General features: G+C 44.5%; 32 protein-coding genes. 4 read left to right on the forward strand and 28 right to left on the reverse strand.

Annotation, left to right across the window (positions count from 1 at the left end; genetic code table 11):
- From OCV61_RS04460 to OCV61_RS04485, 6 genes are all read right to left on the reverse strand, one after another.
- On the reverse strand, positions 1-880 hold an 880-nt coding region (locus OCV61_RS04460), incomplete at its 3' end, for a MetQ/NlpA family ABC transporter substrate-binding protein (RefSeq protein WP_158420885.1).
- Positions 881-955: 75 nt separating this feature from the next.
- On the reverse strand, positions 956-1,615 hold the full coding sequence (locus OCV61_RS04465) for a methionine ABC transporter permease (protein ID WP_158420854.1): 660 nt from the start codon (positions 1,613-1,615) through the stop codon (positions 956-958).
- A 1-nt stretch (position 1,616) separates the two neighbouring features.
- Complete coding sequence (locus tag OCV61_RS04470; RefSeq protein WP_158420886.1) at positions 1,617-2,633, reverse strand: methionine ABC transporter ATP-binding protein; 1,017 nt, start codon at positions 2,631-2,633, stop codon at positions 1,617-1,619.
- 209 nt (positions 2,634-2,842) lie between these two features.
- Positions 2,843-3,754, reverse strand: coding sequence for a LysR family transcriptional regulator (locus tag OCV61_RS04475; RefSeq protein ID WP_158420855.1), 912 nt, complete (start codon positions 3,752-3,754; stop codon positions 2,843-2,845).
- A gap of 22 nt (positions 3,755-3,776) precedes the next feature.
- The gene (locus OCV61_RS04480) at positions 3,777-4,109 is read right to left on the reverse strand and encodes a branched-chain amino acid transporter permease (RefSeq protein WP_158420856.1); all 333 of its coding nucleotides are present in this window, start codon (positions 4,107-4,109) and stop codon (positions 3,777-3,779) included.
- Positions 4,110-4,850, reverse strand: a complete 741-nt coding sequence (locus OCV61_RS04485) for an AzlC family ABC transporter permease (RefSeq protein ID WP_158420857.1) — start codon at positions 4,848-4,850, stop codon at positions 4,110-4,112.
- 298 nt (positions 4,851-5,148) lie between these two features.
- Here OCV61_RS04485 and OCV61_RS04490 point away from each other — a divergent pair, with 298 nt between their 5' ends.
- Positions 5,149-6,150, forward strand: coding sequence for an asparaginase (locus OCV61_RS04490; protein ID WP_158420858.1), 1,002 nt, complete (start codon positions 5,149-5,151; stop codon positions 6,148-6,150).
- A gap of 7 nt (positions 6,151-6,157) precedes the next feature.
- Here the strand turns inward: OCV61_RS04490 and OCV61_RS04495 are convergent, their stop codons facing one another.
- From OCV61_RS04495 to OCV61_RS04525, 7 genes are all read right to left on the reverse strand, one after another.
- Complete coding sequence (locus OCV61_RS04495; protein WP_158420859.1) at positions 6,158-7,234, reverse strand: galactose ABC transporter substrate-binding protein; 1,077 nt, start codon at positions 7,232-7,234, stop codon at positions 6,158-6,160.
- Positions 7,235-7,245: 11 nt separating this feature from the next.
- On the reverse strand, positions 7,246-8,247 hold the full coding sequence (locus OCV61_RS04500; RefSeq protein WP_158420860.1) for a sugar ABC transporter substrate-binding protein: 1,002 nt from the start codon (positions 8,245-8,247) through the stop codon (positions 7,246-7,248).
- Positions 8,244-10,064: a cache domain-containing sensor histidine kinase gene (locus tag OCV61_RS04505; protein ID WP_158420861.1), complete on the reverse strand. Its 1,821-nt coding sequence runs from the start codon at positions 10,062-10,064 to the stop codon at positions 8,244-8,246. The genes OCV61_RS04500 and OCV61_RS04505 overlap by 4 nt, the downstream gene beginning before the upstream one ends.
- A 22-nt stretch (positions 10,065-10,086) precedes the next feature.
- Positions 10,087-11,685, reverse strand: coding sequence for a response regulator (locus tag OCV61_RS04510; RefSeq protein ID WP_158420862.1), 1,599 nt, complete (start codon positions 11,683-11,685; stop codon positions 10,087-10,089).
- 131 nt (positions 11,686-11,816) lie between these two features.
- Entirely contained in the window at positions 11,817-12,809 is a 993-nt protein-coding gene (locus OCV61_RS04515) for a galactose/methyl galactoside ABC transporter permease MglC (protein ID WP_158420863.1), read from the reverse strand.
- A gap of 18 nt (positions 12,810-12,827) precedes the next feature.
- Positions 12,828-14,333 carry a sugar ABC transporter ATP-binding protein gene (locus OCV61_RS04520; protein WP_158420864.1) on the reverse strand — a complete coding sequence of 502 codons (1,506 nt, stop codon included), beginning with the start codon at positions 14,331-14,333 and terminating at the stop codon, positions 12,828-12,830.
- A 176-nt stretch (positions 14,334-14,509) separates the two neighbouring features.
- On the reverse strand, positions 14,510-15,661 hold the full coding sequence (locus OCV61_RS04525; RefSeq protein ID WP_158420865.1) for a substrate-binding domain-containing protein: 1,152 nt from the start codon (positions 15,659-15,661) through the stop codon (positions 14,510-14,512).
- Between the two features lie 272 nt (positions 15,662-15,933).
- Here OCV61_RS04525 and OCV61_RS04530 point away from each other — a divergent pair, with 272 nt between their 5' ends.
- Complete coding sequence (locus OCV61_RS04530; RefSeq protein ID WP_158420866.1) at positions 15,934-17,106, forward strand: DUF4317 domain-containing protein; 1,173 nt, start codon at positions 15,934-15,936, stop codon at positions 17,104-17,106.
- Positions 17,099-17,893, forward strand: coding sequence for a Cof-type HAD-IIB family hydrolase (locus tag OCV61_RS04535; RefSeq protein WP_158420867.1), 795 nt, complete (start codon positions 17,099-17,101; stop codon positions 17,891-17,893). The genes OCV61_RS04530 and OCV61_RS04535 overlap by 8 nt, the downstream gene beginning before the upstream one ends.
- An 81-nt stretch (positions 17,894-17,974) precedes the next feature.
- Here the strand turns inward: OCV61_RS04535 and OCV61_RS04540 are convergent, their stop codons facing one another.
- The 12 genes from OCV61_RS04540 to OCV61_RS04595 all read right to left on the reverse strand — a co-directional run bounded on the left by OCV61_RS04540 (position 17,975) and on the right by OCV61_RS04595 (position 35,239).
- Positions 17,975-19,264, reverse strand: coding sequence for an FKBP-type peptidylprolyl isomerase (locus OCV61_RS04540; protein ID WP_262582681.1), 1,290 nt, complete (start codon positions 19,262-19,264; stop codon positions 17,975-17,977).
- Positions 19,265-19,410: 146 nt separating this feature from the next.
- Positions 19,411-22,725, reverse strand: coding sequence for a transcription-repair coupling factor (mfd, locus tag OCV61_RS04545; RefSeq protein WP_158420868.1), 3,315 nt, complete (start codon positions 22,723-22,725; stop codon positions 19,411-19,413).
- A complete protein-coding gene (gene pth, locus OCV61_RS04550) occupies positions 22,722-23,297 on the reverse strand; it encodes an aminoacyl-tRNA hydrolase (protein ID WP_158420869.1) in 576 nt (191 codons plus the stop codon). Before pth ends, mfd begins: the two co-directional genes overlap by 4 nt.
- Before the next feature lie 16 nt (positions 23,298-23,313).
- Positions 23,314-24,264 carry a TIGR03943 family putative permease subunit gene (locus OCV61_RS04555; RefSeq protein ID WP_158420870.1) on the reverse strand — a complete coding sequence of 317 codons (951 nt, stop codon included), beginning with the start codon at positions 24,262-24,264 and terminating at the stop codon, positions 23,314-23,316.
- Positions 24,265-24,279: 15 nt separating this feature from the next.
- Positions 24,280-25,476, reverse strand: a complete 1,197-nt coding sequence (locus OCV61_RS04560; RefSeq protein ID WP_158420871.1) for a CobW family GTP-binding protein — start codon at positions 25,474-25,476, stop codon at positions 24,280-24,282.
- A gap of 265 nt (positions 25,477-25,741) precedes the next feature.
- The gene (locus OCV61_RS04565) at positions 25,742-25,975 is read right to left on the reverse strand and encodes a polya polymerase (protein ID WP_158420872.1); all 234 of its coding nucleotides are present in this window, start codon (positions 25,973-25,975) and stop codon (positions 25,742-25,744) included.
- A 265-nt stretch (positions 25,976-26,240) separates the two neighbouring features.
- Positions 26,241-28,124, reverse strand: coding sequence for a 1,4-alpha-glucan branching protein GlgB (gene glgB / locus OCV61_RS04570; protein WP_158420873.1), 1,884 nt, complete (start codon positions 28,122-28,124; stop codon positions 26,241-26,243).
- Between the two features lie 34 nt (positions 28,125-28,158).
- Positions 28,159-29,511, reverse strand: a complete 1,353-nt coding sequence (locus OCV61_RS04575; protein WP_158420874.1) for an alpha-amylase family glycosyl hydrolase — start codon at positions 29,509-29,511, stop codon at positions 28,159-28,161.
- A gap of 255 nt (positions 29,512-29,766) precedes the next feature.
- Entirely contained in the window at positions 29,767-30,906 is a 1,140-nt protein-coding gene (locus OCV61_RS04580; RefSeq protein WP_262582683.1) for a polysaccharide deacetylase family protein, read from the reverse strand.
- Between the two features lie 132 nt (positions 30,907-31,038).
- Positions 31,039-32,142: an N-acetylglucosamine-6-phosphate deacetylase gene (nagA, locus tag OCV61_RS04585; RefSeq protein WP_158420876.1), complete on the reverse strand. Its 1,104-nt coding sequence runs from the start codon at positions 32,140-32,142 to the stop codon at positions 31,039-31,041.
- Positions 32,142-33,374 (reverse strand): trigger factor, encoded by a 1,233-nt coding sequence (tig, locus tag OCV61_RS04590; RefSeq protein WP_158420877.1) that lies wholly within the window; start codon positions 33,372-33,374, stop codon positions 32,142-32,144. The genes nagA and tig overlap by 1 nt, the downstream gene beginning before the upstream one ends.
- 53 nt (positions 33,375-33,427) lie before the next feature.
- Positions 33,428-35,239: a polysaccharide deacetylase family protein gene (locus OCV61_RS04595; protein ID WP_262582684.1), complete on the reverse strand. Its 1,812-nt coding sequence runs from the start codon at positions 35,237-35,239 to the stop codon at positions 33,428-33,430.
- A 229-nt stretch (positions 35,240-35,468) separates the two neighbouring features.
- On the opposite strand from OCV61_RS04595, the gene OCV61_RS04600 reads away from it, so the two are divergent.
- A complete protein-coding gene (locus OCV61_RS04600) occupies positions 35,469-36,023 on the forward strand; it encodes a hypothetical protein (RefSeq protein ID WP_158420878.1) in 555 nt (184 codons plus the stop codon).
- A 152-nt stretch (positions 36,024-36,175) separates the two neighbouring features.
- Here OCV61_RS04600 and OCV61_RS04605 read toward each other — a convergent pair whose 3' ends face one another.
- The 3 genes from OCV61_RS04605 to OCV61_RS04615 all read right to left on the reverse strand — a co-directional run bounded on the left by OCV61_RS04605 (position 36,176) and on the right by OCV61_RS04615 (position 42,906).
- Complete coding sequence (locus tag OCV61_RS04605; RefSeq protein WP_317258454.1) at positions 36,176-36,646, reverse strand: YwiB family protein; 471 nt, start codon at positions 36,644-36,646, stop codon at positions 36,176-36,178.
- A gap of 104 nt (positions 36,647-36,750) precedes the next feature.
- Entirely contained in the window at positions 36,751-37,572 is an 822-nt protein-coding gene (murI, locus tag OCV61_RS04610; protein WP_158420879.1) for a glutamate racemase, read from the reverse strand.
- Between the two features lie 159 nt (positions 37,573-37,731).
- On the reverse strand, positions 37,732-42,906 hold the full coding sequence (locus OCV61_RS04615; RefSeq protein ID WP_158420880.1) for an Ig-like domain-containing protein: 5,175 nt from the start codon (positions 42,904-42,906) through the stop codon (positions 37,732-37,734).
- Between the last annotated feature and the right edge of the window lie 336 nt (positions 42,907-43,242).

Here is a 43,242-nt window from a genome sequence, read left to right on the forward strand (position 1 = left end):
CATCTGCTGCGTCCTCAGTATCAGCTGCATCTGCAGTATCCTCTGCTGCTGCATCCTCTGTGCTGTCATCGAAAGGAATTACAGCGCCATCATATTTCTCATTAATGAAGTCTTTAATCTCATCGGATTTCAGAGCTGCTACCAGAGCTTTGATCTTGTCGCTATTCTCATTTCCTTCTTTTACTGCGATTACGTTAACATATGTTTTAGCTGCTTCGGAATCGGATTTTTCATATGCAAGAGCGTCTTTTGCTACAGAGTATCCGGCCTGAAGGGCATAGTTACCATTTAATACGATATATGCTGTCTCATCTGCCACACGTGCAACCTGCTCTGCTGCCAGCTCAACGATCTCAACATTGTGAGGATTCTCCTCAATATCATTTACAGTAGCTTCCAATCCAACACCGTCTTTCAGAGTGATGATACCATTATCCTGAAGAAGAAGGAGTGCTCTTGCTTCATTTGTGGTGTCATTCGGTACTGCAATGGTATCTCCGTCTTCCAGATCATCCAGGCTGTCTTTTGTTCCCGGATAAATTCCAAATGGCTCGTAATGGATGCCGCCGGCATTTACCAGATGTGTGCCTTTCTCTTCGTTAAAGCTGTCAAGATATGGAATGTGCTGGAAGTAGTTCGCATCAAAATCACCGCTCTCTACAACTTCGTTTGGCTGTACATAATCATCAAATACAGTAACCTCCAGATCATAGCCTTCTTTTTCAAGGATTGGCTTTGCCTGCTCCAGGATCTCAGAATGAGGTGTCTCGGAAGCTGCCACTGTGATGGTCTTGTCATCATCATCTGCAAATACTACAGTTGTGCCTACGGTACCAAGTACAAGTGCTCCTGTAAGAGCTGCTGCGATTAATTTTTTCATAATATTTTTTCCTCCGTTAATCTTTAATTATTTTATTAATTCTCTTATTATTTTGTTATTTCTTTTATTATTATGTTATTTTCTCTTATCCAGTCTGTTGGCGATCATCATACCAATGGACTGGAACAGCTGAACCAGAAGTACCAGCAGAACAACGGTAACGATCATGATATCAGCCTGCCATCTGTGATATCCATATCGTATGGCAATGTCTCCAAGTCCGCCGCCGCCTACTGTACCGGCCATTGCTGAATATCCAAGGATCGTACCTGTTGCAATGGTAGCTCCTGAGATCAGTGAAGTACGTGCTTCCACAAGCATAACCTTGATCACGATCTGCCAGTTGCTTGCTCCCATGGATCTTGCTGCCTCGATCACTCCCGGGTCCACTTCATTTAGAGAAGACTCTACCATTCGTCCGATAAAAGGAATGGCTGCAATGGTCAGCGGCACGATGGTGGCCGTTGTACCATAGCTTTTCCCTACCAGGAATCTGGTAAGTGGGATCAGAAGGATCAGAAGGATCAGAAATGGGATACTTCTGAAAATATTGGCGATCACATCCAGAATCTTATATAAAAGTTTGTTTGGCTTCAGTCCTTCTTTGTCAGATACCTTTAAGAGCACACCAAGGGGCAGTCCGAAGGCATAACCCAGAAGGGTAGATACCAGTGTCATATACAGGGTTTCGCCAACTCCTGCTATGATCATATCTGTTACTTCTTTTGTCCACATATCAGTCCGCCTCCCCTATCTCAAGTCCATGCTCTTTCAGATACTCTTTCATTTCTGCAACATTACTGCTGTCTTTCATGAATTGAAGTATCATTTCTCCTTTGGCAACACCACCTACATTCTTGGTATCAGCCTTAAGGATATTTACCGGCTCATGGAATATAAGTACAAGATTGGCGATCACCGGCTCGAAAGCGGAATTCTCTGAAAAAACAATACGGATCTTCTCGCCGCTCTGGATCTCAGGCTTTGTGACTACATGCTCCACATCTGCGCCTGTATCCCGGCTGATCAGTTCCTTTGCTACCTGGGATTTAGGATGATTGAATATCTCAGCCACCAGTCCCTGCTCCTTCACTTCACCGTCTTTCATGATCGCTACATGAGTACAGATCTCACGTACAACAGCCATCTGATGTGTGATGATAACAATAGTGATCTGGAATTTCTGGTTGATGTCCTTTAAAAGCTCCAGGATAGAGGATGTGGTCTGGGGATCCAGAGCACTTGTAGCCTCATCACAGAGAAGGATCTGCGGATCCGATGCCAGTGCTCTTGCAATAGCAACTCTCTGCTTCTGACCTCCTGAAAGCTGCGCCGGATAAGCATTTGCCTTATCTGCCAGCCCTACGATCTCCAGAAGCTCCAATGCTTTCTTTCTTGCTTCCGGTTTCTTTTTTCCCTGTATGTATAAGGGAAAGCATACATTTTCCAGAACATTTTTCTGCATCAGCAGATTAAAATGCTGGAAAATCATTCCGATTTTTTCACGCTCCTTCCGAAGCTCTTTCTCTGAAAAATCCCCAAGAGATTTCCCATCTATAAGAACCTGGCCTTCACTTGGTACCTCCAGGAAATTCATACAGCGTACCAGGGTGCTTTTCCCTGCGCCGGACATTCCAATGATACCGAAGATATCGCCGGATCCGATTGATAAGTTTACATTTTTCAGTGCCTGAACCTCTCCCTCTTTTGTGGAAAAAGTTTTGCACACATTTTGAATCAGGATATCGGACATGTCACTTGTTACCCTTTCTTTTTCTTTCATCGTCGATAGTGATACTATACCACCTCTCTATGAAAAGTGGTAGTTCTTAATTTTTAGCGCTAGTTATAGCTTATTCCTATAGCCGTGTGGGACGTACAAAAGTCCGTCACTGGCATTTACCCCATAGCTTTTACTGACTCCTTATGGGTAAATGCAGAGTGCACAAACGCAAATACTCTTTACCGCAGGGCCTTATCCTTATATCTGGAAATCTCCTCCAGGTACTTCTGCCCTAACGGACTTATGGTTACTCCACGGCGTACCAGATATCCGATGGTCATCACCTCATCGGACTTCAGTTTTACAGCACAGTAATCAGAGCCATTCAGTTCCTCACAGATGATGCCGGAACACAGGGTATAGCCATTCAGTCCTACCATAAGGTTCAGAAGAGTAGCTCGGTCGTCTGCCTTGATCAGCCTTTTGTATTCATAAGTGCTCAGCACCTCTTCTGCAAAATAAAAGGAATTATATCCTCCCTGTTCAAAAGACAGGCAGGGATATTCCCTTAATTCCTCCAAGGTAATCTCTTCTTTGTCTGCCAGCGGATGTCCTTTCCACATATACACGTAAATACTACATTCCAGAATCTTATGGAATTCCAGGTTGGACTCATGGAACAGCTTGGTAAGCACTTTTCTGTTGAAATCATTCAGATATAAAATGCCGATCTCGCTTTTAAAATTCTTCACATCCTGGATCACGTCATAGGTTCTGGTTTCATGAACTGCAAATTCGTATTCATCCATACCAAACTGCTTGACCATCTGTACAAAAGCACTGACAGCAAAGGTATAATGCTGCATGGATACACTAAATTTTTTTCTTTCTTTTTCTTTGGATACGTACTTGGACTCTATCAATGCATACTGCTCTACCACCTGCCTTGCGTATCCCATAAATTCTTCTCCTTCCGGAGTAACGGATATGCCCCGGTTGGTTCTTCTGAAAAGCTCAACCCCTATCTCTTCTTCCAGCTCCTTGATGGCAGAAGACAGGCTGGGCTGGGAAATATACAGCTTTCTTGCCGCCTCATTCATAGAAGAAGAATTTGCAACCGTGATTGCATACCGCAACTGGGTTAATGTCATAATACTCCCCTCCTTTTCCTTGTTAAAACACAAGCTGTACAAGAAGCATATAAACCACAGTTCCTGTTCCTATGCTCAACAGCACATTTTCCTTCCATTTATGCAAAACAACGATGACCGCAATGGCAATCAGTTCCGGTATCCCGTGAGGTGATCTTATCAGTGACACATTTCTCAGGCAATAAACCACAAGAAGTCCCATCATTGCCGGTGGCAGAACCCTTCCAAGATACAGCACGGTCTTCGGTGGTTCCTTGGAATCGGGGAACAACAGAAAAGGAGTAAATCTGGTGATCATCGTCCCCAGCGCCACTGCCAGAATCATGATCATCGTCTGTGCCGGTGTTAAAAACATTTACGCATCCTCCTTCTGTGTTTTTTTACTTTTCCCCATAAACAGAAGCACTGCCATAATGATGATCATGGATGGGATCACCATGTTGTCGGATCCAAAGATCATAGCTGCCACCACTGCTCCTGCGATCCCGATCATACCATAGCTTCTGTTTTCTTTTTTCTTCATCTGTTCCATGAACAGCACCACAAATAACGCTGTCAGCACAAAGTCCAGACCTGTAGTATCAAATGTGATCATTCCGCCGATCAGCGCCCCTGCCACTGTAGCGGCTGACCAGTAAAAGTAATTCAGAAAAGTGATAAAAAAATAAAACAATCCCTTTTCCACATCTTCCGGCGGCTCCACACTGGACACTACGGAAAAGGTCTCATCGCACAATGCAAAAATAAGGAAAAACCTTTTCTTTCCAAGACCTTTATATTTACCCAGCATGGATAATCCGTAAAACAGATGTCTTGCATTGATCATAAAGCTGAGTAAAAACGCCAGGAGGGGATCAAATACAGTGGTCAGAAGCGGCACCATTGCGTACTGTACACTTCCTCCAAATCCGATGGCGCTCATAAGAAATGCCCACAACACTCCATAGCCATTGGATGCCATCAGAAGCCCATAGGCGATCCCAAGTACGGCAAAGCCTGTAAGTACAGGAATCGTGTAAGGAAATGCGGCTTTAAAGGCCCGCAGGTATCTGCTCTTTGTTCTGTCTGTCTTTATCTGCTGCAATGTCTGTTCCATCCTGTCTTCTCCTGCGTTTATTATTATTCCTATGATAGTTTTATCCCCTGTATTTGTCAATAAGCAGGTTATGGCTTTCGCCGATAGGTAGCTCATATGGCTTTTCAGACTTTCTCTGATAGGTAACTCATATAGCCTTACAGACTTTCTCCGACAGGTAAACCCACCTTGACAAAGGATTTCCGGACAAAGTAAAATGATCTTAAAATAGGCTCTGTGATAAAACAATAATATACAAATAAAGCTTTTATACAGATAAAACTTTTGATCTTTCAAAAATGATCTTTTCGGAGGTACCATGAAGAAAATCTTACTGATCGCCACAGGCGGCACCATTGCATCCAAATATACCAAGGACGGCCTTTCCCCTCAGATCTCTGCAGAGGAACTTCTCTCCTATATCCCTGCAGCGTCCGCTTTCTGCACCATTGACACGCTGCAGCCCTTTTCTCTGGACAGTACCAATATAAGCCCCCAGCACTGGATCCAGCTGGCGGCTCTCATTGAAAAAAAGTATGAATTTTATGATGGCTTCGTGATCTGTCATGGCACAGATACCATGGCTTACACTGCAGCTGCCCTTTCCTATCTGATCCAGAACAACCGGCGTCCTGTAGTGATCACAGGTGCACAAAAGCCCATCGACCTGGCTATTACCGATGCCCGTTCCAACCTGCTGGACAGCCTGCGTTTTGCCTCCCACGACCGTGCCCACGGAGTGTCCATTGTATTTGGCGGCAAAGTCATTGCAGGAACACGGGCAAAGAAAGAATTTTCCAAAAGCTATAATGCTTTTTCCAGTATTAATTATCCGGATATTGCTTCTATCCATGATGAACGGATCATCTTCTATATTGATGATAAAGACCAATCCACCAGACCTCTTCAGTTTTATCATGATATGAACCGAAAGATCTTTTTATTGAAGCTGGTTCCAGGCATTGACGGACGTATCCTGGATATGCTGGCGGATTCCTATGACGGACTGATCATAGAATCCTTTGGGGTAGGAGGGCTTCCGGACTATGGAGACTCCAGCTTCCAGGCCTCACTGGAAACATGGATATCCTCCGGCAAGATCGTCTGTATGGCTACCCAGGTCACACACGAGGGCAGTGACCTGGAAGTATATCAGGTAGGCAAAATAATCAAAGAGCGTTTTCCTATCCTGGAATCCTATGATATGACTCTGGAAGCGTCTGTAACAAAGCTGATGTGGGCACTGGCCCAGACCCAGGACTATGACGCCTGCCGTCAGCTTTTCTACACAACCGTAAATCATGACCTGCTGTTTGTTTAAGAATATCCTATTTCTTCATAAGAAGCATCTGGATCTCACCCAGGTTCTCCTGGGTGACGATCCTGTAAGGCATACGGATGTACTTTCCGTCCTGAAGCTCATACTCCTCCGGAAGTTTTGTCCCTGCCGTGATAGATCTTGCCAATTCCAGCATCCCATCTGCCTGTCCCGCTGCATCATTCAGCACAGTTCCCAGCATTTTCCCATCATTGACTGCGTTCAGTCCCACTGTTGTACCGTCGATCCCAAGTACCATGGGCCAGTCCTGGGAATCCGGATCATAACCTGCAGCTTCCAGCGCATCCACTGCGCCAAGTGCCATATCATCATTATTGGCAAGCACTACCTCAATCCTGTTTCCGAACCGCTCCAGGAACTGCTTCATCTTATTTGCAGCCTGATCCCTGTTCCAGTTAGCGATCTCATCGGAAAGCTTCTCTACCAGATAACCACTTCCAGTGATCTCATTGATAACAGACATGGTGCGTACCATAGAATCGTTATGGCCGGCTTCTCCTTCCAGCATAATATACTGAAGTACTCCGTCACCATTCTTATCAATACGGTTAAAATCCTTTTTACATTTTTCTACCAGAATATCACCCTGCAGTTCTCCTGATTCAAAAGCATCTGCACCTACATAATACAGCTTGTCCCACCGTTCCAGATCTTCCTGTACCAGTTCCCTGTTAAAAAAGATCACCGGCACATCACTAGCCTGAGCCTTTTCAATAATGGTGGACGCATCTGTCCGGTCCACCAGATTAATGCAGACCACGTCCATCCCATCTTTAATAAAATCATCCATCTGATCATTCTGGATCATCTGGCTTTTATTGGCATTTTCCACATCCATAGTGATGGAAATCCCCCAGTCTTTTTCCCTGGTCTTTGCATAGTCCTGAAAATTAGAAACCAACTCTGACACAAACGTATCATATTGATCATACACACTGATCCCGATTTTCAGATTTTTCCCATCCTGCTCCTTCCGGCTCTGACCTGTTCCGCATCCGGAAAACACAATAGCAGCAGTTGTAAAGACTCCTATGGTCCTGTATATTCTTTCTGTTTTTTTCTTCATCTAAGCCTCCGTCAGATGCTTGGGAAAAGCAGACGTTCATTGTCTGACTCATATAAAGTATCCTGTGTAACAAGCTTGTACTTTATATTGACCTGCTCCGTAAAATAACCCTTTTTTTCTTTATCCACCAATGTCTGTATTCCCTCATACCCCATGTTAAACTCATTCTGGTATACAAACCCCTGCAGCAGCCCATTATCCAGATCTGTAACCGTCTGCAGAGTATTCCCGATCCCGTAAATGCGGAAAGTTTTTCCTTCCTGTTCCCCGGAAGAAGCTTCTCCCTGCCATGCAGCTGCAGCTTCTTCTGTAGAAACTTTATCCAGAGCCGCAATATACTGTCCACATTTCTGGAAATTGGTTCCAATATACAATCGCAGGCTGAAATCCCCTTCCTTCCTGGAAAGATCCTGGATCTCCACCGGCGGCTCAGCTTTTTTCAGCTGATCCACAAGACCTTCATATCTCTGGCTTACACTGTCCCGTTCCATATATTCACGGATCACTGTCACTACACGCTGGCCACCCTGTTCTTCCATATCCTTCAGGATCCTTTGCCCCAGTGCCTGGCCCATACCATAATCATCCCCGGTAATGCTGAAATAATTACTGCTGCTTATGCCTGAAACCCCGGTTTCCAGTGCAACCAGGGGTATCTGGATATTATCATCTTTCAGTGCGTCTCCCAAAGCCTTGCTGTCCACCGCTGCAAATAATATCCCTGAAACTCCGGAATCAATCTCCCGGCGTATCAATTCTGCCTGCTCCTGTGCCGTATCTCCTGTGCTCATATTCACATAATTCACTTTCAGCCCGAAATCTTCCTCAGCCTGACGGATCCCCTCCAGAAGGGTAGTCCATTCATTGTCCGTATTCTGATATAAAATAACGGAATACACAGACGGACTGTCCGAAGTGCCGCGAATTGCCCCATAATAATAGGACACAGCAAGAAGCACCACCGCCGCAAAGATCACTGCCCAGATGGCAATATGGTTTCTTTTTTGCGTCATGCTTCCACCTCCCCTGGCGCCTTTACTTCTTCTGTCTTTGGCAGATGGATCCTTACTATGGTTCCCTGATCCGGCTCGCTAATGATCTTCAGTCCGTATGCTTTGCCGAAATAAAGCTGGATCCTCTGATGTACATTCCGAAGACCTATACCGGATCCTTTACTTCGTATTCGGGTATCATCTGTAAGAAGCCTTTCCACCTGCTCCTCTGGCATACCAAGGCCGTTATCTTCCACCTCGATAAACAGATCTGATCTTCTGGTGTAGGCACGAATGGTGATCTCTCCGTCACCATCCATATATTCCATGCCATAATAAATCGCATTTTCAATCAATGGCTGAATGATCAGCTTGATCGTCTTATACTTTTCAATTCCTTTCTCGATCTCAAAGCAGGAAACAAATTTATTCTTATATCGGTATTTCTGAATATCCAGATAGCTTCTGGCGTGCTGCAGTTCATCCCCTACCGTAATGATGTTTTTTCCTTTGGAAAGGCTGATCCTGAAAAGCCGTCCCAGTGCCTGTACCATAGATACTGCATCATCATACTGTTCTGCCTCGATCATCCACATAATGGAATCCAGTGTATTATAAAGAAAATGGGGATTGATCTGTGACTGTAAGGCATCCAGCTCACTTTTCCTTTTCTCTTCCTGCTCTTTTACAATGTCATCCGTCAGCTTGCGAAGCTGCTTCACCATACTTTTGATAGTTTCCCCAAGATGTTGGATCTCCGGCGGCCCGCCAATGTAGATCCCTTCCCCGGCTCCTTCTGCCAGTCGTTCCTGCTCCACACCTATGCCGCGCAAAGAATCCTCCAGGCTCTTCAAAGGCATAGACACACGTACTGCCACAAACTGGTTGGCAAAGATCATAACAAGTATAGAAATAATGATTATGATCACCGCCATGATCCTAGTCTGACTGAAATTTTGATAAAAATTAGTCATAGGCGTAACACTAACGATCTTCCATCCGGTATAACCTACGGTTTTTACCATCACCATCCGGTCCTGTCCCTGGAAATTCTCTCTGTGAAGGCCATCACTATAGCTGACTGCCTGCTGGTTATTTTCCTTCAGCATATTGGAAAAAATCAGGTTCTGCCTTGGATGATATATGATCTTGCCATCCCCGTCCACAAGGTAGACATAACTTAATTCCTGGCTGTTGACCTTTGTAAAAAGCTGGCGGATACCGCTGAAATCCATATCAACAAGCAGAATACCGCCGGACAGCTTACCATCACTGGTCAATTCCACACCGCGGCTTAAGGAAACTACCCAGTAATACCTGCCGCTGCTGTTTTCAAAAATATTCTGTACGTGCAGTTCGGAAAAATGCAGATTCTCCATTTTGTCCTTTGCGCTGGTAAACCAGGTCTGATCCTGGATATCTGCGTTATCTTTCATAGTGCCCACAGGCGATGCCCCGATCAGCTCTCCCTCCTCTGTAAAGCAGGAAATACTCACCAGATTGTCTTTATTTACTTCATACAGAAGATTTAATTCTTGACTAATGTCATCCCTTGCAAAATCCACATTTTTGATCACATTGTAATACATCGCATCAGAAATACGCATCATATTCCGCAGGTAAGTATTTAAATTCATTTCCACCTGTCCCAGAAGCTGCTGGGTATCCTGGATCACTACATCTTCGGAAGCCCGTCCGTAGCTTTGATAAAGAAACACTCCGATAAATGCCATTCCCACAAGAGCAACAAAGGTAAATGAAAGAGAGATCAAAAACTGCATCCCCCGGTTATTTACAGCATTCGTCAGCTTCCTCCATAATTTCCTGATCTGTTTCATCCTGCTCTCCTGTTACTTATTGTTATAGACTTGCCCTGTATTTTGACGGTGAAATCCCGTATTCCTTCTTAAATACATAACTGAAGTAATTTGGTTCCGTGTAGCCTACTTCTTCTGCGATCACATATGTTTTGTCCTCTGTAGTACGAAGCAATTCCACTGCATGCTCCAGTCTTACTTTTGTCAGGTATGCCACAAAGCTTTGTCCCACTTCTTTCTTGAAAATGGTAGAAAAATATGCAGCACTTACATTCAGATGGCGGCACAGGGTATCCGCTGACAGATCGTTCTCCATGTAATGCTCATTAATATACGCCTTTGCCTGCTCCGTCAGCTTCATGGTGGAATCTGTCCTCTCATGACGGAGGGTATGCCGCAGATTGGTGCACACGTCCCGCAGCCAGTTCTCCAGCTCATCTATAGAAACGTGTTTATATAATTCCTGCCAGGGTACATCCATTTCCCCGAAAATCTGCCTTGTCTTAAGCTTGTAGGATCTTCCGATCTTCATAAGTTCCGTAATCAGCTCCATGAATATCAGCTGGTATTGATTTGGGGTAATGGAAAAACTGCGGATGCTGTCCATAAACTGCCGGATCGCCCCATCTGTCTCATCCCGGTTTCCCAGCTTTACTGCCCTCACCAGATTCTGAAAATCATATTCCAGAAATGATACCGCATCCTTGGGGCTTGGCTCTATATCATGAATGTACAGTACCCGGTTACCTCCCATAATGGTCCGGTATTCCATAGCACTTCTGGCTTCCTGATAAGAAGTGGTCAGATAATCCACATGGTCGCAGATCTGTCCCACTGCTGCAGTTACCGGCACTTTCAGCACACGATCCCCCATCTTACAGATCTGATCCAAATGATACAGTACTTTCTCCATTTCATTTTTATCTTTCAACATAAAAATAATAATGATTTCGTCCAGATAACTGATACTGTAAAAATGCATCCGCTCATTCAGATAATCCCTGGACATATCCTTCAGGGAAATACTTAGCAGCTGCTGGTTCTGCCCTGCCGTCTCTCCGGAGCCTGTATCGACATATAGCAGGGATACCACATAATAAGGTGCCCTGAAATCCATTTCATAGCTTTCCAGCATATTCTGCGCCCGCTCTCCGGTCACCTTTCCTTCCAGGATACCCATAACCAGCTGTTCCTGCATAGCTGGAAGGCTTTTCTGATAATATTCATATAGCCGGTTCATATTCCGATGTTCATTGATCTCATCATCCAGTTTCTGCCGAATCCTGGTCAGAACCTCTTCCATATCCTTTACACTGATGGGTTTCAGCAGATACTCCTCTGCCTCCAGATGCACAGCCTCTCTGGCAAATTCAAAATCATCAAATCCTGAATAAATGACCACCTTGATATTACGATAATTCTCTTTCAGTTTCCTGCAAAGAGTCAGGCCATCCATGTAAGGCATTTTGATATCTGTCATCACCACATCAATATGCAGCTGCTCTGCCATTTCCAACGCTTCCTGGCCGTTTTCCGCAGTCCCTGCCAGGCAGAATCCCATAGCCTCCCAGTCAATCTTTTTCTTCATGGCACGAAGCACATCCATCTCGTCATCTACCAGTAAAATCTTATATAAATCCATAATTTCTCATCCATCCGTCTTTTTCGTTTATCTAATACAACACTTTCTATTGTATAAAAAATCCCCACTGAATACAAGGGTATCCAGTGGGGAAACGTAAGCTTCCAACCATTTTTTGGCTCTTACACTTATTATTTTTTAACAATGTATTTTCTGATATCCAGAGCGATTGCAACAACGATAACGATACCCTGTGCAATGTACTGCAGGTTCGGGTTCAGTCCCAGGAACTGCAGAGCAGATTTCAGAAGCTCGAATACTGCAACACCGATGATAACACCGGAGATCTTACCGATACCACCGTTTACAGAGACACCACCGATTGTACAAGCTGCAATAGCCTCCAGCTCATATCCGTTACCCATCTGAGTAGAAGCACCACCGGATTTACCACCAAGAAGGAATCCTGCGATTGCATACATACAAGCTGCTGTTATGTAAATGATGATCTTGGTCTTCTTAACATTAACACCGGAAACCTCAGCTGCAACCTCATTACCACCAATTGCATACATGTATTTACCATGACGTGTATAGTTGAATACGAACCAGAAGATTACTGCTGCAATGATCAGGTACAGGAACAGAAGCGGGAATACACCGCCGATCTTTCCCTGTGTAACAGCTGTATAATCTGCACGGTATCCACCGATGGGCACGTTGTTTGTAACAACCTGCGCAATACCATAAACGATCATCTGCATACCCAAAGTACCGATGAATGCAGGTACACTTAAATAAGAAATAACAACACCATTGATCAGACCAAATACTGCACAGAGCGCCATACAGATCAGAAGAACTACCCATACATTCAGCTGTGGGAAATCAGGCCATACTTTACCAGGTGCATCTGCTTTCTGAAGCATGATACCGGAAAGGCAGGCAGAAAGACCAACCATACGTCCTGCAGAAAGGTCTGTTCCTTTCGTGATCAGACATGCGCTGACTCCAAGTGCAATGATAACACGAGGTGCTGCGTTGATAGCAAGGTTCATAATGTTTCTGAAGCTTCTGAAGTTAGGCTCTGTAATACTTACATAAATTACCAGCAGCATCAGAAGTACGATAATACCGTTATCCAACAAAACTTTTTTAAGATCAAACTTTTTTGTCTTATCCATTTTATTATCCTCCTTCGCTTAGAACTGTGTTGCGAAATACATGATGTTTTCCTGAGTTGCCTCATCACCGGAAACCTCTCCGGTAATCTTACCGTTACACATTACCATGATACGGTTGGATACACCGATCAGCTCAGGCATCTCAGAGGAGATCATAATAATTCCTTTTCCCTGCTTTGCAAGACTGATCATAATCTGATAGATCTCATATTTTGCTCCTACATCGATTCCTCGGGTAGGCTCATCCATAATCAGTACATCCGGGTTATTTGCCAGCCATCTGGAAATAATAACCTTCTGCTGATTACCACCTGACAGAGACTGGATCAATGTCTTGCTGCTTGGTGTTTTGATACTTAATTTTCCAATATTATCCTGAACCAGCTTTTCAATCTTTCCGTTGTTCAGCTTCACGCCGCCCTCTACATAATGGTCAAGGGATGCAATCGAAATATTATCTGCAATAGACAGGCATCCAAGAATACCACTTCCACGACGGTCCTCTGTGATCATGCCGATACCATTGCGGATGGCATCTTTCGGGCTCTTGATATTCAGTGGCTTTCCATTCAGCTTTACTTCGCCGCTGGTAGTATGGCGGATACCAAAAATGGCCTCCATCAGCTCTGTACGCTGTGCTCCAACCAGACCGCCGAATCCAAGGATCTCACCTCTTCTCAGCTTAAAGGAACAGTTCTTGAAAGAATTGCTATGAATGCTGGTAAAATTGTCTACTTCAAGAAGTACATCTCCCGGTGTGTTATCAAGGGGAGGATAAATATTTGTAAGCTCACGGCCTACCATGTTTTTAACAATATCATCATCACTGATGTTTTTCATTTCCCATGTACCAACATAAGTACCGTCTCGCATGATGGTAATATCATCAGAGATCTTACGAAGCTCTGCCATCTTATGGGAAATAAATACAAAGGACACGCCTCTGTCACGTAAATCACGTACAATACGGAAAAGAGCTTCTACCTCATTATCTGTCAGAGATGAGGTGGGCTCATCAAGAATGATCAATTTTGCCTCCTGTGAAACTGCCTTGGCAATCTCAACAGACTGCATCTGTGAAATGGATAAATTCCCAAGTCTTTTCTTTGGGTCAAAAGGCATCTTAACATTATCAAGCCATTTCTTTGCCTCTTCATTCATTGTTTTGTGGTCGATCACCTGAAGTGGTCCCACTTTCTTAGTCGGAAAACGGCCAAGATACATATTCTCAGCGATCGTCCGCTCCGGAACAGGCTGCAGCTCCTGATGAACCATTGCCAGTCCGTTATGTAATGCTTCATCCGGATTGTTAATGTCGACCTTCTTACCGTCTACATAAACTTCTCCTTCATCCATATGGTAGATACCAAACAGGCATTTCATCAGTGTAGACTTACCTGCGCCGTTCTCTCCCATAAGGGCGTGGACGGTTCCCGGCCGAACCTTAAGATTTATCTTGTCCAGCGCTTTGACACCCGGGAAGCTTTTGCTTACACCGCGCATCTCCAATCTATATTCTGCCATCCCACTCTCTCCTTTCCTGGATATTGGCCGAACAGCCATTGTAATCGTAATCCCTGTTGTAACTGTTCAGTATTTCTGGCATATTACCTACTGAATCGTCACATCCTGTTCATAAAATCGGGTGTGTCCTTCAGACACACCCGAAATGTTCAGTCAACTGTCAATGCGAATCTGAATTATTTGATTTTGTCAAGAATTTCCTGTGCGTTGTCAGCTGTAACTTTTACATAGTCAACCATGTTTACAGGATCAACTTCCTCGCCTTTGAGGAATTTAACTGCAAGGTTAGCAGCACCCTGAGCCTGGCTGAAGTAATCGTTGAATACTGTACCTGTGAAGTTGCCATCAACGATATTCTGAACAGCATCTGTAAGAGCATCAACACCTACAAGGTAGATATCCTTGCCAACTGTTCTGCCAGCTGCCTGGATAGCCTGAAGAGCACCAAGAGCCATAGCATCGTTGTTGCAGAATACAACTTCTACATCATCGCCGTACTGTGTAAGAGCATCCTGTACGATCTGCTGTCCTTTAGCCTGATCCCAGTCACCTCTCTGAAGAAGAAGCTCATCAACTTCTACACCAGCATCTGTAAGAGCTTTGATGGAGTACTCTGTTCTGTACTGAGCATCGATGTTCTCCGGATCACCCTGAACCATGATATAGGAAACTTTGCCGTCGCCATTGATATCACCTTTGTTCTCTGTCTCAAGGATTTCTTCGCCCTGGAATGTACCGGACTGTCTAGCATCTGCACCGATGTATGTAGCTTTCAGTCCATCAGAAGCCCATCTGTCAGACTCTGTCTCATCTGGCTGACGGTTGATATATACTACAGGGATACCTGCTTCGTTGCACATATCTGTTACCTGAGGAGCGGAAGAAGACTGAACAAGGTTCAGGATCATAACATCAACCTGATCTGTGATGAAGTTGTTGATCTGGTTGGTCTGCTCTGCCTGGTCATTCTTACCATCCTGTACGATTACATTGTCAGGATTAAATCCAAGATCCTCGGTAAGATAACGAACTAACTCTGTACGATACAGTGTCATGAAGTTATCTGTAAACTGATAAATACTGATACCGATCTTTGCGTTCTCTACATCAACGCCTTCCATATCTGGTTTTGCAAGAACATCACTTGCTGCCTCTGCTGTATCATCTGCAGCTTCTTCTGCATCAGCATCCTCAGCCTCTGCATTTTCCTCTGTTGCTGCCTCATCTGTAGTTTCCTCAGCTGCGTCCTCTGCAAATACAGCTGTTGATCCGATCATTGTTACTCCCATTGCTACACAAAGTAAGCTGGCAAGTACTTTTCTCTTCATTGAAAACGTCCTCCTTTTATTGCGGTTCGTACCGCTCTTGATGTTTTATATTTTAGCAATCCTTGTTTAGGAAATAAATATAATATTTTTTTGTCTATCTATAAATTTCTTAACGTATTTAATCGTTTTTAACAGTTTTTGGTGTTCATTTTTATGCACTTTTACCATTACCCATTAGGTTTTTCTTATTTATCAAAAGAAATCTATAATTTTTTGTTTTCTTGCCCGTCAAAAGATTTTGCGATATAATGAGCAAACGAGGAGGATCAACCATGAACAAAAAAGAAATTTCCGAGATCAAAAAACAGTTTTCACCAGCCAATTGTTCCATTACAAGGATCTGCGGCTGTTATGTGGATGGTGACAAGAATAAGAAAACAGAATTAAAAGAAGCCTTTCTCTCCCTTTCCGAGGAAGAAATGTTCAAATATTTTGAGATTTTCAAGAAAACCCTATCCGGTACCCTTGGTAAAAACCTGCTGAACATGGAATTTCCAACGAATCAGGAAGCAGATGGAGGAACCCAGGAATTTCTTATGCGTCTTAGAGCCAGCCGTCTCACCGACGATGAACTGATCCAGCAGTTCTATGACCGGATCATTGAGAATTACGATTATCCGGAGAATTATTACATTATCCTTGTCCATGCAGTATATGATATTCCAGGCAAATCTTCTGACGGTCTTGACATGTTTGATGCATCTGACGAGATCTATGAGCATCTTCTTTGCAGCATCTGCCCGGTTAAGCTTTCTAAGGCAGGACTTTGTTATAATGCAGAGACAAATCTGATTGAAGACCGTATCCGCGACTGGATCGTGGAAATGCCGGAGTCCGGTTTCCTTTTCCCTGTATTTAATGACCGGAGCACAGACATCCACGGACTTTTATACTATTCCAAAAATGCAGAAGCACTTCATGATCTGTTTATTGATCAGGTTCTGGGCTGTACAGCTCCCATGTCTGCTGGTGGACAGCGGGATTCCTTTAACATGCTTGTAGAAGAAACCCTTGGAGATGACTGTGACTACAATACAGTGATCAGTATCCATGAGAAGCTGAATGAACTGATTGAAGCACAGAAAGATGAGCCTGAACCGGTAGCGCTCACAAAACCGGAAGTGAAGAGACTTCTTGAGGACTGTGGCGTGGCAGAAGAAAAGCTGGATACCTTTGACCAGCAGTATGAACTTGTGGCAGGAGATCAGCCTTCCCTGATGGCCTCCAATATTGCCAGCCCCCGTAAATTTGAAGTCAAAACACCGGATGTAGTAGTGAAGATCGATCCTGAGCGTGCAGAATTGATCGAGACCAAAGTAATTGACGGTCGAAAATGTCTGGTGATCCCTATGGAAGGTGAGATCGAAGTTAATGGCATCTGCGTACACATGGGCAATCTTTCTGAAGACACAGAATATCCGGATAATGAGGTAGACGATGAATAGAAAAATCCTGTTTTTTGATATTGACGGCACTCTCGTCACAGCACCGCCCTGTACCATTCCCGAAAGCACTGCCCAGGCCATTACCCAAGCCAGAAAGAATGGCCATCTGTGCTTTATCAATACTGGCCGCACCCGTGTGATCATCCCTAAAGATCTGCTGACTCTTGGCTTTGACGGTTATGTATGTGGCTGCGGCACTCAAATCTACATGAATGGCCAGCTGCTTTTCTCTAAATCCATCCCCCATGACCAGTGCGTGGATATTGTAAAAAAGCTGCGTCAATTCCATATCCCCACGTATTTTGAGCGGTGTGATGCAATTTTATATGATGGTGAGCCACATCATCATCCTGTTTTCCCTATGATCCGGAAAATGGCACCTACGGAGAACATAGCTGAATACACAGGAGAAAAAGCTGCCACTTATACCTTCGACAAATATCTGGTATCCATTGGGCCAGACTCTGACCGGGCAGGCTTTGAAAAATATGCCCAGGAAAATGACATGATCTGTTTTGATCATGGGCATGATGTATGGGAAGTTACTCTTGCCAAATATACGAAAGCTACCGGCATCCAGTTCCTGCTGGATCATCTTGGCATGTCCCTGGAAGACAGCTTTGCTTTTGGTGACAGCACCAATGACCTGGCTATGTTGAAATATGCAGGCACCAGCATTGCCATGGGCAACTCCATGCCTGAGATTTTTCCTTTTTGTACTTACCGCACCACAGGTATTACAGACAATGGGATCTGGAATGCAATGAAGCACTTCCAGCTGATTTGAAAATAAATTGCTCATATTAAAAAATGGGTACGCAGCACTGGTCTGTGCCACGTACCCATTTTTTATGGATTGATATGTCTATCATTCTTCTGTATCGTCTGCAGCTTCTTCTGTTGGTGTTACCTCAGTCTCCTCTGCGGCCTCTTCTGTAGGTGTTACCTCGGTCTCCTCTGCGGCTTCTTCTGTAGGTGTTACCTCGGCCTCATCTGCTGCCTCTTCTGTAGGTGTTACCTCGGTCTCCTCTGCGGCTTCTTCTGTAGGTGTTACCTCGGCCTCATCTGCTGTCTCTTCTGTGCTGTCACCTGCTGCATCTGATGTGGTAGCTTTGATGGTGAAAGTATGATTATCTGAGAATGTAAGAGTCTTAAGAACCTTCTCATCCTCTGTGACCTTCGCATCATCCAGCCACTTCTCGGTTGTTTCGGAATAATATTTATTCTCTTTTGTAGTGGTTACGGATTTAACCTTGGAAGCAGTAGCATCCTCATCCTTCTCTGAATCCAGTCTGAGGATATAAGCAGCTGTATCTGTCTCTACAAGAGAGTCATAAACTTCACCCTCTTTCAGGGTACGAAGTGCAGTGAGCACTTCATCCGGATATGCAGTAGACTGGAAATCCTCATCATCAGATTCTTTGGTAGTAAATGTGCCATTTAATGCGGTATAGCTGTCATCTACCCCCTTAGCGATCTCTTTCATATCTGCTGTCGGATCCTCTTTCACCTTATCAAGGATCTCCTGAGCCTGCTCTTTCCTCTTGGCAATATCGTCATCTGTCAGATCATCTCCGGACAATGAAATATTAACATAGGTAAAGGCTGACTGCTGTGCATCATCCTCAGAAACCTCAATATTGCCTTCTTTCTTGATAGGATCCTGCATCTTCTTCTGATAAGTCTCAAGCTCAAGCAAAGTCTTCACCTGGTCCTCTGTAACAGAAAGCTCCTTGATCGTATCCTCATCATTATCCTTCATAAAGGCTGCTGCTGCGTCTTCAATGGCTTTCTGCTCATCCTCTGTGATCTCCACATTGTAATCTGCAGCCTTCTCTTTCATTACGTACAGAATCTCTACCTGCTTCAGGGCACTCTTTACAGCGCTCTCTCCATAAGTCTCTCCTGTATCCTCATCTGCCACACCACTCCAGATATTGGAAGCACTGCCACCCATAAACTGCTGATACATAGCAATTGTCTGTGCCTGCTGCTCTCTTGCAAAAAGACTTAATACACCCATCGGCACGTCTGTACCATCTACAGTAGCAACTGTCTTTGTTCCATCTACTTTTTTCTCACCGCAGCCTGTAAACATCCCTGCTGCCAGCACTCCGACCAGGGCTGCGATGGTTGTTCTTTTCAATAAATCCTTCATATCTTCCTCCAATCTGACGCACCTGTATCACAGGTTACACTTTTTATAGTATATCCTGTTTTTCCTCATCAGGCAACTATTTTTGTGTGAATTTTGATGATACCAGGGTTAAAAGGTCCAGGACCGCCTGTGCTTGGTTGTTCCCCTTATTCCACCAGTTCCAGCAATTCCTCTGCAAACCGGGTAAGTGCAGGAACCACAGGTCCTACCGGCGCAAACAGGAATTTGGGCGTCTGATCGTTTTTAAATTGCAGGGACCGTCTGTATTTTTCCATAAGCGGCGGAATTCCTGCCGGATTGATCTTTGCATTTTCATATAAAGTGATCCTGCACTCCCTGGATGTCTGTTTGATCTCCGTAATATATGCCTGGTGTGCCAGTGCCTTCAGACGGGCAATGGCCAGAAGGTTTAATACTGCTTTTGGCGGTTCCCCAAAACGATCGATCAGCTCTTCCAGCATTTCATCATAATCCTGCTGAGACTCTATCCCTGCGATCCGTTTATAAATATCCAGCTTCTGAAACTCATTGGATATATAGGTGTCCGGGATAAATGCATCCATTACAAGGTCTATAGTGGTCTCAAAATCGTCCATGGTCTGAATGCCCTTAGCCTCTTTGACTGCTTCACTAAGCATCTTGCAGTACAGATCATAACCTACTGCATTCATATGTCCATGCTGCTGCGCTCCAAGAAGGTTTCCTGCTCCGCGGATCTCCAGATCCCGCATGGCGATCTTGAACCCGCTTCCCAGGTCTGTAAACTCCCGTATAGCAGACAGTCTTTTTTCTGCTGTTTCTTTCAGCATACGGTTCTGCCTGTACATCAAAAATGCATATGCTGTCCGGTTGGAACGGCCAATACGCCCCCGCAACTGATAAAGCTGAGAAAGTCCATACTTATCTGAGTCATGAATGATCATAGTATTAACATTGGAAATATCCAGCCCCGTTTCAATGATCGTAGTGGAAACCAGTACATCGATCTCACCGCTTATAAAACCATACATCACCCGTTCCAATTCCCGTTCGCTCATTTGTCCATGGGCAAAATCTACCCTGGCATCCGGAACAAGCTTTCCGATCCTGGCAGCTACTTCATCAATATCTGTCACCCGATTATATACATAATAAACCTGTCCGCCACGGCGCAGTTCTCTTTTAATGGCTTCCCGGACAGTCTCTTCATCATACTCCATCACATAGGTCTGGATAGGCATACGATCCATAGGCGGTTCTTCCAGCACACTCATATCCCTGATCCCGATCAAGCTCATATGAAGGGTTCTTGGAATAGGTGTGGCGGTAAGTGTCAACACATCCACATCCTTCTTCATCTGCTTGATCCGCTCTTTATGTGCAACCCCGAAGCGCTGCTCCTCGTCAATGATCAGAAGACCAAGGTTTTTAAATATTACATCCTTAGAAAGGACTCTGTGGGTACCTATCACAATATCCACCTGTCCCTTTTTCAGATCATCCAGTGTTTTCTTCTGCTGGGCAGGCGTGCGGAACCGGCACAGCAGATCCACACGTACAGGAAATTCTTTCATCCTTTGTACAAAAGTATTGTAATGCTGCTGAGCCAAGATTGTAGTAGGCACCAGATACACCACCTGACGGCTTTCCTGTACAGCCTTAAAGGCAGCCCGCAGGGCAATCTCCGTTTTTCCATACCCTACATCGCCACATACAAGACGATCCATGATCTTGGTGCTTTCCATATCTTTCTTGGTATCTTCAATGGCCATCAGCTGATCGTCCGTTTCCTCATAGGGAAACATTTCCTCAAATTCTCTTTGCCATACAGTATCCGGGCCGCATACATACCCTTCTTTTTCCTGCCTGGCTGCATACAGCTCCACCAGCTCTTTTGCAATATTCTTTACGGCTCCCCGCACCTTTGTTTTGGTACGGTTCCATTCCTGTGTTCCCAGCTTATTCAGCTTAGGCTTCCTGTCTGCATCTGCGCCGGTGTATTTCTGTAGGGCATCCAGCTGAGTAGCCAGAATATACAGGTTGCTTCCATCTCTGTACTCAATCTTTATATAGTCCTTGACGATCTTATCCACTTCTACCTTCTCAATCCCTCGGTAGATCCCCAATCCATGCTTTTCATGGACTACATAATCTCCAATGGAAAGCTCGGAAAAATCCTGGATATGATTGCCATTATATTTTTTTCGTTTTTTCTTTTTTTTCTGCTCCTGGCCAAAGATGTCCGTCTCCGTCATCACTGCAAATTTAACCAATGGATATTCAAAGCCTCTGCTTGCATGGCCATACAGCACCATGATCTCTCCCGGCTGGATCACCCGGTCATAATCCTGACTATAAAAAGCATTCAGGCCTTCAGCCTGCAGATCCTTTGCCAGCCGTTCTGCCCTGGTACGTGAGCCGGATAATAGAGCGATCTGATATCCCTGCTTTTTGTATTTAAAAAGGTCTTTTACAAGGAGCTCAAAGCTGCTGTTGTAGGAATTTACAGATTGGACCGTCAGCCCAAAATTATCCGTAAATCTCCACCCTTCCCGGTTTGGTTCCAAAGCACATAGGGCGATACAGTTTCTTTTGTTCAGGTTTTTCTTAACATCCTCAAACCTGCACAGCCACTGTCCCGGAAGCTTCTGTTCCCCTTTTTCCTCCCTGTGCATCAGGCTCTGCTGATATTCCTCTTCCACAGCCTGGCCATTTTCTGTCAGCCGGTTAGGCTCATCCAGGAAAATCAAAGCTTCCTCCTCCGGGAAGTAATCAAGAAAAGATACCATACCTTTGTCCAGCGTTTTTTCTGCTGCCGGATAAATCATGATTTCTTCCAGATTATCCAAAGAACGCTGGCTTTCTGCATCAAAGCTGCGGATAGAATCCACTTCATCTCCCCATAGCTCTATACGCCATGGATTTTCTTCTGTCAGCGAATAAATATCCACAATGCCTCCACGGACTGAAAACTGTCCCGGCATCTCCACCTGGCCTACACGCTCATATCCCAATTCTACCAGGGATTTTTTCAGCTGCTCCATATCGATCACACTGTCATTGTAAAAATGAAGCACCCGATTCTGTATTTTATCCAGAGGCATCAGATAATCCATGCAGCCGTCAATGCTGGTAAAAACCGTAACCTCTTCCCTCTCAAGAAGTGCCTGGATCACCTGCATTCTCTGCCTGATCAGAAGGTTTCCGTGAATGTCAGCCTGAAAAAAAAGCAGATCCTTGGCCGGATAATACAGCACTGTTTTATCATAAAAACGTGTGTCCTCATATAGTTCCTTTGCTCTTTTTTCATCCTCACAGATCACCAGGCGACGCCGGAACATGTCAGACAATCCGTGAATCATATTCGCTTTTTGAGAAAGGGTGCAGCCGGTCAACAGCAACACCCCTTTGTTATTTTTTATAGATTTCTGTATTTCTTCAAACTCTGCAAGATTGTGTAAAGGTTGAATAAATGTTTTCATATTTTCTTTTTCCGATTATATTCATTCATGGCCGCATCCGGTCCCTGTGCAATAATTTTTTCAACAGCATCTGCCGCCTCCCGGATCGCTTCATCCACCAGCTTACGTTCACTGTCCGGGAATCTGGACAACACATGATCCGCCAGATCCCAGCCTTGGGGCTTGGCACCTACGCCAATTTTGATCCTGACGAAATTCTGAGTGCCCAGCTTCTGGATAATGTCTTTTAATCCATTATGACCACCTGCGCTGCCCTGCTTACGAATTCGCAACTGCCCCGGCTCCAGATCAATATCATCGCTGATCACGATCAATTCCTTTTCAGGATCGATCTTGAAAAAATTCACCATATCACGGACAGGGCCTCCGCTAAGATTCATAAAGGAAAGAGGTTTCATCAAAATAGCCTTGTCACCGCCTATGATCCCTTTTCCATACATTGCATTAAATTTTACGCCGCCCTGCGGTACATTATGCTTTTCGATCAGGCAATCAACGGTGTCAAACCCCATATTATGCCTGGTTGCCTCGTACTGTCTTCCTGGATTTCCCAAACCAACTATTAAATACATATTGTCCTCATGCTATCTAATTAAAATATACCATTTCTTCTTCCAGTGGCTCACATGGCGTAACATTCTCTGCATAAAGAACCACGCCATCTCCCTGGTATTCCATTCGTCTTTCAAAAGCCACTTTTGCAGTAACCTCCACCCATTCCTTTTCTTTCAGCTTAGGTGCAAATGCACTTTTGCATACAAAGCCAAGGAATGTAGTATCATCTGCGCAACAGGTCATGGCGATCCTTCCAGGAACAAAGAATTTGCTGCCCATTCCGCGTGGCTTCATAACCCTTCCCTTAAACCGGACAGTTTTTCCAACATAAGTATCCGGGTGATCCATTGCATCCACAAACCAGATACCGTAATCCTCAGGCGGAATTTCAATCACAGGAGCATTTACGTCAAAGGGCATCTGATCCCCGAAAATATCATCGATCTCCCCTTCTTCATCTTCAAAGATCACTTCTGCACTCTGGTTGGAAACCTTAATGCTTCTCCGGTAATTGGCCAGCGGATCTTCTCTCTTGCACCGGTTAAATACTACCATGTCCGTATATTTCACCATGTCCATAAAAATGGACTTCATATTTGCCATATATACCTGGAACGTACTTCCGTCCACACAGGTAATCTGCTGTTCCACACCCCAGCCAAAGGGCAGCTTCATGTCATAAAACCTGCTGACCAGCCACATGCCATTGTATTCAATGACCACTCTGTCCGGCTGATGGATGATCTCCATTGCCTCTAAGCGCTCTGTAGTCAGATCCTCTTCTTTTTCGATCACTTCTACCACTGTATTATTTTTCGCAAGGGCTTTTGTATCGTATTCCTCTTCTCCCTCTTCCATAAGTATAAGAAGTGTTTTTCCATCGATCTGGAAATAGTCCTGATCCAAGGTAAATCTGAGAAAAGTGGTTTTACCGCTTTCCAGAAATCCTGTGATCAAATATATGGGAACCCTGATCTCATCCATGGTCTATCCTCCGCCTTATGCATTCAATCCAAAAAGCTGTGCCAGTTTCTCTTCATTCAGCTTGGATCCGATCACGCAGAGACGACCGGTGTATTCAGGTGCACCTTCACGGATCTCTGTTTCTTCCGGAACCATGTCAAAATAAATCCATGTTCCATCTTCTGCAGGCAGCATTCCCTTTGCACGAAGGATGATACCATATTCCTCAGATGCTGACAGTGCTTCCAGCATTTTCTCCAGTGCTTCTCTGGTATATTTCTTAATAGTCTCACGGCCCCAGCTTGTAAATACTTCATCTGCATGATGGTGATGATGATCATGGTGGTGATCATGTCCACAGCCGCAACTGCATTCCTCATCATGATCGTGGTGATGGTGATGCTCATGTTCGTGGTCATGGTCATGTCCGCAGCTACACTCTTCATCGTGGTCATGGTGATGTTCATGCTCGTGGTCATGGTCATGTCCGCAGCCACACTCTTCATCATGGTCGTGGTGATGGTGATGTTCATGCTCGTGGTCGTGGTCATGGTCGTGTCCGCAGCCGCATTCTTCATCATGGTCATGGTGATGATGATGCTCATGCTCCTCTTTCAAAAGCTCTTCTTCCAGAGATACAGGATGCTCCATAACCTCCAGCAGCTTCTTACCTTCCAGCTTCTCGATAGGTGTGGTGATGATGGCAGCATTCTTATTAATCTCCCTTAAAAGCTCCATTGCCTTTGTGGCTTTTTCTTCATCCACAATATCTGTACGGCTCATAATGATAGCCCCGGCATACTCTACCTGGTTGTTGAAAAACTCGCCAAAATTTCTCATATACATCTTGCATTTCTTTGCATCAACAACCGTTGTATAGCTATTCAGTGTTATATCAACTTCTTTTTCCACACCCTGTACAGCCTTGATCACATCAGACAGCTTGCCTACACCGGATGGCTCAATAAGGATACGGTCCGGATGGTACTTCTCTACAACTTCCTTTAAGGATGCTCCAAAATCGCCGACCAGAGAGCAGCAGATACATCCGGAATTCATTTCACGGATCTGAATCCCTGCTTCTTTTAAGAAACCACCGTCAATGCCAATCTCGCCAAATTCATTCTCGATCAAAACAACCTGCTCACCCTGAAATGCATCCTTCAACAGCTTTTTTATAAGAGTTGTTTTTCCAGCTCCAAGAAATCCTGAAACAATATCAATCTTTACCATTTTATTTTCCTTTCTGTTCTGGATTTGATCCATGAACGCAACTTGACCAGGAAACGCTTGCGCCCCCTGGTTCATGCATAAAACGACGGCCGACGTCCCTGATCACAATACTGTAAACGTAACTGCTCCATATCCTCGCAGTCACCGGAAAGTATCTGTATCTCTTAGAAACGTCAGCCTGATATTCTTTTATCTAAGTCGAAGAAAATGTTCTCTTCGCAATAAATAAAACACTACCTTACGGTTCACAGCGGCTCGCTCTAAATCAGCCGTTGATCATGAAGTTCATCAGCTTCTCGATGTCTTCTTTCTCATATGCTACGATCTCAAGCTCCGGAATCTCGCCATTGGAGAAGATGTTTGCCAGAGATACATACTGAGATAATTTGGACTTCAGATTCAGTCTGTCGCCTTCGCCTGTAACAAGCTCAACTTTACCTGCACAGCTGTCAACTACTTCAAAAAATTTATCAACGTCTTTAATATTGGATACTTTCATGCTAATATCTCCTTTCAAACTCTACGCTTTCCTGATTAATATAACTGTTCAGCACTTTCACAATTATATCTATTTTCGCGCTCATTATACCCTAACTTTTTCTAAAAAGCAAGAGCAGGTTCACTTAATACAGAAAAAAAATCAGTAAAAAATCAGTAAAAGATCGGTAAAGATTATTGTACACAGGCAATCTCCCACCAGGAGCTTTACCATGAATATGAAAAATCAGGCAAGTCAATATGGTGGTTACTTAATATTCGATGTACTAATACTGGAAAATAGCGATCCCGTATGCAGGCAGCGGATACGCAAACGAATATGGCCTGTTGTCGCACTCCTGCTTCACTGCCCGGAATACCTTCTTCCCGGTTCTTCCATTCTCGTCCATAAGCTGTGTATATTGCTTAAGTCTTGGCACACCAACCCGGTAGTCCGGTCTTGCAACCGGTGTAAAATTACATATAAAAAGAAGATTGTTTCTCTTGGTAGGCGACTTTCGCACAAAGCTGAAAATACTTCTGTAGGCATCGTCTGCATTAATCCATTCAAATCCCTGAGGATCATTATCTGTGGCATGAACGGCAGGATACTTCCTGTAAATATACAGCAGATCCTTAACAAAGCTCTGCAGATCCCGGTGCTCCTTTTCCTGAAGTAGGAACCAGTCAAGCTCACGCTCCTCACTCCACTCCCGCAGCTGCCCGAAATCTTGTCCCATAAACAGCAGCTTCTTACCAGGATGTCCCATCATAAATGTATATCCGGCTTTCAGGTTTTTGAATTTGTCCTCCAGTTCACCTGGCATCTTACTGAGCATGGAGCATTTCAGATGAACCACCTCATCATGGGAAAGCACCAGCACATATTTCTCACTGTAAGCATATGTAATGGCAAAGGTCATCTTGTTGTGATTATCCTTGCGGAAATAAGGATCCAGCTTCATATATTCCAGGAAATCATTCATCCATCCCATGTTCCATTTCAGGGAAAATCCAAGACCGCCATCCTCTGCTTTGCCAGTTACCTTAGGCCATGCCGTAGACTCTTCGGCGATCATCACAGTCCCATGATTTCTTCCAAGGACAACCGTATTCAGGTGCTTAAAAAATTCAATCGCCTCCAGATTCTCATTGCCGCCGTACTTATTGGCTACCCACTGGCCGTCACTCTTACCATAATCCAGATAAAGCATGGACGCTACTGCATCCACACGCAGGCCATCCACATGGCATTCTTCGATCCAGAAAAGTGCATTGGCAATCAGGAAGTTCTTTACCTCCGGACGTCCGTAATTGTAGATCTTAGTGCCCCAGTCTGGATGCTCCCCCTGTCTTGGGTCTTCATGCTCATAAACTGCTGTACCGTCAAAATTGGCCAGTCCGTGGGCATCCTTGGGGAAATGAGCCGGAACCCAGTCCAGGATCACACCGATCTTCTGTCTGTGCAGATAATCGACCATATACTTAAAGTCCTGTGGAGTGCCATATCTGGAAGTAGGTGCATAATAGCCGGTAACCTGATACCCCCATGAACCGTCAAACGGGTGCTCTGCGATCCCCATCAGTTCTACATGGGTATATCCCATTTCTTTTACGTACTTGGCTAACATCTCACCAAATTCCCGGTAATTGAAAAAGCCTTCTCTGTTATCCTCAGTGCTTGGATGCTTCATCCAGGAGCCAGGATGCACTTCATAAATCGCCATTGCATCCTTTTTTTCGTTGAAACGAGGACGGTTCTTCATCCATACACCGTCATTCCATTTATATGAGGAAATATCTGTAATACGGGAGGCAGTTCCAGGACGCATCTCGGCTGCATTTGCATATGGATCCGCCTTATAAAGCTCTTCGCCATGCATCCCCACAATATAAAACTTATACAGCTGCCCCTCTCTGGCTCCAGGCACAAAAACCTGGAAAACGCCAATAGGCCCGGCCTTTTCCATAGGATTTGCCTGGGTATCCCAATCATTAAACTCGCCGATCACGGATACATATTGTGCATTCGGTGCCCATACAGCAAAATATACACCTTTCTGTCTGCCATAAGAAACCGGATGGGCTCCCAGCTTCTTGTAAAGATCATAATGCGTTGCCTGTCCAAACAGATACTGATCCAGTTCTGTGAACTGCATTCTCTCTCCCATACTGAATACCTCCTAGAAAACATTTATTGGCATATCAGCGCATAGCTGCTAAAAAACTCTCATTAGGTGCAAGCTTCACCTGAAGAGCACCGTTTTCTTCTTTTATTACTGATCCGTTCAGAAGGCTGGTATATGTCTTACCCTGCATCGGAACACGGATACTTAAGTATGCATCTTTATCGTCATTATTCACTGCAACGATCACACCCTCATCTCCCAGAATCCTTGCAAATGCATACTGTCTGTTCGTAAGAAGCAGCTCCTGATACCGTCCATCAGACAATGCCGGCTGTTCCTTGTGGATACGTCCCAGTGTTTTTACCCACTGAAGAAGCTTTGGATCCGGTACATGCTCAAGGGCCTCCTTCAGATCTACTGCAGGACGAAGAGGATCATCGTTTGCCCCTTCTTTTCTTCCCTGAATGCCCCACTCTGAACCATAATACAAGGATGGAATACCAGGAAGTGTATATAACAGGGTATGTACCGGATAAATATGTCCTGGTACATTCAACTTGGAAGCAATTCTGTCCACATCATGGTTGTCTACAAAGGAATACAGCTTCAGTCCTTTGTAAATGCCTCCGTTAGCATCAAATTCCCTGCGAATGGTATGCGCTATCTCAAAATAATTGTGATCATTATGACCGGAATAAAGGCCCTTATGAAGTTCATAATTGGTTACGCTGTCCAGTTTATCTGCACTTACATAACGGCTGTAATCCCCATGGATCACTTCACCCATCAGCCAGAAATCTGCTTTTTTCTCATTGGTATAACGGCGCATCTCCTCCATAAATGAAAATTCCAGACAGTCTGCACAGTCCAGACGGATACCATCAATATCAAATTCATCGATCCAGAAGCCGATCACACTAAGGATATACTCCCTTACCTTTGGCTCCCAGTAATTCAGATTGACCAGTTCAAAACAATTCCGCCATGCTTCATAGCCGAAACCGTCATTATACGGAGAATTCCATCCGAAATTGATCCCCTTAAACCAGGAACAGTATGGGGAGTTTTCCCTATTCTGCTGAATATCCTTAAATGCAAAAAATTCTCTGCCTGTGTGGTTGAATACTCCATCCACAACAATCTTGATCCCCAGCTCATGCGCTTTTGCAACAAAAGCTTTAAAATCCTCATTGTCCCCCAATCTACGATCAACCAGCTTATAGTCTCTGGTATCATAGCCATGGGAAGTAGACTCAAATAATGGTCCTATATAAATCGCAGTGCAGCCTAATGACTGAACATACGGAAGCCACTCCATAAGCTCCTGAAAGCGGTGTGTTACTTCCTCCTGTGTGTTCTGCCTGGGTGCACCTGTCATACCGATTGGATACATGTGATAAAATACTGCTTCTTCATACCATTTACTCAATGTTTTATGCCTCCTACTCTTAAGTCCGCTCATCCGGCATTTTCGCACTCTGTAATATCTGCCGGATCGTAATTTAGGCAATCCCATACCTTTTCCGTCTGTATCTATGCACTTTGTTCAAAAAAGTCATATTATAGAACCGCCTCATAGTCAATATTATACCAATGGGAGGGCAATGCGTCAATGTTAAATGACAACATACCCTCCCATATTCTTGTATTTTATGCATAAATCTGTTATTTCTGACTATTCCAGTTATTCGCCGCTTTCATCCGTATTGCCATCTGTACTTCCGTCAGTATTTCCATCAGTACTTTCGCCAGAAGTATCTCCTGCATCAGAAGAAGCCCCAGCAATGATCCCCTTATCAAAAGAACTTTGCCAGAAATCGGAATAGGATGCCATCTGCAGAGTCACTCCTTTAGCCTGAGCCATCTCGCTTACTGTGACCAGCTTATAACCCTGCGCCACCAGCTCCGGAATGATCCTCTTTGCGGCCTCTACTGTAGGCTGATGAATATCATGCATCAAAATGATACTTCCATCAGACAGATCCCCCTCCATAACGGACTTATAATCAAGATCTGCATCCTTATAATCCCAGTCCCTGGAATCCACACTCCAGGTAAAAAACGGCTTTCCAACAGTATCAATGATATCCTGATTCCATTCTCCATAAGGTGCCCTGGCTACCGTTGCCGCCTGGCCACAGGCTTTGATCAGAAGATCATCTGTATCTGTAAACTGTTTCTTTACAGAATCCAGATCCAGATTTTTAAGATTCGGATGATCATATGAATGGCTTCCGATCTCACATCCGGCTTTTAGAATATGCTGTACCTGTTCCGGATAATTGCCCACATTTTGTCCAAGCATAAAAAACGTTGCATGTGCATTGTTCTCTTCCAGACAGTTCAACAAATCATCTGTATACTGTCCCGGTCCATCATCAAAAGTAAGACAAAGTAATTTACGCTTCTGAGAGGGGTCATAAGATCCATCTTCATTAAAATAGTAATCCTTTATTCCTTTTGATACCCAGCCAGTTTGAACATAACCATTATCATTAAAGCAGTATTTGGTTCCGGAAATATCCTGAAGCCCTCCTGCATAATATGTACCATCAGCATTCTGATACCACTTACCATTTTTATCTTCATGCCATCCTGGAGCCACATATGCTACCTTTGCCGCATCTTGCTGCCCCTTTAAAGGCTGGCGGATGGCTGCATCCGGATCTATTGATATATTGGCCTGTACCTCTACCGACTTGCTTTCATCCTTTCCACTGATACGGTTGGCAATTGGAATAATGATCCCTCTTACTACAAATACCACTGCCAGAACCATAGCCACCAAATATGTGGCAAGCCTGATGATCTTCCTTCGTCTCATCTGGCGCTTTTTCCTGCGCATCCTCTCGCGTGCTGTTCTTCTGTTCATTTCACCAATAACCCCACTCTTAACTATGATTAACCAATTGTATGATTATTCGAATATGGCAGGATTAACATCCCACTTCTATATTCATATTACCTGAATAAGATCCAATTCCGGTGTTACCAGAAGAAGATCTGCTTCCTTTCCAATTGTTACTGATCCGGTTCTGTGATAGATTCCTATACTCTTTGCCGGATTTCTGGTTGCTGCAAAAACAGCGTCCTTCAGCGGAATCCCAAAAGATACTGCCTTCTTCATACAGTCAAAAAGATTGGTCGCAGAGCCGGCAATCGTGCCATCCTGCAAAAGCGCCTTTTTATTCTGTACCTGTACCAACTGGCCACCCAGATGATAAATACCGTCTTCCATTCCGGTTGCCATCATGGAATCGCTGATCAGGATCATCCTCTCAGGTCCAAACATATGAAATGCTGCTCTCACTACTGAAGGATGTACATGTATCCCGTCACAGATAAGCTCTGCCATACATTCAGGGTCGTCAAAGGCTGCGCCGATCAGCCCGGGTGCCCTGTGCCCCAAAGGCTCCATAGCATTAAACAGATGGGTCACATGATGTGCTCCCTGTTGCATGGCTGTCCTGGCTGTATCATAATCTGCTGATGTATGTCCAAGGGAAATACATACCTGATCATGAAATTCCCGGATAAACTCCATTGCCCCTTCTGCATTGGGTGCAAGGGTCATGATACGGATCCGTCCGCCGGAATACCCATTCAGCCTGCCAAACAGTTCTGGATCCGGCTTTAGGATGCAGCTTTCCTTATGTGCCCCCTTCCTGACAGGATCAAGAAAAGGCCCCTCCATGTTAATCCCCTGAACGGTTGCCCCTTCCCGATATTCTCCCAGACTGCGGATATTGCTGAAAATGTCCTTCAGACTATTCTCCGGCAATGTCATAGAGGTTGGACAGCAGGATGTGATCCCGTGCTGCCTTTCATATCTCAGGATAGCCTTCAGTCCCTCCATATCTCCGTCACAATAATCATGTCCGCAGGCTCCATGGGTATGGATATCTATCAGTCCCGGCAGAACAAGCAATCCCTCCGCATCAATTACAGTGCAGTCCGTCAGCTGCTCCTGGCCGGATACGATCCTGTGTCCTTCAATATACAGTTCCTGTCTGCGGAAGCTTCCGTCCTCCTGGAACACCATCCCGCCCTGAATGATCATCACTGAGCCTCCGTACTGTCTGCACCTGTTGCATTTGTATCTGCTGTGTCTGTATTTACTGTATCTGCACCTGTTGCTTCTGCATCCGTAGTTGCTTCTGTCTGCTCCACATTGGCATTGGCCACCAGGAAATCTTCGATACGCAGCAGTCCAATCGTCTCATCCACTGCTGCCTGTCCGTAAGTATCAATCAATACAGCCATATCTCCTGCACCTGACTGCTGCAGGATCTGATCCTGAATAGCAAGACATTCCTCATCATCCAATGCAATGCCCTCTGCATCCATAATCTTCTGGACGATCAGATTCTGTTTTACCTTCTGCTGTGCATAATACTGACACTGGCTGTTAAAATCTTCGGTAGTCAGTCCCTGAGACTCTACAAACTCTTCCAGCTTCATCCCTGCCTGATCTGCATACTTCTGTACCAGACGTTTGTACTCTGCAGAAGCCTCATCCATATCCGCTTGCGGGTATTCCTTAACCTCAGAATTGGAAAATACCTGTGACCATGCCTGAGTCTTCAAAGCCTGATCTGCATTTGTTACAGCCTCTGCTTCCAGCTGGGTACGCACCCCTGCCTTGTATTCTTCCATATTGGCATAATCGGTATTATCAGTCACCCACTCATCTGTAAACTCAGGTGCTCTCCGAAAGCTCTGCAAAGTGATCTGGAATACAGCATCCTGCCCTGCCAGATCTGTCTGTCTGTAGTTCTCCGGAAATGTAACTTCAACATCCTTGGTGTCACCTTTCTTCATACCGATAATACCTTCTTCAAAGCCTGGGATCATGGTGCCGTCTCCGATGGTCAGATCATAATTGTTCCCTGATCCGCCTTCAAAAGCCACTCCGTCTTTCTTGCCTACAAAATTAATGGTAACTGCATCTCCATCCTGGACGGTCGCTCCCTTCTGGGTAACTTCCTTCATATTGTCCTTCAGATTCTCTGTAACACGGTTGTCCACATCTTCCTCTGTAACCTGCACATTACTTTTCGTCAGGACGATTCCCTTATATTCACCCAGTGTAATATATTTATCTATATCATCTACAGAGACCAGACGGGTGTCTGAGTCCTGGCTGCTCTTGTTCATATCTGTATCCTGTGTTGTATCGGTCTTTGTGTCCTCTGTCTTTGTCCTGTCTGCGTTACCGCTTCCATTATTTTCGCAGCCAGCCGCCAATATCAGACACATGGCAAGTACTGCCACACATGTTTTTCGTTTCATTTTCTGTCTTCCTTTCTCCTGTTTATGCCATCTTTATAATGATCCCCCCGGCATCAGCCCATAGGTGGTACCGGCGTGGGTCTTGAAGGATCAAACACAGCAGATGCATCAAACAGATCTGACAGCATCTCCGGATTGTAGTACATCCTGTACCCATCCACATTCCTGCGGCCCATACGGAAATAACCGTCTCTGATCTGTACAAAATATCTGCTAGAGTCCACATTACAGTAATAGTTATAACCCTGTGACTTCAGATATTCAAACTTCTCATCTCCAGTATAATCGCCGCCATCATTAATATCTGCGCCAAATGCAAAGATAATAATATCTGTACCGCCAATCAGCGGATCCACATTCTCCTTAAAATTCTGCGTATCTGTCACAAGCCGTTCCATGGATACACTGGACATATTCTTATGTCCCCAGGTATGACTGGCAAAAATCCAACCCTCGGCTTTCATAGCATCTGCCACTGCCTTTGCTCCTGCACGCTCTGTATCCAGATTAAAATCCGGATGTGCATCCAACCAGGCTTTCTTATCATCATTCAGATCATCCGGTCTGGTCTGATAACTGATATCTGTACGGTATCCAAGGATCCCGTTATATCCAGTAAGTGCAACAATGCCTTTGGCTCCATGATAGGAAAAATCCGGATGCGCTTCAACAAAACGGTCGATCAGAGGAACCACATCATAATCCCCCACAGAGATACTCCCGTCATCCTCCACGTATTCATTCCGAACCCTGCCATCTCCATCTACTACCAGTTTTGTAGCGATCCCGTCTCCATCCTGCGAATGATAATAACACACATCATCCTGTGAAAGCACAAACGGGATTTTCCCTTCCGGCAAATGCACCTCTTTTCCCTGCATCACACCATTCTCATCCATCTGGGCAAGGTCATAAATGCTCACCATCACATAACCTTGGTCATACATGGTCTGGGTGATCTGGTTAAACTCACTCATAGTAGTCATGACCTGGTCGTAACCGCCCTGTTTGTAATCTCCATCAAATGCCTTTGATGGATCTACGATCAAAGAATGATAAAAGATATGTGTTACCTGCTCAGGGCTCCATGCCACACAGGCATCCTTTATCTGCTGATAACCTGCAGCAGCCTGCTGCATATCAGGGCTGCTTCCGTAAGCAGCATCATTCTGAAGAAGGCTGATCGCCTGGTCATAGTCATACTGAACTGCACAGTTCTCTGCCTGAGCCAATACCTGCTGGATTCGCTCTGCCTCTGCAGCTGCCGCCGGATCCGGGATTGGTGTTGGCTCTTCTGTCACCTCTGGTGTAGGCGTAGCTCCCTCTGTCACCTCCGGCGTAGGCGTAGCTTCCTCTGTCACCTCCGGTGTAGGTGTAGCTTCTTCTGTCACCTCTGGTGTAGGCGTAGCTTCCTCTGTCACCTCTGGCGTAGGTGTAGCTTCTTCTGTCACCTCCGGCGTTGGTGTGATTCCTGTCACTGCCGCCACATCAATATCTTTCTTATTATCTGTGCTGTTCTTATTACCGGTCGTCTTAATTCCATTTGTCACAGCCGTCCGGATCCTGCCAAACTGCTTCCCGATATCCTTACGGAATAGAATCCCTCCGCAGGTAAACAGTACCAATATAGCAAGAACCGATCCAAGAATCCTGTTCCGCTTTCTTCTCTTTCTGCGAAGCAGGATCCGCTCATGCCGTTCCTGTCTGCGTGCTTCATAATAAGCCGCTTCAGCCTTCTCATCTGTATCCGTTTCCCCGGAATCAGCCAAACTGTCTCCCCAGAATCCTGGCTTCTCTTCCTCAGGAAGCTGCAGTTCGTCCTTAATCTCCCTGCTGTCCTCCTGTTCCGGCTTCATCTCCCTCATTCAATATACTCCTTTTTCTTCATGGACGATACAAAAGCATCCGTCCAAAAAGTTTTTCTTATCTGTATGATTCCCAATATCGTATTTTTTATTATAACCGTTTATTCTCCTAAATTCTACATTCCTATTCCGTTTTAATTTTATTTTAATAATTGCGTTTTACCTCAAACAATGTTAAAATAAACTCTGCGTGAGTATTATTACAAATTACACACAGGAGGATGCGTATATGAGTACAGTAACTATCGTCCTTCTTGTCATTCTGGTTGTTCTGGTAGGCTTGTTGATCGGCTTGTATTTTTTCGGAAAAAAGACCCAGAAGAAGCAAGAGGAGCAGCAGGCACAGATCGAAGCTTCCAAACAGACGGTTTCCATGTTGGTCATCGACAAAAAACGGTTGCCGCTGAAGCAGTCCGGTCTTCCACAGATGGTCATTGACCAGACTCCAAAGCTTCTGCGCCGTTCCAAACTGCCGATCGTAAAAGCAAAAGTCGGCCCGAAGATTTCTATCCTGATCGCAGATGAGAAGGTTTTTGACCTGATCCCAGTAAAGAAAGAGATCAAGGCAGAAGTCAGCGGATTATATATTGTAGGTGTTAAGGGTATCCATGGTACTCTGGAGGCTCCAGTCAAGAAGAAAAAAGGCTTTTTTGCCCGCTTCAAAAAAGACAAAGCTCCGGAAGTCCAGTCACAGCCAAAGCAGTCCGGCAAATCCGCAAAAAATACTAAAACTGCTGCAGCTAATACCAATACAACCGACAAGAAAAACAAGAAAAAGAAATAAGCCGTATTTCGGCACTATACGAAATGTCTACACGCTGCGTAGACATTTTGAACAAGCTAAAACCGTATACAAAAACCTGTATACACAGACCTGCTTCCCAGGCTGTATATACAGGTTTTTTTGATCCGGATTACCCGAATCTTCAATATCTTCTATAAAGCAAAATGATCGTTCTTTTCTTCTACCAGAATAGAAAGACAGCAGTCCGCCACATAACCCTCATTCATTTCCAGGGCATAGTCCACTTTCATATCCAGGCATCCTTCTTTTTCTTTAAATTCCAGATTCGTAGCAGCGATCCCCATCTGCAGAGTGCCAAAGGGTGTGGTATAAAAGGCCACGTTCTTCTTTCCCTGTTCAAAGACCATATGGGTATTCACCAGGCCTTTTTTACGCACCTCCATCCCCTTAGGGGAGATCTTGATATAATTTACTGTTGGTTTATTGCTGTCATCCAACATTTCTTCATATCGCACATAATGGCTGCCATTGCGGAAATAGTGTTCCCCCGGAACCACGATCTCTACCGGTTCCTCCTGTCCATCTCCTTCCATCATATGCAATCCGCTTACATGCACCAGCACCTGTTTTTCCATGTTATGTTCATTTCCTTTTCTGTTCAAGAATGCCTCCGGCATTACACCAGAGCCAGCCTTTTGGATATGCATCCTGCTCCTGTGTTATAATTCTCTGTTTTTGTTATGTCCCTGTTCTTATGCCGGTCCTTTTAGTATTTCTCTATGTCGATCTTCTTTGTCATAGACACATCATAGGGCAGGATGGAATTTGCAAATCCTGTAAATTTGTCTGCCAGATCGCTGACGAAAAATCTATAAGGAAAATCCTCCTGGATTGTTCCTGCACTGAGCATATCTTTTTCTTTCAAAAGCCGTCCCAGCTCCAACGCAGTCTCATAGGCAGGATTCACAAGGCGTACACCATCTCCCATCACCTGTGCGATGGTGGATCTCAGCAATGGATAATGGGTACAGCCAAGGATCAGTGTATCAATGTTCTCTTTTTTCAGATCCTCCAGATACCTTTCGGCTACCTGGGTGGTTACAGGATCATGGGTCCAGCCTTCTTCTGCCAAAGGTACAAACAGCGGGCAGGGCCGGCCGATCACTGTGATCTTCGGATCCAGCTTTTTCAGATATTTTGCATGGATTCCACTGCCAATAGTACCTTCTGTGCCGATTACACCAATGCGGTGATTCCTGGTCACTGAAGCAGCTACCTTTGCACCGGCCTCGATCACTCCAATCACCGGAATATCCTGCTCTGCCTTTACAGTATCCAGTGCAAAGGCACTGGCTGTATTGCAGGCTATGACAATAGCCTTTACCTGCTGTTCCTTTAGGAAATGGATGATCTGCCTGGAATATCTGACGATCGTCTCCTTTGATTTACTTCCATATGGAACTCTGGCTGTATCACCAAAATATACGATTTTCTCCGAAGGAAGATTACGCATAATCTCTCTTGCCACAGTCAACCCGCCTATCCCGGAATCAAATACTCCAACAGGGGCATCTCTATCTATCTTCATTATTAATTCTCCGTTCTCATGGATTCAGGGCAGAATCTGTCCCCTGCATCTTAGGATTGTTGAATCATTTTACCACCAAATCAGCCCAAGTGCAAGACAGGCTGCCCTTGAGTATGAACCAGAAAGATCCTGCCCATGTAAGCGGAAAGACCCTGCTCCTTATTTAACGGTTACTTTGATCTTACAGGTTTTATTCCCTGATTTTACTGTGATCACTGCAGTGCCGGCCTTTTTACCTGTGATCACTCCATTTTTAGCAGCCTGGGCAACCTTCTTGTTGGAGGAAGTATATGTTGCCTTCTGAAGACTTGTCACAGGTGCAACTGCTGCCTGCAGCTTCAACTTCTTGTTCCTTCCAAGCTTTACGCTCTTTGCAACCTTCTTGCCTGTAGCAGCATTGGTAACTGTCAAAGCAGTAGTCTTTACTGCCTTTTTCTGTACCTTTACCTTGAACCATACAGAATATCCGCTTTTCAGTTTCACTGTGATCACTGCAGTACCGGCTGCCTTGCCTGTGATCTTCCCTTTATTACTTACTGCTGCAACCTTTGGTTTGCTGCTAACAAAACGTTCAACACTGTCGCCCTTTGCCAGACCACTTACCTTCACAGTATAAGACTGTTTTACCTTCAGAGGAACCGTTTTCTTTGCCCCAACAGACATGGTAAGTGTTGCAGGCAGTGCAGGAATTTCCTGTACGTTCAGTTCTTTCTGGCATACCGTACATTTCTGTACCTTCTTTCCTGCCACAAGAGCAGTTGCCTCCTGAACCACTGTCCATTCTCCTGCCTGATGGTTACCTGTTGCAGGAATCACTGTCTGGGTCGTTTCAGCACAGGTTGCACACTTAAGAACCTTGTATCCATTCTCACTGCAGGTAGCAGCCTTGCCTCCGATTTCCACTGTATAGCTGTGGTTTCTGGTTGCAGGGATCACTGCCTCTACCGGTGTGTTACACTTAATACATGTAGTCTTTTTCAGACCTGTCTCTTTACAAGTTGGCTCCTTTACAGTAACCCATCCGTTTTCATTTGGCACATGAGCTGTACAAATATCACTGTCCTGATTTTCTTCAGTAAAGATATAATCACTAAGAGAACTGATAAGGAAAGTAACGGTCATGTCCTTTTCCTCATAATCAAATGGCAGTTCTTCCCTTGTTCCATCCCCCAGTACGTGGATCAGCTTCATATTATCTGGATCCATTCCATCCGGGATCGGCATTGTTACACGGATTGGTGCAGATGGCTGGATGTTTTCTTTTCCTTCCACTACCTGGTTATTATTTTTTGTATCCACTACAGACAGCTTAATACTAAGTACCAGACTGTTACCTGGTGTATAACCGTAAGTATTACCTGATTCCTTTACTGTCAGCTTGGCTGCCAGTACCTGATCCTGGCTGGTTCCGGCAGACGCAGCATCCAAAGCAGTAAGCGCTGCTCCTGTAACCTGGATCTTGCCTACCTTATCTGTTACATCTGTAAGGGTATCTGTAACATTCTCATTGGCCATTATTGCCAGCTTCTCTGATATTGGAAGAACATTATTCAAGTTGCCTCTGGAAGCCAGTTCTTCATTGTCAATAGAAATGAGGTCTTTTACAGAATCATTGATGCGTTCCTTCTGCTCTTCTGTTAATTCCTCTGTATCTTCATCAATGTTTTCCAGAATTTCTTCCAGCGTACTGTCGATTTCATCCATCTTATCCCCTATTTGGTCTTCTGACTGATATTCATGAATGTTGACAGTTCCAATATCTGTGCAGATCAAATGCTGGTCATCCGGATCAATTCCTACAACAAATCCCCCGTTAAACCCAACATAATAGGTGATCCCCTCTGTCAGGTTATATCTTACAGTACAATCGGAAGTGTTCACTATTTCCCGCTGAGCTACAGGCTTTTTGCCTTCCATAGCATAGATAACCGGCCGCAGTGCCGGATCAAACACATACGCACCTGTGTGATCCGGTGTGAAGGTATACCAGGCATTACGATACTGTAATGGATTTTTTATATTTTCGTTGGTGCCCATTTTTAAAGTGCCAAGAACCATCTGATCTACAGGCAATACCTGGATCATGCAGTCTTCTTCATTTTCGATGGTCAGCTGATCAAAGGTATTGACATAAATCACTGCTTTATAAGTTCCTGCAGGATAGTGTGCGGAAGAATCTGTATCCACACTGACTTTTTCTGCATGCAGCTCGTAGATGTTGCCCACTGTATCCCGATTATCCTCACTGGTGCGGATTTCCACATTTTCTGTTGTGTCATCCTGATATGTAACATGTAAGGTACCAAGCAGATAGAACACATCTACATACGCTGCCATCTTGTTGTCCAGTTTCCACTTTACAGAAGCTTTTTTTACTGCCTTCATATATGTAAGTTTCAGATTGAAAACATTGGCGTACATGTCATCGCCTTCGTCGTCATAGCCAATTAATACCTTTCCACTGAAACCAATGTAATAGGTTGTACCCTGCACCAGATCGTAGGTTTTATAACTGTCTGCATTCATAGACGGACGGATCAGATCCTCAAAATCATCCAGCAACTGGTAAACACTGACATTACCAAATTCAGCATTCCCATCCTTTGTATCAATCCCCAAATTGAATTTCCCGGATGCCGGTGCTGTAAATCTGTACCAGCAATATTTACCTGCAGGGCTGTTCACTCCATTATTGATCCCTACCGTAAGCTCTGCAAGCTGTGAAACTGCTTTCACCTGGAAGGTGTATGTCTGATCCATAGTTGTGATCTGCTTTCCGTTGCAGCTTATAAGGATCTTATAGGTTCCTGCCTTCAGGCTGTTCCCAGGTGCCACTTCTATGCCATCTTCCACATCACATCTTTGCAGTTTGTAGGTATAAACACATCCGTAATCTTTATCAACCGCCTCTCTGTTATCTCTGCCGTTAAAGGTAAATTTTTTCTCTGTATCGTCTGCATAATGAACAGTTAATATACCATTCAGATACACCACATCCAGCCGTTCTGTGTAATCCATGCTGCCAAGCTCCAGGCTTGCAGAAGTAATGTCAGACGCCTCCTTTTTCTTTGTGATGGTAAGATCACACACAGTCTCGGACACATCATCCATCCCGCCATATCCAAGGCCTATGTAATAGGTTTTTTTCCCCTCAAGAGTGTAAACCTGATCTCTATCATCGGTTTCTCCCCAAGCAATGTCTGTGTAACCATTTCCAAAATCTTCACGGACTACAGAAGAAACCTCTTTGCTGCCATGGATCACATAATTTCCTGCATCCTTTGTTGTAAAACGATACCATGCATATTGTTGATTGCTGGTAGTCTTATAGAATTTTACATCCTTATTTTCTCCTTCATGAAGCTCTGTAAGTTCCCTCAAAGCCTTCACATGAATGGTATATTCTTTATCCAGGGGCAGGGGCTTGCCGTTACATTTTACGATCAGTTTGTAAGTACCTGCGGGCAAAAAAGCACCCATCGCATACTCTTCTCCCTCTTCGTCTAAAATATCCTGGAAGTATTTGCTGTATTTATTTCCAAGAGAGTCTGTCCTTTCATCAAAACCCAGATTCTCTGTATTTCCGTCACTGAATATAACATGAAGAACACTTTCTGACTGCAAGGTATTGGACCAGCGTTCTGTAAACTCTGTACGATACAAGGTTGTGCTTGCAGACTGCACATGGGGAACCAGTTTAATCTGCAGGTCTGCCTTATTTGCATATTTATGATACCCATTCTCATCAATACCTGTGTACAGATGGTCAGAAAATTTCAGATAATAAGTAGTTCCTGCTGTCAGCTCATAAGTCCGTCCAAGCCCGGTATCCTTATTATCATCCTCTGAAACAGCGCTCAGTGCATCACTGTTCGCATAACTGGAAGAATCCTCTTTTTCCGGATAAACCCAGCTGTTGATGGACATAGGATATATTTTGTATGTACCGTCTTTTCCAGGAGTAAACTGATACCAGTAGTTCCTTCCTGAACAGCCCTCTATATCTGCATTGGAACCGGACTGCAAAGTACGTACTTTCTTTAATGGGATCACCCGGATATCATATCCATCATATCCATTCTTCTGGCCCACAGTCTGGCCGTTACAGGTAAAGTATATTTTGTATTCTCCTGCTTCCAGCTCAACTTCGCCTCTAGACATACCATCATTTGTTATGATATACTCTGAAAAATTATTTCCATATTTGTCATACACACTGTAGCCATTATACTCAAGGTCATAAGATGTTCCGTTATCATAATTTATATGTACCTTTGCGCCGCTGAAAGAGACCGCATCCTGATTCGCCACAAATTCCTTCTGCACATTTGTATCATCTACTTCAACAGACGAAATCCCCGGAATCTGATAGATTTTCATCTGGGAAGCCGTATTTGATGAATGATACCCGTCATCATCATAAATGCCGATGTTACCAGTGAAGTCCACATAATATGTTTTCCCTTCCGTAAGCGGATAAGCAACGCTGGTAAAATCATGAGGGTGTGTAAACAGCCGGTCAATTTCGGTAAGTCTGTCACCATTCTCCTCTATCACCCGTACAGAATCGCCTACTGGTTCAAAAACATAAATACCCGTTTGGGGAGCTGTGATCTGATACCAGGAATCCCTTCCGTCTGATGGACTTGCAATATCATAATTCTTATCACCTACAGTAAGCTTTGGTGCTTCACTTCTGGGCTTTATGGTGATCGAACGGATCCCCTCTGTCACTGTAACATCCGGTCTTCCCATCCCACGGATATCTTTGCCTGTAAGAACCAGGTCATATGTACCTGCAGCCAACATACCACTTACCGGCTGTCCATCTTTTTCATAAGTATAGGTCCACTGATATCCCTTAGCATTATCTTCAACTGTAGAGCTGTACTGGTTAAATGTGAGCGTTGTTGTAAAATCATCCCCGTAAGTAATATGCAGCACCGCACCTACGATCCTGCATGGAGCAGTAAGATTTTCATAAAATTCAGTCTGTGCATGAAGCATATCTATAGACACAGATACTACCTGGTCTACGTCCACCTGACCATCAGCCAGGACAGGATCTGTCCCCTGGACAGTGGCTCCATCTGAAAAATCAGAGAGCTGATCTGCCTCTGCTTCCGGCTCCTCTGCCACATCCTTCACAACTTCGCTTTCCAGATCCTGTGCGTCCTCTACTTCCGGTTCTGCAAAGTCATTTTCTGCTTCCACATCTGTGAAAACACTCTCTTCTCCTATGCTTTCTGCAAATACAGATGCAGGTGCAGAAGTCACCAGCATTGCAGCCGTTAAAAGCACGGAACATACTCGTGATATCAAACGATTTTTCATGTTGTTCCTCTCCCTCTTGTGATTATTATTATTTTAATTGTATTGAAAAGATAAATATATGTCAATAAAATCCATCATAAAACCCTATATAAATTCCATAAACCACAACATAAAAAGTAATAAAATCCCATATAAACTCTATAAAACTCCATAAACCCCAACACAAAAGTCGCATAATTTCACAAAAACCCACATGCCTTCCCCTGGTATACTTATGGAGCTGTCGGTAAATAACGTTTTTTAGAGTTGACAGCAACAAACAAAAATATCCTGACAGTTACAGAACTTTCTGGCTCTGCAACTTGTTCAGGATATTTTTATTTTGATAAATACTTT

The sequence above is a fragment of the Blautia ammoniilytica genome (genome assembly GCF_025566965.1).
Taxonomy (GTDB): Bacteria; Bacillota; Clostridia; order Lachnospirales; family Lachnospiraceae; genus Blautia_A; species Blautia_A ammoniilytica.

Excerpts from the sequence above, each read along its gene's own strand:
- OCV61_RS04555 (WP_158420870.1), bottom strand. The coding sequence starts at position 24,264 with ATGGATGAGATCAGGGTTCCCATATATTTGATCACAGGATTTCTGGAA.
- OCV61_RS04580 (WP_262582683.1), bottom strand. The coding sequence starts at position 30,906 with ATGAGACGAAGGAAGATCATCAGGCTTGCCACATATTTGGTGGCTATG.
- glgB (WP_158420873.1), bottom strand. The coding sequence starts at position 28,124 with ATGGGAGAGAGAATGCAGTTCACAGAACTGGATCAGTATCTGTTTGGA.
- OCV61_RS04595 (WP_262582684.1), bottom strand. The coding sequence starts at position 35,239 with ATGAGGGAGATGAAGCCGGAACAGGAGGACAGCAGGGAGATTAAGGAC.
- OCV61_RS04525 (WP_158420865.1), bottom strand. The coding sequence starts at position 15,661 with ATGAAGAGAAAAGTACTTGCCAGCTTACTTTGTGTAGCAATGGGAGTA.
- OCV61_RS04565 (WP_158420872.1), bottom strand. The coding sequence starts at position 25,975 with ATGAAAGTATCCAATATTAAAGACGTTGATAAATTTTTTGAAGTAGTT.
- OCV61_RS04470 (WP_158420886.1), bottom strand. The coding sequence starts at position 2,633 with ATGTCCGATATCCTGATTCAAAATGTGTGCAAAACTTTTTCCACAAAA.
- OCV61_RS04480 (WP_158420856.1), bottom strand. The coding sequence starts at position 4,109 with ATGTTTTTAACACCGGCACAGACGATGATCATGATTCTGGCAGTGGCG.
- OCV61_RS04515 (WP_158420863.1), bottom strand. The coding sequence starts at position 12,809 with ATGGATAAGACAAAAAAGTTTGATCTTAAAAAAGTTTTGTTGGATAAC.
- mfd (WP_158420868.1), bottom strand. The coding sequence starts at position 22,725 with ATGAAAACATTTATTCAACCTTTACACAATCTTGCAGAGTTTGAAGAA.
- nagA (WP_158420876.1), bottom strand. The coding sequence starts at position 32,142 with ATGATCATTCAGGGCGGGATGGTGTTCCAGGAGGACGGAAGCTTCCGC.
- OCV61_RS04485 (WP_158420857.1), bottom strand. The coding sequence starts at position 4,850 with ATGGAACAGACATTGCAGCAGATAAAGACAGACAGAACAAAGAGCAGA.
- murI (WP_158420879.1), bottom strand. The coding sequence starts at position 37,572 with ATGAAGATAGATAGAGATGCCCCTGTTGGAGTATTTGATTCCGGGATA.
- OCV61_RS04510 (WP_158420862.1), bottom strand. The coding sequence starts at position 11,685 with ATGGATTTATATAAGATTTTACTGGTAGATGACGAGATGGATGTGCTT.
- tig (WP_158420877.1), bottom strand. The coding sequence starts at position 33,374 with ATGAAACGAAAAACATGTGTGGCAGTACTTGCCATGTGTCTGATATTG.
- OCV61_RS04535 (WP_158420867.1), top strand. The coding sequence starts at position 17,099 with ATGAATAGAAAAATCCTGTTTTTTGATATTGACGGCACTCTCGTCACA.
- OCV61_RS04475 (WP_158420855.1), bottom strand. The coding sequence starts at position 3,754 with ATGACATTAACCCAGTTGCGGTATGCAATCACGGTTGCAAATTCTTCT.
- OCV61_RS04465 (WP_158420854.1), bottom strand. The coding sequence starts at position 1,615 with ATGTGGACAAAAGAAGTAACAGATATGATCATAGCAGGAGTTGGCGAA.
- OCV61_RS04490 (WP_158420858.1), top strand. The coding sequence starts at position 5,149 with ATGAAGAAAATCTTACTGATCGCCACAGGCGGCACCATTGCATCCAAA.
- pth (WP_158420869.1), bottom strand. The coding sequence starts at position 23,297 with ATGTATTTAATAGTTGGTTTGGGAAATCCAGGAAGACAGTACGAGGCA.
- OCV61_RS04505 (WP_158420861.1), bottom strand. The coding sequence starts at position 10,064 with ATGAAACAGATCAGGAAATTATGGAGGAAGCTGACGAATGCTGTAAAT.
- OCV61_RS04495 (WP_158420859.1), bottom strand. The coding sequence starts at position 7,234 with ATGAAGAAAAAAACAGAAAGAATATACAGGACCATAGGAGTCTTTACA.
- OCV61_RS04615 (WP_158420880.1), bottom strand. The coding sequence starts at position 42,906 with ATGAAAAATCGTTTGATATCACGAGTATGTTCCGTGCTTTTAACGGCT.
- OCV61_RS04540 (WP_262582681.1), bottom strand. The coding sequence starts at position 19,264 with ATGAAGGATTTATTGAAAAGAACAACCATCGCAGCCCTGGTCGGAGTG.
- OCV61_RS04500 (WP_158420860.1), bottom strand. The coding sequence starts at position 8,247 with ATGACGCAAAAAAGAAACCATATTGCCATCTGGGCAGTGATCTTTGCG.
- OCV61_RS04520 (WP_158420864.1), bottom strand. The coding sequence starts at position 14,333 with ATGGCAGAATATAGATTGGAGATGCGCGGTGTAAGCAAAAGCTTCCCG.
- OCV61_RS04560 (WP_158420871.1), bottom strand. The coding sequence starts at position 25,476 with ATGGTAAAGATTGATATTGTTTCAGGATTTCTTGGAGCTGGAAAAACA.
- OCV61_RS04530 (WP_158420866.1), top strand. The coding sequence starts at position 15,934 with ATGAACAAAAAAGAAATTTCCGAGATCAAAAAACAGTTTTCACCAGCC.
- OCV61_RS04600 (WP_158420878.1), top strand. The coding sequence starts at position 35,469 with ATGAGTACAGTAACTATCGTCCTTCTTGTCATTCTGGTTGTTCTGGTA.